Source organism: Streptomyces sp. NPDC032161, from assembly GCF_040636995.1.
Taxonomy (GTDB): Bacteria; Actinomycetota; Actinomycetes; order Streptomycetales; family Streptomycetaceae; genus Streptomyces.
In genome coordinates this window covers 1-57,671 of record NZ_JBEZVN010000017.1, presented here as the reverse complement: position 1 = coordinate 57,671, position 57,671 = coordinate 1, and the positions used below count along the sequence as shown (strand labels likewise).

General features: G+C 70.7%; 44 protein-coding genes and 4 pseudogenes. 25 read left to right on the top strand and 23 right to left on the bottom strand.

Annotation, left to right across the window (positions count from 1 at the left end; translation table 11 throughout):
* Positions 1-278 precede the first annotated feature (278 nt).
* Complete coding sequence (locus AB0E67_RS24655) at positions 279-1,583, bottom strand: hydrolytic protein (protein WP_362030636.1); 1,305 nt, start codon at positions 1,581-1,583, stop codon at positions 279-281.
* Between the two features lie 225 nt (positions 1,584-1,808).
* On the opposite strand from AB0E67_RS24655, the gene AB0E67_RS24650 reads away from it, so the two are divergent.
* The 5 genes from AB0E67_RS24650 (at position 1,809) to AB0E67_RS24630 (ending at position 9,135) form a co-directional block, all read left to right on the top strand.
* Positions 1,809-2,534 (top strand): LuxR C-terminal-related transcriptional regulator, encoded by a 726-nt coding sequence (locus AB0E67_RS24650; protein ID WP_362030548.1) that lies wholly within the window; start codon positions 1,809-1,811, stop codon positions 2,532-2,534.
* A 199-nt stretch (positions 2,535-2,733) separates the two neighbouring features.
* Positions 2,734-5,889: a hypothetical protein gene (locus AB0E67_RS24645; protein ID WP_362030546.1), complete on the top strand. Its 3,156-nt coding sequence runs from the start codon at positions 2,734-2,736 to the stop codon at positions 5,887-5,889.
* Positions 5,886-6,590 (top strand): DUF4255 domain-containing protein, encoded by a 705-nt coding sequence (locus tag AB0E67_RS24640; RefSeq protein ID WP_362030544.1) that lies wholly within the window; start codon positions 5,886-5,888, stop codon positions 6,588-6,590. The genes AB0E67_RS24645 and AB0E67_RS24640 overlap by 4 nt, the downstream gene beginning before the upstream one ends.
* On the top strand, positions 6,587-8,719 hold the full coding sequence (locus tag AB0E67_RS24635) for an ATP-binding protein (protein ID WP_362030542.1): 2,133 nt from the start codon (positions 6,587-6,589) through the stop codon (positions 8,717-8,719). The genes AB0E67_RS24640 and AB0E67_RS24635 overlap by 4 nt, the downstream gene beginning before the upstream one ends.
* Positions 8,720-8,760: 41 nt before the next feature.
* The gene (locus tag AB0E67_RS24630) at positions 8,761-9,135 is read left to right on the top strand and encodes a hypothetical protein (protein ID WP_362030541.1); all 375 of its coding nucleotides are present in this window, start codon (positions 8,761-8,763) and stop codon (positions 9,133-9,135) included.
* 388 nt (positions 9,136-9,523) lie between these two features.
* Here AB0E67_RS24630 and AB0E67_RS24625 read toward each other — a convergent pair whose 3' ends face one another.
* Together AB0E67_RS24625 and AB0E67_RS24620 are read right to left on the bottom strand one after the other, a co-directional pair.
* The gene (locus tag AB0E67_RS24625; protein WP_362030539.1) at positions 9,524-10,756 is read right to left on the bottom strand and encodes a cytochrome P450; all 1,233 of its coding nucleotides are present in this window, start codon (positions 10,754-10,756) and stop codon (positions 9,524-9,526) included.
* 776 nt (positions 10,757-11,532) lie between these two features.
* On the bottom strand, positions 11,533-12,279 hold the full coding sequence (locus tag AB0E67_RS24620) for an SDR family oxidoreductase (RefSeq protein WP_362030537.1): 747 nt from the start codon (positions 12,277-12,279) through the stop codon (positions 11,533-11,535).
* A 580-nt stretch (positions 12,280-12,859) separates the two neighbouring features.
* On the opposite strand from AB0E67_RS24620, the gene AB0E67_RS24615 reads away from it, so the two are divergent.
* Complete coding sequence (locus AB0E67_RS24615) at positions 12,860-13,246, top strand: cupin domain-containing protein (RefSeq protein ID WP_362030634.1); 387 nt, start codon at positions 12,860-12,862, stop codon at positions 13,244-13,246.
* A gap of 485 nt (positions 13,247-13,731) precedes the next feature.
* On the opposite strand, the gene AB0E67_RS24610 is transcribed toward AB0E67_RS24615, so the two are convergent.
* From AB0E67_RS24610 to AB0E67_RS24600, 3 genes are all read right to left on the bottom strand, one after another.
* A complete protein-coding gene (locus AB0E67_RS24610; RefSeq protein WP_362030632.1) occupies positions 13,732-14,556 on the bottom strand; it encodes a sigma-70 family RNA polymerase sigma factor in 825 nt (274 codons plus the stop codon).
* Positions 14,557-14,901: 345 nt separating this feature from the next.
* Positions 14,902-17,673, bottom strand: coding sequence for an AAA family ATPase (locus AB0E67_RS24605; RefSeq protein ID WP_362030535.1), 2,772 nt, complete (start codon positions 17,671-17,673; stop codon positions 14,902-14,904).
* A gap of 317 nt (positions 17,674-17,990) precedes the next feature.
* The gene (locus AB0E67_RS24600; protein ID WP_362030533.1) at positions 17,991-18,398 is read right to left on the bottom strand and encodes a hypothetical protein; all 408 of its coding nucleotides are present in this window, start codon (positions 18,396-18,398) and stop codon (positions 17,991-17,993) included.
* Positions 18,399-18,526: 128 nt separating this feature from the next.
* Between AB0E67_RS24600 and AB0E67_RS24595 the strand changes: the two genes are divergently transcribed.
* The 6 genes and pseudogenes from AB0E67_RS24595 to AB0E67_RS24570 all read left to right on the top strand — a co-directional run bounded on the left by AB0E67_RS24595 (position 18,527) and on the right by AB0E67_RS24570 (position 21,930).
* The gene (locus AB0E67_RS24595; protein WP_362030531.1) at positions 18,527-18,928 is read left to right on the top strand and encodes a hypothetical protein; all 402 of its coding nucleotides are present in this window, start codon (positions 18,527-18,529) and stop codon (positions 18,926-18,928) included.
* 16 nt (positions 18,929-18,944) lie between these two features.
* On the top strand, positions 18,945-19,133 hold the full coding sequence (locus tag AB0E67_RS24590; RefSeq protein ID WP_362030529.1) for a hypothetical protein: 189 nt from the start codon (positions 18,945-18,947) through the stop codon (positions 19,131-19,133).
* A 146-nt stretch (positions 19,134-19,279) separates the two neighbouring features.
* Positions 19,280-19,516: pseudogene (locus tag AB0E67_RS24585) on the top strand (integrase core domain-containing protein); the annotation flags it as partial.
* Positions 19,414-19,977, top strand: a pseudogene (locus AB0E67_RS24580) (AMP-binding protein); the annotation flags it as partial. The pseudogenes AB0E67_RS24585 and AB0E67_RS24580, both read left to right, overlap by 103 nt.
* A 75-nt stretch (positions 19,978-20,052) precedes the next feature.
* Positions 20,053-20,329 (top strand): annotated as a pseudogene (locus AB0E67_RS24575) (transposase); the annotation flags it as partial.
* A 326-nt stretch (positions 20,330-20,655) separates the two neighbouring features.
* Entirely contained in the window at positions 20,656-21,930 is a 1,275-nt protein-coding gene (locus AB0E67_RS24570) for a cytochrome P450 (RefSeq protein ID WP_362030527.1), read from the top strand.
* Positions 21,931-22,359: 429 nt separating this feature from the next.
* Here the strand turns inward: AB0E67_RS24570 and AB0E67_RS24565 are convergent, their stop codons facing one another.
* Positions 22,360-22,917, bottom strand: a complete 558-nt coding sequence (locus tag AB0E67_RS24565; protein ID WP_362030525.1) for a DoxX family protein — start codon at positions 22,915-22,917, stop codon at positions 22,360-22,362.
* Positions 22,918-23,409: 492 nt separating this feature from the next.
* Here AB0E67_RS24565 and AB0E67_RS24560 point away from each other — a divergent pair, with 492 nt between their 5' ends.
* Positions 23,410-23,979 carry a hypothetical protein gene (locus AB0E67_RS24560; RefSeq protein WP_362030523.1) on the top strand — a complete coding sequence of 190 codons (570 nt, stop codon included), beginning with the start codon at positions 23,410-23,412 and terminating at the stop codon, positions 23,977-23,979.
* Between the two features lie 262 nt (positions 23,980-24,241).
* Here the strand turns inward: AB0E67_RS24560 and AB0E67_RS24555 are convergent, their stop codons facing one another.
* From AB0E67_RS24555 to AB0E67_RS24530, 6 genes and pseudogenes are all read right to left on the bottom strand, one after another.
* The gene (locus tag AB0E67_RS24555) at positions 24,242-25,765 is read right to left on the bottom strand and encodes an aldehyde dehydrogenase family protein (protein ID WP_362030521.1); all 1,524 of its coding nucleotides are present in this window, start codon (positions 25,763-25,765) and stop codon (positions 24,242-24,244) included.
* Between the two features lie 128 nt (positions 25,766-25,893).
* The gene (locus AB0E67_RS24550) at positions 25,894-27,177 is read right to left on the bottom strand and encodes a GAF domain-containing protein (protein WP_362030519.1); all 1,284 of its coding nucleotides are present in this window, start codon (positions 27,175-27,177) and stop codon (positions 25,894-25,896) included.
* Between the two features lie 125 nt (positions 27,178-27,302).
* Positions 27,303-27,896, bottom strand: coding sequence for a peptidoglycan recognition family protein (locus tag AB0E67_RS24545; RefSeq protein WP_360109518.1), 594 nt, complete (start codon positions 27,894-27,896; stop codon positions 27,303-27,305).
* A 699-nt stretch (positions 27,897-28,595) separates the two neighbouring features.
* Positions 28,596-28,871: pseudogene (locus tag AB0E67_RS24540) on the bottom strand (esterase-like activity of phytase family protein); the annotation flags it as partial.
* A 173-nt stretch (positions 28,872-29,044) separates the two neighbouring features.
* Positions 29,045-30,478 carry an SWF or SNF family helicase gene (locus tag AB0E67_RS24535; protein WP_362030517.1) on the bottom strand — a complete coding sequence of 478 codons (1,434 nt, stop codon included), beginning with the start codon at positions 30,476-30,478 and terminating at the stop codon, positions 29,045-29,047.
* Entirely contained in the window at positions 30,475-33,384 is a 2,910-nt protein-coding gene (locus AB0E67_RS24530; RefSeq protein WP_362030515.1) for a DEAD/DEAH box helicase, read from the bottom strand. Before AB0E67_RS24530 ends, AB0E67_RS24535 begins: the two co-directional genes overlap by 4 nt.
* Positions 33,385-33,712: 328 nt before the next feature.
* On the opposite strand from AB0E67_RS24530, the gene AB0E67_RS24525 reads away from it, so the two are divergent.
* Both AB0E67_RS24525 and AB0E67_RS24520 read left to right on the top strand, forming a co-directional pair.
* A complete protein-coding gene (locus AB0E67_RS24525) occupies positions 33,713-34,864 on the top strand; it encodes an acyl-CoA desaturase (RefSeq protein WP_362030514.1) in 1,152 nt (383 codons plus the stop codon).
* A gap of 83 nt (positions 34,865-34,947) precedes the next feature.
* Positions 34,948-35,130, top strand: a complete 183-nt coding sequence (locus tag AB0E67_RS24520) for a hypothetical protein (protein ID WP_362030512.1) — start codon at positions 34,948-34,950, stop codon at positions 35,128-35,130.
* A gap of 172 nt (positions 35,131-35,302) precedes the next feature.
* Here AB0E67_RS24520 and AB0E67_RS24515 read toward each other — a convergent pair whose 3' ends face one another.
* The gene (locus tag AB0E67_RS24515; RefSeq protein WP_362030510.1) at positions 35,303-36,346 is read right to left on the bottom strand and encodes a hypothetical protein; all 1,044 of its coding nucleotides are present in this window, start codon (positions 36,344-36,346) and stop codon (positions 35,303-35,305) included.
* A 221-nt stretch (positions 36,347-36,567) separates the two neighbouring features.
* Here AB0E67_RS24515 and AB0E67_RS24510 point away from each other — a divergent pair, with 221 nt between their 5' ends.
* A complete protein-coding gene (locus tag AB0E67_RS24510; protein ID WP_362030508.1) occupies positions 36,568-37,473 on the top strand; it encodes an oxygenase MpaB family protein in 906 nt (301 codons plus the stop codon).
* A 183-nt stretch (positions 37,474-37,656) separates the two neighbouring features.
* Here the strand turns inward: AB0E67_RS24510 and AB0E67_RS24505 are convergent, their stop codons facing one another.
* Together AB0E67_RS24505 and AB0E67_RS24500 are read right to left on the bottom strand one after the other, a co-directional pair.
* Complete coding sequence (locus AB0E67_RS24505; protein WP_362030506.1) at positions 37,657-38,256, bottom strand: methyltransferase domain-containing protein; 600 nt, start codon at positions 38,254-38,256, stop codon at positions 37,657-37,659.
* 209 nt (positions 38,257-38,465) lie between these two features.
* Positions 38,466-39,041, bottom strand: a complete 576-nt coding sequence (locus AB0E67_RS24500; RefSeq protein ID WP_362030504.1) for a TerD family protein — start codon at positions 39,039-39,041, stop codon at positions 38,466-38,468.
* A 536-nt stretch (positions 39,042-39,577) separates the two neighbouring features.
* Here AB0E67_RS24500 and AB0E67_RS24495 point away from each other — a divergent pair.
* From AB0E67_RS24495 to AB0E67_RS24480, 4 genes are all read left to right on the top strand, one after another.
* Complete coding sequence (locus tag AB0E67_RS24495; protein WP_362030502.1) at positions 39,578-41,005, top strand: LCP family protein; 1,428 nt, start codon at positions 39,578-39,580, stop codon at positions 41,003-41,005.
* 165 nt (positions 41,006-41,170) lie between these two features.
* Positions 41,171-41,584 (top strand): roadblock/LC7 domain-containing protein, encoded by a 414-nt coding sequence (locus tag AB0E67_RS24490; protein WP_362030500.1) that lies wholly within the window; start codon positions 41,171-41,173, stop codon positions 41,582-41,584.
* Positions 41,585-41,615: 31 nt separating this feature from the next.
* Complete coding sequence (locus AB0E67_RS24485) at positions 41,616-42,809, top strand: DUF6397 family protein (RefSeq protein ID WP_362030499.1); 1,194 nt, start codon at positions 41,616-41,618, stop codon at positions 42,807-42,809.
* 40 nt (positions 42,810-42,849) lie between these two features.
* Positions 42,850-43,338, top strand: coding sequence for a GNAT family N-acetyltransferase (locus AB0E67_RS24480; protein WP_362030497.1), 489 nt, complete (start codon positions 42,850-42,852; stop codon positions 43,336-43,338).
* Between the two features lie 210 nt (positions 43,339-43,548).
* On the opposite strand, the gene AB0E67_RS24475 is transcribed toward AB0E67_RS24480, so the two are convergent.
* Complete coding sequence (locus AB0E67_RS24475; RefSeq protein WP_362030495.1) at positions 43,549-45,684, bottom strand: SpoIIE family protein phosphatase; 2,136 nt, start codon at positions 45,682-45,684, stop codon at positions 43,549-43,551.
* 283 nt (positions 45,685-45,967) lie between these two features.
* Between AB0E67_RS24475 and AB0E67_RS24470 the strand changes: the two genes are divergently transcribed.
* Complete coding sequence (locus tag AB0E67_RS24470) at positions 45,968-47,041, top strand: enoyl-CoA hydratase/isomerase family protein (RefSeq protein ID WP_362030494.1); 1,074 nt, start codon at positions 45,968-45,970, stop codon at positions 47,039-47,041.
* 194 nt (positions 47,042-47,235) lie between these two features.
* Here AB0E67_RS24470 and AB0E67_RS24465 read toward each other — a convergent pair whose 3' ends face one another.
* The 5 genes from AB0E67_RS24465 to AB0E67_RS24445 all read right to left on the bottom strand — a co-directional run bounded on the left by AB0E67_RS24465 (position 47,236) and on the right by AB0E67_RS24445 (position 52,023).
* Positions 47,236-48,699 carry an L-fucose/L-arabinose isomerase family protein gene (locus AB0E67_RS24465; protein WP_362030630.1) on the bottom strand — a complete coding sequence of 488 codons (1,464 nt, stop codon included), beginning with the start codon at positions 48,697-48,699 and terminating at the stop codon, positions 47,236-47,238.
* Positions 48,700-49,488: 789 nt separating this feature from the next.
* Positions 49,489-49,716, bottom strand: a complete 228-nt coding sequence (locus tag AB0E67_RS24460; protein WP_362030492.1) for a hypothetical protein — start codon at positions 49,714-49,716, stop codon at positions 49,489-49,491.
* Between the two features lie 314 nt (positions 49,717-50,030).
* Positions 50,031-50,561 (bottom strand): SMI1/KNR4 family protein, encoded by a 531-nt coding sequence (locus AB0E67_RS24455; RefSeq protein WP_362030490.1) that lies wholly within the window; start codon positions 50,559-50,561, stop codon positions 50,031-50,033.
* A gap of 145 nt (positions 50,562-50,706) precedes the next feature.
* Positions 50,707-51,210 (bottom strand): hypothetical protein, encoded by a 504-nt coding sequence (locus AB0E67_RS24450; RefSeq protein WP_362030488.1) that lies wholly within the window; start codon positions 51,208-51,210, stop codon positions 50,707-50,709.
* A gap of 633 nt (positions 51,211-51,843) precedes the next feature.
* Positions 51,844-52,023, bottom strand: coding sequence for a hypothetical protein (locus AB0E67_RS24445; protein WP_362030486.1), 180 nt, complete (start codon positions 52,021-52,023; stop codon positions 51,844-51,846).
* Positions 52,024-52,596: 573 nt separating this feature from the next.
* Between AB0E67_RS24445 and AB0E67_RS24440 the strand changes: the two genes are divergently transcribed.
* Together AB0E67_RS24440 and AB0E67_RS24435 are read left to right on the top strand one after the other, a co-directional pair.
* Entirely contained in the window at positions 52,597-53,433 is an 837-nt protein-coding gene (locus tag AB0E67_RS24440; RefSeq protein ID WP_362030484.1) for a pentapeptide repeat-containing protein, read from the top strand.
* Positions 53,434-53,587: 154 nt separating this feature from the next.
* The gene (locus tag AB0E67_RS24435) at positions 53,588-54,967 is read left to right on the top strand and encodes a radical SAM protein (RefSeq protein WP_362030482.1); all 1,380 of its coding nucleotides are present in this window, start codon (positions 53,588-53,590) and stop codon (positions 54,965-54,967) included.
* A 155-nt stretch (positions 54,968-55,122) separates the two neighbouring features.
* On the opposite strand, the gene AB0E67_RS24430 is transcribed toward AB0E67_RS24435, so the two are convergent.
* The gene (locus tag AB0E67_RS24430; RefSeq protein WP_362030480.1) at positions 55,123-55,833 is read right to left on the bottom strand and encodes an NAD(P)-binding domain-containing protein; all 711 of its coding nucleotides are present in this window, start codon (positions 55,831-55,833) and stop codon (positions 55,123-55,125) included.
* 136 nt (positions 55,834-55,969) lie between these two features.
* Between AB0E67_RS24430 and AB0E67_RS24425 the strand changes: the two genes are divergently transcribed.
* Positions 55,970-56,527, top strand: a complete 558-nt coding sequence (locus AB0E67_RS24425; protein WP_362030478.1) for a glycoside hydrolase family 25 protein — start codon at positions 55,970-55,972, stop codon at positions 56,525-56,527.
* Positions 56,528-56,815: 288 nt separating this feature from the next.
* Entirely contained in the window at positions 56,816-57,289 is a 474-nt protein-coding gene (locus AB0E67_RS24420; protein WP_362030476.1) for a MarR family winged helix-turn-helix transcriptional regulator, read from the top strand.
* The last annotated feature ends 382 nt before the right edge of the window (positions 57,290-57,671 follow it).

Sequence of the window (57,671 nt, the reverse complement as noted above, 5' to 3'; positions counted from 1 at the left end):
ACCGGTCGACCGACCGGGCTCCTCGCGGCCGGAGAAGCCCGGCGGACCAGTACCGGCGCTTGTGCGCCGCCCGCCCGGAAGACGGCGGGAGGGAGCGGTGGGCATACGGAATCCGGACGCTCATCGCCCGTGGTGGTTTCGCGGGTGTCGCGCGTCCGCATCACCGGGACGTGCGGGGAATGGGTTTCGCCGACACTCGGCAAGCCGGGTTTCCCCGGGTGGGATTTTCTGCTGTTCTCGTCCCGCACGGGGGGAAGTGGGAGGCCCGGCGCTTTGTTCTACGGTGCGAGGTCGCTCAGTATGCCGCTGACATTGAGTACCTGGTGGCATCCGGATGCCTGGGTTCCGGTAGCTGGAGTGCCCGGCTTGTCGCACGTCACGGAAGCGGTGACCGCGGCGTTCTCCGGAATCTGGATGGGGGTGACCCAGTGATAGTCCTGATTGCGGAAGGTCTCCAGGGCGATGGTGGTGATCTTCCGGTTCCCGAAGGTGATGGTCAGCACCCCTTCGTCGCCCTGGAAGTTCGCCACCACGATGTCCGTGACGCCGAACACCTTCCCCCTGGGCACCCGGTACGTCCGCTTCTTCTCGGCCCCGGCCCCGGTCTGGACGTCGATGGTCTCCGATATCTGCTGGTCGCCGCCGGCGCCGGTGCCCGTCGTCGAGCCGGAACCGCCCGAACCGGAACCGCCGGGTCCGTTGGACTGGCCGGGATTGGGCTCCTGGCCTCCGTCCTGCCCCTGACCGCCGGTCGGATCGCCCGAGCCGCCGGCCGAAGTCGCGCCCTGCTGACCGTTGCCCGGCCTCTCCTTCTCCGCGGCCTCGGTCACCGCCTGTTTCGCGGTGCTCCGCACCGCGGGCCGGACCAGCGCGAACCATGCGAGCAACAGGGCGAGCAGCGCGGCCAGCACGATCAGCAACCATTTGGGGAACACGGGCAGTTGAGCGAACTCGCCGGACAGCGTCTCCGGCGGGCGGGGCTGCTCGTCCTCGGCATCCCCTTCTTCCTTCTCGGCGGCCTCGACCTCGAACGGCCAGGTGGCCGGCTCGCCGAACCAGATCAGCTTCCGGGCCCGCAGCCGCAGGCCCAGCTCGGCGGACTCGCCCGGTTCCAGGTGCTGTTGGCCCGGGGAGAAGGCCAGACGGAGTTCCTCCCCGGCCTGTGTCCCCGTGAGCGCGACATCGACCGGGGTGTTCCCCCTGTTCTGCACCGAGGTCCGGAACCGGGCGCCCAGCCAGCCGCGGCGTCGACGGGGGTCCAACTGGGCCCGGAGCTCATGGAAGGGCTCGACGACCACCGTGGCCTCGGGGACCGCCACCGACTCGGGACGCTCCGCGGGCAGGACACGTACCCCCAGGGGCGTCTCTCCTGCCCGGACCTCGGGGGAGCGGGGCGGCGCGAGCCGCACGGTCACCACCTCGGAAGTGCCCGGATAGAGCGAGACACGCGCCGGCTCCACGGTGCTCCACGCGGCGCAGTCGCCGACCACTTCGAGCGTGTAGGCCTCGACGATGTCGCCGTCGTTGCGCACGGTCAGGGCCGTCGTCGCCTCGGCGCCGGGCGACACCGTCACCGTGGACATTTCGAATTCGGCAGATGTGGTCACGATGCGACGTTAAGCCGCGGACGCGGTGGCACAGCAGAGACGCGAGGGCAACGAACGGGCAGGGCTTGTGCCCCGGCGGCCCAACGGCACGGTGTCCCCGAACCCCTCTCCCGGGCCAGGTCCCCGTGACGGAACCCGGCGTGAACGGCAAGGCAACCGGCATACCGAGCAGTAGCACCTGAGGAAGACGAGCACGGAACGATGACGACGACAGACGTGAACGACGCAGCGGTGACGCAAGGGCAGTTCCGCAGGCCCACCGCTTCGGAACGTGCCGCCCAGCGCAGCGCGAGGAAGGCCCCGCCGGGCAGGGTCTCCGTAGCGGTGTACGCGGAGGACCTGATCCTTCAGACCGGCGTGATCCACCAGTTGCGCCCGCGTCCCGAGATAGAACTGGCGGCGGAGTCCGAGGCCGACCGGGCCCAGGTCTCCTTAGTGGTGGTGGACATGGTGGACGAGCCCACCGTCCGGCTCCTGTCCCGCCTCCAGCGCAACACCGCGACCCGCACCGGACTTGTTGTCGGATTCTTCGAGTCGGGCGCGCTCCAGACCCTGATCGAGTGCGGTGTGGCCGCCGTGCTCAGGCGCGGGGAGGCCGACCAGGACCGTCTCGTCCACCTGGTGACGGCCATAGCCAACGGCGAAGGCGTACTCCCGGGCGATCTGCTCGGAAAGCTCCTCGCCCACGTCAGCAGCCTCCAGCGCTCGGTCCTCGACCCCCGGGGGCTCTCGCTCTCCACCCTCACCGCACGGGAGGCGGAGATGGTCCGGCTGGTGTCGGAGGGCTTCGGCACGGCGGAGATCGCGCAGAAGACCTCGTACTCCGAACGCACCGTCAAGAACGTGCTGCACGAGATGGCGACGCGGCTCGAACTGCGCAACCGGGCACACGCCGTCGGCTACGCCATGCGGCACGGACTCATCTGAGTCACGCCTCGTGCCTCCCGTGCGGACGGCGTGGCCGACGCCGCCGCACGGGAGCACGCCCGCGTTCCCGGAGCCGGAGAGAGGGACGCAAAGGGCAGCGGCTCCTTCCCCCGATCCGGGTACTCGGGGCCTGTTCCCGGCCGCGAGTGCGCGGGATGCTGGTGAGGGGAGCGTCATCAAACAGACTGTGAGGTGGGCCGTGACCGGCACTGCTGGCCCGGCGAGGCAGACCCGGCTGCACCGACTGGCGGGCGTGGTGGTGCTGTTGGCACCGCTTCTGGTCGCGGGCTCCGCATCCGCTCCGCAGGGTGCGCCGAGAGTCGCCGCCGCGGCGGACGAAGCCCCGGCGGACGCCGGCCGGATCGCCTTCGCCGGTACCGGGCACCGCAGCCTCGGCCGGGTCTCCCCGTCGGACACCGGCACCAGCGCCCCGCTGTTCGGCACCGGACCGACCCACTACGACCAGGACCCCTCCGCGCGCGGCGGGTCACTGGTCTTCACCAGCCTGCGCGACACGGCGCGCCCGCAGGTGTACGTGCGCGAGGCCGGCGGAACGGTGCGCAGACTCACCACCGACCGTGACGCCGCCCACCCCGAACTCTCCCCGGACGGGCGGACCGTGGTGTTCGACTCCGCGGAGCGGGGGCCCGGCGGCAGGGTCCAGCACGACCTGTGGACGGTGGGGGTCGACGGATCCGGCCTGCGACGGCTGACGGAATCGGACACCGACGAGACCCATCCGACGTTCTCCCCGGACGGCACCCGGATCGCGTACTCCGCGGACGGCGACCTCCTGAGGGGCCGACAGGTATACGAACGGGCCGTGTCCGGCGGCCCGGCGACCCGGATCAGCGACGGGCCGCGCGGCGACGCGACCGAACCGGTGTGGAACCCGGTGGACGACGACACCCGTCGCGCCCGCGTCGCGTACACGCTCACCGAGGACGAGGAGACCGGCCCCCGCCTCCGGGTGACCGAGGGCCTCGGGAACGACCGCCCCCTGCTGGCCGGTGTCCAGGCCGGCTGGCGCACCCGTTCCGCCGCCTGGCTGCCGGACGGGAACGACCTGGTCTTCCTCAGCCCCGACACGACCTGCGGGTGCAAGGACTACGACCACGTCTACCGGGTGACCTCCTTCGGCGAGAACGAGCCCGGCCTGGTGCTGGGCGAGGACCGTGAGGTCGAATCACCCACCTGGACCGGTCCGATGGACTCCGGGACCGTCGTCGTGACCCGGCGGACCACCCAGAAGGCGCACGTCGTGACGCTCCAGGACGCCAGGCAGGACGGCTCGGACCCGCGGGACCTGGGACTCACCATCCTCAAGGAGGACCCCGAGGCCGACACGAACGAGGACCCCGCCAAGGACCCCCTGTTCGATCCGGCGGACGGCTACGACCCGTGGACCGAGAGGCAGAGCTACACACCGGACGGCCGGCGCATCGTGGTGACCGTCTTCGGCAACGGCGAGGGCGGGCCCCCCGAACAGATCTGGCTCGCCGACGCCGACGGCTCGAACGCGGCTCCGATGAAGCTGGCCGGACGCGGACCGGGCGACTGGGACACCGACCCCGCCTTCTCCCCGGACGGCACCAGACTGGCGTTCACTCGGTCCTCGCCCGGCAGGGTCGACGGGAAGCCGGGGCCGAGCAGCATCCTGATCGCGGACGTCGCCACCGGGGAGATCGTCGGCAGGATCGTTCCGCCGGAGGGGCAACTGGCGGGCAGCGACGCCCAGCCCGCCTGGTCGTCGGACGGCTCCACCCTCGCCTTCACCCGCAACCACGTGATCCGCGGACTCGGCGGCATCAAACACGTCTGGACCGTCCCGGTGAACGCGCTCGACCAGCAGCGGGACCTCAGCGTCACCGCCTGCCCCGGTGAATGCAAGATCATCGACGACAGCCCGGCGTTCTCCCCCGACGGGACCCGGATCGCCTTCAACCGCAAGGACGGCGGCGGCCGGATCAACGAGCGCAACGGAATCCTCGTGACCTCGCCCACCGGAGAAGGGTGCCGAGTCCTGCTGCCGTCCGCCCAGCGGGACAACCCCGACGCCTGCAGGCAGGAGCTTCCCGACACCACGCAGAGCGGTCCCTTCCAGCCCCGCGACGTGGCCTGGTCGCCGGACGCACGGCGGCTGGTGCTGAGTTCGCGCCGGACGGTCGAGGCGAACTCCCGGGAGCGGCTGAAGGTGCTCGACCTCGAAAGCGGCGACCTGAAGCCGCTGACGAACGGACTCGCCGGGCGTCAGAAGGAGCCCGCGTTCCAGCAGTCGGTCGACCTGGCACTGACCGCGCCGCCCACCGGCTCCGCGGTGGAGGTCGGCTCCTTCGGGGAGGTGACGGTCACCGTCACCAACCGGGGCCCCGCGCCCGCGCCCGGCACCGTCTTCACCGCCGACCCGCCGTCCGGCGTGCGGCTGGACAGGATCACCACCCCCGCCGGTACTTGCTCCACCGGGTCGCCGCAGTGCGACCTGGGCGTGCTCCGGCCCGGCGAGAGCGTGGACGTCACCGTCCGGCTGACCGGGGTGACCACGGGCGACCAGCGGATCGGCTGGTCGGTCACCGGCACCGTGGTGGACCCGAACCCCACGGACAACGCCACCGCGACCGTCGTCCCGGTCCGGGACGCGCCGGCACCCACCCCGACCCCCACCCCGACGACCACGCCGCCCGCGCCCCCGCCTCCGCTGCCGCCGGAACCCGAGGCGGGACCCGGCGTCGTCGTACGGGCCCAGCCCAACCCCGGGTTCGTCGGCGGCCGGGTGGTGGTGACCTACACCGTGCGCAACGGACGGAACGCCCTCGCCACCGGCCTGCGGCTGAAGCTCGGCCTGCCCGCGCGCGTCCCGGCGGGCCCGCTTCCGGCGGGTTGCACGGCCGGGGTGTGCACACTGCCCGACCTGGCTCCGGGAGCCTCCACGGTGGTCCGGGTCGTGCTCACGCCCGACCGGGCGCTGAGGACGACCATCACCGGCACGCTGACCACGACCGGTACCGACGCCGACACCCGCGACAACGTCGCCAGGACCCCGCTGCGCATTCTCCGGCCCCACATCGTCGCGGTGCCCGCCGTCGGCAAACCGGGGTTCGTCACCTCCGTACGGGGCAAGGACTTCCCGCCGGGGGCCCCGGTGAGGCTCACCTGGAAACCGGGGATCACGGCCACCGCGCCGCCCACCGTCCCGCGCGCGGACGGCACGTTCATCGCGCAGCTGCTGATCCTGGTGAAGGACCGGACGGGACCGCGCACCATCACCGCCACGGGACCCGGGTTCAGCCCGGCCACCACACCGTTCCTGGTGGTCGTCGGCGCCATCGTGCCGCCGGACGAGGTGGGGCGCCGGTGATCCACGAAGTCGACGAGGGACTCCGGCTGCTGCTGGTCGAGGCGGGTCTCCAGGAGAGCGGCGTCGACCTGGTCTTCGAGGCGCCGACGAAGGACTGGGCCGCCCGGCGCAACGCCCCCACGGTCAGCGTCTTCCTGCACGGCATCCGCGAGGACGCGACCCGGCGCCGCACCGGCACCGCCGAGGAGCACGACGAGGAGGGAATGGTGGTCGGCTGGCGCACCCCGCCGCGCTGGTTCGAGCTGACCTATCTGGTGACCGCCTGGACCAACCGTCCGCAGGACGAACACCGGCTGCTCTCCGAGGTGTTGCGCTGTCTCGTACGGTCGAGGGCGCTGCCCGCCCGGACGCTCACCGGCAGCCTCGCCGAACTGGGTCTGACCGTGGAGATCGAGGCGGCGGGCTCGGGCGCCGACCGGCAGTCCACCGCCGACGTGTGGTCCGCACTCGGCGGCGAGCTCAAGGCCGCGATCGACCTGCGGGTGTGGGCCCCGCTGGAAGGCGAACGGACGTCCGCCGGCCCGCCGGTCACCGAAGGACTGGTGGTGCGGGCCGCGCCCGCACGGAACGGCGAAGGCGTGGAACCTGGGCGCAGGCTGCGCTACGACGGGGCGTCCGATCCCGGTGAGCGGGGTTTCGCAGCGGAACGCGAACGGCAACTGCCGCCCGGACGCCGCAGGCGCGGGAGCGCGGCTCGATGACCACGGCACAGCACACCCGGACCGTCCGTGAACTGCCCGGCGCCCCGACGGCCGTCGAGGAACTCTGGGAGCGGTTGATCCACGTCGAGCAGCGGGTCAGGAACGCCGTCGCGGCCCGGCGGGCCGTCGACCCGCAAGCGGACGATCCCTACCGGGGGCAGTACCTCACCCCCGAGGGTGCCGAACGGATCCTGGCGGCCCGCGACGCGTTCGGGCCGGTGCCGGAGTACGCGTCCCGCCCCGGGCCGGACTCGCCGCCCGGGAGCCGGATCGGCAGGCTGGCCGAGGAGTTCGGCCTGACGCCGCTGGACGTCGATCTGCTGCTGGTCGCGATGGCGCCGGACATCGACGCCCGGTTCGAGCGGCTCTACGGCTACCTCAACGACGACCTCACCCGACGAAGGCCGACCATCGGCCTGGCACTCGAACTCTGCGGGCTGCCCGCCGCGAGCTCCGGCCGCTTCCGGTTCTCGTCGTCCGCCCCGCTGGTCGCGGGCGGACTGCTGACGGTCCTGGAGGCCGACCGTCCGCTGCTCTCCCGGGTGCTGCGGGTACCGGACCGGGTCACCGCCCACCTGCTCGGCGACGACGAACCCGACGGGAGGCTGCGCGGACTGGTCCGGGTGGCCGGCATGGAGGACGATCCGGACCCGGAGCCCGAGGCACTGCTGGTCGCGGCGGCACTGGGCACGGGCAGCGGCCTGGTCCATCTGCTGGATCGGGGAGGCGACCCCGGCGGACTCGCCGTGCGGGCGCTGCTCGCCGCGGGACGGCGCCCGCTGCTGGTCGACGTCGCGGCGCTCGTCGGCGTCCCGCAACCGGCGGAGCTCGTCCGGACCCTGGCGGCCGAGGCCCGGCTGAGCGGCGGCGGTGTCGTCCTCGGGCCGATCGAAGGGCTCGCGCCCGAACGCCCCGAGGGAGCCGGACTGCTCGGCACCCTCTGCGCGGCGATCAGCGGCACACCGCTGGTCGCGTACGGGAAGAAGGACTGGGACCCCCACTGGAGCAGGGAGAGCCCCGTTCCGGTCCCTGTCCTGCCCACTGGTCCCGCAGGCGCGGCGCGGCGGTGGAGCCGGGCACTCGCCGCGGCCGGTGCCGCGGTGGGGCTGCCTCCCGAGAACGTGCGGGCGGCCGAGGAACTCGCGACGGCCGTCACGTCCTGCCGGCTCGACTCCGAGCAGCTGCGCAGGGCCGCCACCGTCGCCTCCCGGCTGGCTGCCGCGCAGGAGCGTCCGGTGGACCCGCGGGACCTGCGCAGGGCGGTCCGGGCCCAGAACGGCGCGGGGCTCGAACGGCTCGCCCGCCGCATCGAGCCGGCCGTGGGCTGGGACGACCTCGTCCTGCCCGCCGCGACCCGTCGGCAGCTGTCCGAACTCGCCCTGCGCGCACGCCACCGCGAGCAGGTGCTCGGCCAATGGCGGATGCGGCCCGGCGGAGGCCGGGGACGAGGGGTCATCGCGTTGTTCGCCGGCGAGTCGGGCACCGGCAAGACGATGTCCGCCGAAGTGGTGGCCTCGGAGCTCGGCGTGGACCTCTACGTCGTGGACCTGTCCATCGTGGTGGACAAGTACATCGGCGAGACCGAGAAGAACCTCGAAAGAATCTTCGTCGAGGCGGCGGACGTCAACGGCATCCTGCTGTTCGACGAGGCGGACGCCATCTTCGGCAAGCGCTCGCAGGTCAAGGACGCTCAGGACCGCCATGCCAACGTGGAGTCGGCCTACCTCCTGCAGCGGATGGAGTCCTTCGACGGGATCGCGGTGCTCACCACCAACCTGCGGGCCAATCTCGACGAGGCCTTCACCCGCCGCCTCGACGTGATCGCGGAGTTCCCCATGCCGGACGCCCAGCAACGCCTGGCCCTGTGGGACCGCTGCCTCGGAACGGCGATCCCGCGCGACGCGGACCTCGACCTGGAGTTCTGCGCGCGGCGCTTCGAGCTGGCAGGAGGATCGATCCGCGCCTGCGCGGTGACGGCCGCCTATCAGACGGCGGAATCGGGTGGACCGCTCGGCATGGAGCAGATCGTCTCGGCGGTGCTCCAGGAGTACCGCAAACTCGGTCGACTGGTCATGGAGAGCGAGTTCGGCCCTTGGCTGGACCGCACGCAGGGGCGCGGCGCGGGGTAGGTTCCTCTACCATCGTCGGCCGACAGGCACTGTCCTGGTCGGTGTGTCCCGCCACCTACCAGGAATACATCGAGGGCTGTCGGCACATCAGGCTCGATTGCTTCGGTGAGCACATGTATGCCGCGCTCATCGAGACGGAAGAAATCGACTGGCGGCCCGATCTCCAAGTTCCCATAACTCCCTGGCCCGTTCCGCAGGACGTCGGCCGCCAGGTGGGCGCTGTCCTGAACCGACCGGGACCGCGCATGGGCGTGGTGGATCTGAAGCTGACGCCGGACGGGCAGCCGGTATGGCTCGAGGTGAACCCGCAGGGCCAGTTCCCGTTCCTGGAACCACTCATGGGCGAGCCGCTGACGGAACACTTCGCCGACTTCCTGCTCTCCGCAGCCGGTCCACCGCCCGACGCGCGGGAATGAAGGCGCCACCTCGACACCATCTGCGTCTGTCTGCGACGGCCCGGGTACGCCTCCGGGGAGGGTGCACTCCTTGCCGTGCCGGTCCCGGCCCGGCCGGCCCGATCCTACGGCGGTGGAGTGGGCCACCGCATGGGGCGAATCCGACCTGCACACGGGCCCGGATCTGGAATACGGTCACATCGATCGGCGGCGATGCTCCTCGCCGTGGTGACCTTCGCACGGTGCGGAGACAGGCGTAAGCAGCTTCGAGCGACAGCGACGCGGCGGTGGCGATCCGGCGAGCCGGGAGCCCGCGTACGAGGCGTCGGGTGACGCGGCCGTCCGCCGGAGTGAGCGGTGTGTTCGCGGGCAGGCGAGGTCGTGGTCGTTCTTTTCGCAGGCGGAGCCGTCACTGCGCCACCGGACGCAGGCGAACGGGAAGGGCCACGTGCCCGTTGCTGATCAGGGTCGGCAGAGGCCGCAGCTCCCTGACGGGTACGGCCAGTCGGGCCTCGGGGAAGCGCGAGAACAACTGGCGCAGGGCGGCGGCGACTTCGATGCGGGCGAGGGGGGCGCCGAGGCAGTAGTGGACGCCGTGCCCGAAAGCCAGGTGATCCTTGGTGGTTCGGGTGGCGTCGAAGAGGTCGGCGTCGTCACCGTGCCAGTCCGGGTGGCGGTTGGCGGCGGCGTAGGAGGCGAGGATCGCCTCCCCGGCCCGGATGGTCCGCCCGCCGGACAGCGGTATGTCCTCGAGCGCGTAGCGCAGAGGCAGGTGCTTGAGGGCCGGCTCGTGGCGCAGCGTCTCCTCGACGACGTCGTTCCAGTCGCACCGGCCGGCCCGGACGTGGGCCGGCTGCTCCGGGTCGGCCAGCAGGGATGTGATCGCCTGGTCGATGACGTTGACGGTCGTCTCGTAGCCGGCACTGATCATCAGCACGAGTGTGCCGCGCAATTCGGAGTCGCTGAGCGCACTGCCGTCGCCCTCCTCGTCGCGGGCGGAGATCAGGAGGGAGGTCATGTCGTCGCCGGGCGAGGCCCGCTTCCCTGCGATCAACTCGTCGAGAAGCTGGTAGAGGGTGGTCGTGTTGGCCGCGGCCTCCTCGGCGGAGAGAGTAGTGGCGAACACTCGGTCCACCACCGTACGGAGCCCGTTCAGCTGGGTGGAGGAAAGACCCATCATCCGACCGATGACCGCGATCGGCAGTGGATAGGCCAAGTGCTCGCGCAGGTCGACCACTTCACCGGCAGGGAGGGTGTCCAGGTCGTCGAGGATGCCCGTGACGAGGTCCTCGACGACGGGAGCCAGGGCGGCGATGCGTCGGGCCGAGAAGGCCGGGGCGATCAGACGGCGCAGACGTCGGTGGTCGCTGCCGTAGGCGGTGAACATGTTGTCGACCGTCACCCAGAGGGCGAGTGGCCAGGTCGCAACCGTGTCGGCGAAGGCCGGCCAGTGCGCGCGAGCATCCTTGGAGACGTATGTGCGCGTCAGGAGCTGCTTCAGGAGGCTCGGATCGGAGACGGACCACGCGGTCACGCCGAGGATGTCCACGAGCGTGGCCTCCCCGCGGGCGCGCAGGGCCCGGTCCTCGGCGTGGTGGTCGGCACCGGTGGGGTCGAGGACGAGTGGCTGCTCATCGGGCATGTCCGGGGGTTCCCTTCTGGTATGAGGAATACGTGTTGCCGACACAGCGTGTGCCATGTGCTGAGCGGCGGGATGACTTCGGTGGCTCGGCGACGGAGGCATCCTCCTCGGGCCGGTGCTGTGTTGCGGCGTCTCCGTCCGATGAGGAAGCCACCCGTCGTCCGGGCCACCGAGACCAGTCCGGGTCGTTGTGAATCCTGCACACCGATCGACCGAGCGGCCGACGGATCTGTGACACGTGCGAGCACCTGCTCCTCGACGAATGCCCGCCGGACGGAACCGGGATGGGCGACGACTGCGGCCGGCTCCCTTTCCAGCGCTGCCTCGCTGCTTCCGACGCGCCTACTTCATGGACCGCGACCGTCCCCAGTCCGTGGCTGGTGCGCCGTTCGACGTCACCAGGCGCGCAGTGCGGACATCGCCCGCGGACTTCGTCGGCCGGGCCCGGCGGCCGTGATCCGCGCCCGCCGACCCGGTCGGCCCGATCCTGATCCGGGCTCGGGCGATGCGGGGCCACGTCGGCAGGACGCTCTTCTTCACCCATCGGGATCCGGAAGGGACGACGCGACCGGCGGCGAGGCTGTCTCCGTGCACGGCGGCCTCTCCTGCGCCGTCGGCTGGACAGCCCGGACCGGGGCAGGCACGACCACGATCGTGGGAGCCGTTCACGGTGCCGCCGAAGCCCGAAGTGGAGGCCGGGCACTCGGATGCGCTCCGGGCGGCGGAAGGCATGGCCGAGGCCGGGGGGCCCTGCCCACAGGGCCCCCCGGGAGGACTCAGCTCTGCCGCGCGAGCCAGTCGGTGAAACGGGTCTCGGTGATGCGCGCGTCGGGGCCGGGAAGGAGAGTGGTCTCCCGCAGCACGGCTCCGAAGTACGGGGCCTGCGGATCGGTCACGACGGTGCGCGGGTCGTTCTCGGCCGCCAGGCCCGTGCGGATGAGTTCGTCCAAATGGAAGGTGTCAGGACCGGCCACCTCCACGATGCCGTTGACGGGGACGCCGACAGCCGTACGGTCCACGGCGGCGGCCACGTCGTCGGAGTACATGGGCTGGATCTTCACGGGAGCCAGCCGCACGGTGTCACCGTCGGTCGCCGAGGCTGCGATGCCCTTCACGAACTCGAAGAACTGCGTGGCGTGGACGATGGAGTACGGAATCCCGGAGGCCTTGATCAGCTCCTCCTGCGCCTGCTTGGCACGGAAGTAGCCGCTCTCCTGGAGCCGCTCGGTGCCGACCACGGAGAGCGCGACATGGTGGGTCACGCCGGCGTTCGCCTCGGCCCTGAGAAGGTTGGTGGTCGAGGTGCGGAAGAACGTCATGACGGCCTCGTCCTCGAACGAAGGGGAGTTCGACACGTCGACCACGACCGAGGCGCCCTTCAGGACCTCGTCAAGGCCCTCGCCCGTCAGTGTGTTGACGCCGGTGCTGGGCGCCGCCGGCACCGCCTCGTGGCCGTGCTCGTTGAGCTTGGCTACCAGCTTCGAGCCGATGAGTCCGGTACCACCGATCACTACGATCTTCATGATGGAAAATCCTCTCTCGGAAATTCTTCTGCTTCTCCGATGCCAGACGGCCCGTCTGATCGGCCGCCGGCTCGTATCGGGCAGGACAGGGTGGTCACTGAATGTGTGACAGGCGTCCGGGTGAATCTCGGGAGATTTCACTACGAGACGGTCGGGTTTCCGCACGAGGCATGATGGCCCACCATGCGACGGGGGAGCGGATCAGCCACTGGAAAGCGACATGAAGGACGCCTGTCGGCGGAAAGCTAGGACCGGGTGACTACTCGGTCCGGCTCTGAATCTCTCATCGGCACGGACCGCGCCGATGAAAGCGAGCCGGAATCCGTGGCGAGACCTTCGGGATGACGAGACGACGGGCCGAAAAGAGTTTTGCCGCAGGGCGGCGACGGGCCGAAGGTGTCACAGAATTCCGGGGTTCTCGGTCGAAACTGTCGTACCGTCATGGGATTGTCACCTGACCTTTTACGGACGATGCGCCCATCCCATGACATGGTGGACCTACGGAAGGTGCGACACAGTGACCCACGAGGACTCGGCGCACGCGCACGGAGCCGACCAGGACGACGGATCGGAAAGCTGGATGACGGCGGTGAAGGTGCTGCAGGACGCCTCGCCGATCACCATCCCCGAGGGCGCTTCGGCGATGACCGTGTACGTGGAGTGGGAGCCCGGCGACCCGGGCACCCCTCCGCACCGCCACTCGGGACCGGCGTTCGGATACGTCATCGAGGGCGCCGTCCGTTTCGAACTCGAAGGCGAGCCCGAGCGTGTGATCGAGACAGGCGGCACATTCTGGGAGCCGGGTGGCGACGTCATCCACTACCAGGACGGAAACGCGCTGACGGACGCACGGACCCGCTTCGTGGTGACCATGATGTGTGCGCCGGGGAGGCCCATGCTCGAACTGGTCGACAGGGAGGAACTGCAGAAGCGGGCCCACCTGCGTGCTCCCCGGCCGACCCACTGACCTGCCACCCCTTTCGGTGATCACGCCGCTCGCGAGCTCGCGCGCCGGTTCCGAACACGGCGTACGGCCGACGCTGGTCACGGCCGCAGCCCCTGTACGGGCTGCTTCGCGTCGTCTCCGAGGACAGTGTCCCCAGGCTCTGCCCATACGCCTCGACCGTGGGCGCGGAACGGGAGCGCGCCGTCGCGGGTGTCCGCGCCGTGCCCGGTGCTTTCCGGGGCATGTTCGATCCCGCATGTCAGATCGAGTCCGGCGAGAGGGACGGCCGCCTCACTGCGCGCTCCCGAGGCCGTGAGGCTCCGCCTGCCGACCCCTCCTGCCAAGGCCTGCCGAGGTCGCCATGGTCAGCGCGACGCACTGGGACGCGCACGCGGATGCGTGCGGGTGGCCGAGACGTGGGGCGATGAGTGCTGCGCACCCGTGTCCCGCATCCGCGTGGGACGCATCGGCCCGGTGAGGCCGCCGACGGACAGCCGCTGTTGACGTCAGCCGCCAGCAGTGACGCCGGCAGTGGCCGGGCCGCGCCGGTGGGCGGAGGCCCGTGACGGTCGGTCCCGGGTGCCGCGGTGCGGACCACCGGAGGAGGCGCGGGCGTGCGCCGCGTGAGTGGAGCCCGGCGCGGAGTCGAGGGCGGAGCCGCGGGTCCCGCGGCCGAAGGAGCGGCCGATGGTGTCCGGGGCGAGGAACGTTTCCAAGGAGGCGACGTTGCCGGTCCGGGCCGCCGTGACGAAGGCTTCCCGCAGTCGTCGATGCTGTACCGCGTCCACGACCTCCCGCCGCTCGGCCAGGAGATGCCGACGGGCGCGGCTCGCGATTTTGCGGGCGTTGACAGCGCTGAGTCGAAGTACGTCGGCAATATCTGCATACGTGTATTCGAAGGCCTCGCGCAATATGTACACGGCCCGCTCGACAGGGGTCAGCCTCTCCAGTACGAGGAGCAGCGCGAGGTCCAGCTCCTCGGCCTGCTGCACGCCGGCCTCGGGGTCGCTGCTGGTGTCGATGGGTTCGGGCAGCCACGGGCCGATGCAGTTCTGTCGGCGGACCCGGGCGGACTGGGCCACGTTGATGGCCAGTCGGGTGGTGGCACACGACAGGAAGGCCGCGGGGTTGACCACTGCCGAACGGTCGGTCTTCTGCCAGCGCAACCACACTTCCTGGAGCACGTCCTCGGCCTCGGTCGCGCTTCCCAGCACTCGGTACGCGATGCCGAAAAGACGTCGCTGCAGCTCCACGAAGACGGAGACCGCCTCGCCCAGGGAGACGTCCCTCGGGGGCGACGGCTGGTTCGCACACGACTTCGGCAGGTTCATGGACACGGTCACGGCTCCGTTCACACTCGGCATCCGTCGATGCCATTGCGAACACGCTCGCGCCCCGGCCCCCTGCGTCGCGCCCAGGAAATCCCCGGTCCACCCCCCGGTCTCCGGGCGATCCCTGGTTCTCCGACCGGCGTGAGGCCGATGCTCGTCGAGTCAGGAGCACCGACACCGGCATGCCGTCGGCGAGCGCCGCGCACGGGCCGCTGATCTGCTCGGGGCGACGGGGGCAGGAGAGGCGATCCGGGGGCGGCCTTCAGTCGGCGGGGGAGCGCTCTTCTCGGCGATCGCCCTGAACATGCAGCCGCGAGTGAGCCCGGGTGGTCGGCCGGTCGGCCGTCAGGCGAGGGCCAGTGCGGCGCGGAGCTTGTTCCGCGAGTTGACATCGAGCTTGGTGAACACCTTGTGCAGGTGCCATTCGACTGTGCGAGGGCTGATGAACAGCTCGGCGCCGATCTCCGAGTTCGTCATTCCGGCGGCGGCGAGCCGGGCGATCTGCGCCTCCTGCGCGGTGAGGGTCTTGCGTACGTCGGGCAGGTCGATCGTTCGTTGCCGTACTGTCTCGCCGGTGGCCAGGAGCTCGCGACGGGCGCGCTCGGCGAAGGCCGTCGCTCCGAACCCCCGCAGCATCTCGTAGGCGGTGCGCAGTTGCTCGCGCGCCTCGATGCGCCGGTTCTCACGACGAAGCCATTCGCCGTACACCAGATGGGTGCGGGCGAGATGGACGGCGATCCGGCTGCCTTCGAGGTGCTCGATGGCCTCGCGGTACAGCCGGTCGGCGGCCGGACCGTCACACAGCAGCGCTGCCGACCGGGCCAGAACGCCGAGGGCCCAGTCCGTGCCACTGGCGCGGGCTCGTTCCTCGAGCCGGCGCAGGGCTGCCGCGGCCGCCTCGGGCGCACCACTGCGAGCACCGGCCTCGACGAGCTCGACGAGGGCGAAACCGACAACCGCCAGATCCTCGTGCTCCACCGCGCGTTCCGCGGTGGCCAGGGCGTCCTGGTACCGGCCGAGGCCGTTGTACAACACCGTGCGCAGGTAGTGCTCCAGACCGATCACCCGCCCCTCGCCCCAGCTGATTGCGTCGCGAGCGGCGCTCCGGATCAGCTCCGCCGCCCGGGCGTTCTCGCCACGCCAGGCCATGAGCAGAAGCGAGGGGTACGCGATGGGCGAGTGACCGGTCCCTTCCGTGATCGCGGCGGACTCGTCGATCAACGCGGAGGCGAGGTCGAACTCACCCGCGTGCACGTGTACGGCGGCCCGGTAACCGAGGGCCAGGGGAAGGAAGTTGAGTGCACCGGTCACGCGAGCCGACCGGACCGCTTGTGCAGTCAGAACATGCCATGTCTCGTCGTCCCACATGTCGCCGGCGACCAGCCACGTCAGCCAGAGCCAGCGCATGACGTCGTCCCCGTCGCGTCCGGCGGCTCGCCTGAACGCCCCCAGCGCGGGCTTCAACAGCGACGCGCCTTCGACGCGCCCTTCGGCGAGGTACGTCGCCAGGCCGTCGAGAAGCATGTCCGTCGGCCGCGGAGGTCGTGGCCCGCGCGGCGCGGAGAGGGCGGTCTCGGCCACCTCCCGCACCCCGGTACGTTCTTGGAGGCGGCCCGCGAAGACCGCCGCTCCGATCGCATCGAGGTACGCCTCACGCGCTTGTCGATCGCCGACCCGCGCCAGCCGGTCGGCCGCGTCGAGCAGCAACGGCAGGGCCTCACCGCCGCGCCTGCGCGCGAACACGATCTGGGCGCGGAGCCGGGTCAGCCGGGCTTGCCGAACCTCGTCCGACGGACTCAGCTCCGCGGCGGCGAGGAGTTCGAGTGCCGCGTCGGGAGCCCCGGCCTCGAACGCGGCCTGCGCCGCGGCCACCGCCCTCGTTCCCCGTCCGGCCGAATCGGGCGTCAGCTCGGTCGCGCGTCTCAGGAACGCGGCCGCCGCCGCGATACCGCCGCGGGTCTGGGCCCGGCCGGCCGAACGTTCCAACTCGCCTGCCAGGACCTCGTCGGGCTCGGCCGCCGCGTGGGCACGATGCCAGGCTCGGCGATCAGAGTCGGCATCGGGATCGGTCACCTCGGCCAGCGCTCGATGCACTTCCCGGCGTTCTTCGGGGTCGGCCGCGCGGTAGGCCGCCGAACGCACCAGCGGATGACGAAACCGCACCCGTGCCCCGAACTCGATCAGCCCTGCCGCCTCGACCGCCCCTGCGGCGTCCGCACCGATGCCGAGCGCCTCGGCCACCCGCCTCAGTAACGACACGTCCCCCACCGGCTCCGCGGCTGCCGCCAGCAGCAGCCGTTGCGCCGCATCCGGAAGCGCCCCGATCCGTCGCAGGAAACTCTGTTCGATCTGGCTCGCCAGAGGCCGCGCGTCCGGACGCCCGAATCCGCCGGCCAGTTCGGCCGCGGTCGCCCCCCGGGTCAATTCCAGCAGAGCCAGTGGGTTGCCGCGGGTCTCGGCGACGATCCGATCCCGGATGCGTTCATCCAGCCGTCCGGGGACCACCGACTCCAGAAGTGCACGCGCGTCGTCGTCGCGCAGTCCCTGGACCACCATCTCCCGCAGCCCGACCAACGGGTCGTCGCCCGGAGCAGGCGTCGACGTGCGCACCGCGAAGACCAAAGCCACCCGCTCCGCCAGCAGTCGGCGCGCGACGAAGGCCAGTGTCTGCGCGGAGACCCGATCGAGCCACTGGGCATCGTCCACCACGCAGACGAGCGGCTGTTCCTCCGCCGCCTCGGCCAGCAGGCCGAGCACCGCCAGACCCACCAGGAAGCGGTTCGGCGCGCTCCCCGCCCTCAGCCCGAACGCGACGGACAGGGCATCGCGCTGCGGGCCGGGAAGACGATCGAGTCGCCCCATCATCGGCAAGCACAGTTGGTGCAATCCTGCGAATGCCAGCTCCATCTCGGACTCGACGCCGACAGCCCGCAGGATCTGACATCCTGTCGCGCTCCGCACCAGGTACTGAGTCAACGCGGACTTGCCGACTCCGGGCTCGCCACGCAGCACCAGTACCTCGCTCCGCCCCGCCCGGGCACCGGCGATCACCTGATCCAGCGCCCCGCACTCGCTGCGCCGACCATGCAGCCCCCGCCGAGGAGCGCCGCTCGCCATCCACCACCCACCGTGCAGGTCAAGAGTAGGACCCTGATCAACTCGGGTCGTCCCCAATCATGCATCAGTGCGCATGACCCGGACAATCACCAGCCGGACAGCCACCGTTGAAGATCGACTGATCGTTCCTCAGCTGTCCGTGGCCAAGGAATGGCCAAGGGTATCCGGGACGCCCTGCTTCGGAGGAGTGGGGGAGAGGCGCGGCAGGGCGGTGCAGCAGGGCTGTGGTGGCGAGTCCGCAGACCACTCCGACCAGACCGGCCCGGAGGTCGGCGGCCTTCACGCGGGTGGAGTCGAGAAGATGACCGGGACAGCCCTTACGTGTCCGCTCCGTCCGGGGCGTGCTTGTACATCCACAGATAGACGCGGCGCTCGCTCGGCACGGAAATCGCGACAATGCAGATGGGGCTGTGACCGATGCCCACGTGATGGTTGGCGATGGTGGAGGACACCGTCCAATCCCGCTCGACCTCGCGCATGTCGCCTGCGAGCACGCTGATCGGGTCACGGAGAAAGCGGCCGAACTCCTCGCTCTCGCTCTTCCATTCACGCCAGTACATGCTCCACGGCTCGGACCGGATCTCCTCCGAGACCTTGTCGATCATCGTCCACTGAGCTGTGCCACTTGCCTGCTCTGCCATCATCGGATCCTTTCGGATGGGGCGCTGGGAGTTTCTTCCTCTCAGTAACGCGGTGAAGTCGGCGACCCGCAAGACGACCTTCATGCGGGTGGCGTAAGAGGGAACCGTGTCGACTCGGCTGCCAGTGTTCTTCCGTATGCCCGACTTGCGCCCCGGCCCATGCGACCAAAATATGGGAGCGCACAGTCGAAAAATCGGGTCGAGGAGCGCCGGTGACCGATACGGAAGCACCATCAATGAAGACCGGGGGAGAGGCGACCGGGAAGAGAGCTGTTTATACGGAGGGTTCGGTCTGGTCCATCCAGTTCGTTCGTGCCAAGCAAGGGCAGACGCATTCCTATCTGTCATGCCTGGGGGCCAATTGGAAGCCCCTGATGGAGGCTGCGAAGCAGCAGCGAATCATCCTCGGATACCGTACGCTGCTCGCACCGCTCGGAAATCCTGACGACTGGGACGTCATGCTCCTTGTCGAACTGCCGAACATGGCGGCGCTGGACGGTTACGACCAGAAGATGCGTGCCCTGGCTGCCGGTCTCGGCATCGGGAAGCCGAGTTGTTCGCAGCACTCGGAGCGGGTGGGAATGAAGTTGTTGCGGGAAGCCGTTCTGAAATAGGAGAGGTCCGGTCACCATGGAGACGAACGACGAATCAGTCCACCTGAAGCGGCTGGATCTCAGGCGAGAGGTCGTCGGCGACCTGACGGACTCGGTCCTCACCGCCAGCGGAGACAGCCTCTGGACCTGCCCCATCGACGACGAGACCGCGTACGAGGGCGACCGCGACGATGCTGGCTCCAGTCCCCCGCGTAGCGTGGGATGATTTCCGGCCTCCTTATGGGGGCGGCGAGCCCAGAGTGGTCGTCGGCTGGCCACCCGGACAAGTGGCCCCGCGGGTGTGGAGCGCCGACTATCTGAAGTCGGTGGTAGGGGAAATGGAGGTTCCGGTTCGGGAAGTCGAGGGGCCGCCGGTCCATGGGTGCGGTCGGCACGAGCGCGGACAACGCACTTGCCGAGTCGTTCAACGCGGCCCTCAAACGCGAGACGCTCCGTGATGCCCGCCGCTTCGACGGGGTCCACGCCTGCCGCCTGGCGGTCTTCCGCTGGACCGCGCGCTACAACACCCGTCGCCGGCACTCGGCGAACGGACAGCAGGCACCGATCGCCTACGAGCGGCAGTCAGCTACTCTGACACTTGCCGCATAACGATACGAACAGGTGTCCATTCTTCGGGGACAAGGCCCGCCGCTGCTGCGGCGACAGAGGTCGGGGCCGAATGCCTGGTCACGGACCCGACCGCTTTCGGCTCCCTGGTGCAGGCCACCGACCCGATGCCCCAGGTCATCGACCGGGCGGAGGTTGACACGGCCGTGATCCTTTACACCTCGGGCACAACGGGGATCCCGAAGGGTGCTGAGCTGACCCACCGCAACCTGCTGACCAACGCGGCCACCGCGGCCGAAACGTTGCTCCATGTCGGGCCGAACGATGTCCTGTTCGATGGCCTGCCACTGTTCCATGCCTTCGGACAGACCTGTGCTCTCAACACCGCGATCGCAGCCGGGGCGACTCTGACCTTGCTGCCGCGGTTCGATTCGGGAAAGGCGCTGGAGATCATGCACCGGGACAGGGTCACCATTTTCCTCGGCGTCCCCACGATGTATACGGCTGTCACTGGCTTCGCCGAAAGCCGGCTCTGCAGCCGGGTGGCAGCCCCGGCCGGGCCGCTGGGTCCGTCGTCTCGCGCCCGTCCGGGCCGCCTCTCCACGGCGACAAGGGCTACGACTACAACCACCTGCGGCAATGGTTATGCAAGCGTGGCATCACCCACCGCATCGCCCGCAAGGGCATCGAGACATCCCAGCGCCTGGCCGGCACCGCTGGACCATCGAGCGCACCATGTCCTGGCTCGACGGGCGCCGCCGCCTCCATCGGCGTTACGAACACAAAGCCGCCCACTTCCTCGCCTTCACCAGCAGCGCCCGCACCTTCGTCTGCTACCGCAGACTCGCCAAATGAGATGACGTCTAAAACGATCAGTTGGATCCATGCGTGCAGCCGACGTTCTAGGGGTGACATATCTGGCGTGTGTGGAAATATGAAACATATGGCGCTTGGGTGCTGAAGAGAGTCGAGAGGAGTGCACCATGATCGCCAAGCTGCTCGGCAAGCTGTCCTTCAGCCGCCACTACGGTGCGTACGGCGAACACGACTGGACCTGACCGCACTGTCGGCGGGCTCCCTCGGGCGCCCGCCGGCTCACGGCCACGCTGCCGACGCTATCGGCCTGGACAGGGACGAGAGCCAGGGACGATCTCATGGGCCGAACGAATGAGCCGCCGCGGTTGCCCGGAAGCAGCTTTGCGGCCTGGAGCCGCGACCGGCTGGCACTGGCGCGCCGTGGCGCCGACGAGTGTGGGGACGTCTGGCAGCTGGAGCCTGGGGTCTATGTAGCCGCTACGGCCGGGCCGTGTGAAGAGGTCCTGCGCCGCGCACAGGACTTCCTCAAGGTACGCTCGCCCCTCTTCCCGCCGCTGAAGCGGACGAGCGGAGCACAGGCGCCCGAGGAGCGGGCGCACGCTCACGCCGCCCGCATGCGCGGACTACGCCCGCAGGCGGTTGCGGCCCGGATCGGCGAGATTGCACCCGGGACCGCTCGATTTGCCGACCAATGGCCCACGGGCCAGGACATCGAGATTCTTCCCCCGCTCCGGCACGCCCTCGCAGAGATCGGCGTGCGCTACCTCTTCTCCGAAGACGCTCCCACCCTGCTGCCCTTTGCCTCACAGCTCTTCCTGGCCAGGGACATGCTCGTACGCCCCTCGCGCTGGGTATGGCCGCGCTGGATGCCCACACCGGCACGGCGGTTCCGTACACGGCAGCAAGTCGACTTCACCAACGCTTTGCGCTCCGTCGTCCGTCGGCGCCGTTCATCGGGCCACCTCGGTGACGACGTGCTGGGACAGATGCTCCGGCCCTCCTCCCGCTACGGTCTGCTGCCGGAAGAGGCCATCCTCGACAGTCTCCCCGGAATCACCGTCGCCACCTTCGAGACGCCTTCCCGGGCAGCCGGATGGATCCTGCTCCACCTGGCCCGGTACCCCCAGGCCGCGGGCCGCGTCGCGGCCGAAGCCGCCTTGCTGCCCGCAGACCCGGCCGCGACGACCAGCGCTCACCTCGACAGCCTGCGATACACCCAGGCACTGGTACGCGAGGTGCTTCGACTGCACCCCCCGAGCTGGCTACTGACCCGGCGCGCCACGCGTCGGACTCAGCTCGCCGACTACACCATCGACGCCGGGTCCACCGTTCTTGTCTGCCCCTACACCGCCCACCGCGACGCACGGGAATTCTTCGAGCCGGACCAGTTCAAGCCCGAACGCTGGCTCGAGGATTCGGGCTCGCCGGCGAAACCCGAGGTCTTCCTCTCCTTCGGTACCGGGCCGCATGGCTGCGAGGGGGCCGCTCTGGCCATGGCGATGCTGACGCTCCTGACTGCGCAGACCGCCCGCTGCTACCACGTGAGCGAGCCGCCCGGACCGGAACCCAGTTACCTGGTAACCACCTTCGGAGGTCTGACAACTGTCGGCTTGCGCCTGCGTGCCACCTTGCGCGGCTGACAGTCCTGCTTTCAGTGACAGGGCCGCAAGCGCCCCTCCTCAAAGAAGCCGAGCCGACGAGTACACCAGGGCCCGGCGGGGCTGACCTGCAACAACAAATCCCTCCGACTCCGGGCAGCATTCTGAAACGATCAGTCGGGCCGCCACTTCGGCGCGAGCCTCGAAGAGCGTGGTCCCGACGTCGCGCCTTGCAGGGCAGGCGCACACACTGCCCGACGCGCCGCAACCTCACGGGGCCGTGACCACTCGCGCTCAAGCATCTCCAGCCCAAAGGTTGCTCGAGCGACCGCGAATGAACACTTGCTGCTGAACACCTGCTGCCGCTCCCACTACTGATGGTGCCGCCGTGTGTCACTGACAGGGGCCCCGCAAACCCCTACCTGCGGCTTCCCTGCGGGCAGGGGTCGGGGAACGGTCCTCTTGCCGTCCTCAGAGGCTGAGGGTGATCGCCGCGGCGATGCCGCCCAGCCCCAGGGCGAAGGCCGCCTCGGGCCAGCCGCCGTCGCCCCAGCGGAAGAACCGGTCGACGGCCAGTCGGCCCGGGCCGATGGCAGCGATGGACAGGGCGACGACGGTGATGCAGATGTTGTACTCCACGCCGCCGTTTGTGTCCCACAGGCCGTGGGCGCCGGTGACGGTCACCATGGCGTTGATCATCACGCCTGTCAGGGCGGCGGCCGCCAGCGGGGTGAACAGCCCCAGGGCAAGGCCGAGGCCACCCAGGAACTCGGACCCGCCACCGATCGCCGCGAAGAGCTTCCCCGGGTGGAACCCAAGGGCCTCGAAGACCATGCCGGTCGCCGTCAGGCCGTGGCCCCCGAAGAGGCCGAACAGTTTCTGCGCGCCGTGCCCCGCCAGCAGCAGTCCAAAGGTCAGTCTGATGAGCAGAAGACCGCAGTCGGCGGCGGTCGCCAAGGGCACGGCAGTGCCGCGCGTCACCGATTCCGTCGGATACGCAAGACGGTTCGGAATGCGCTTGGTAGTCATGAGAAAACTCCGGTTGAACGCCGGAATGGGTGTCACCCCCAGCTCGGCCGGACGCCGAGGCACCGGTTGGCGGCGAGTCCCCGCGCAATGTCGCGGGAATACAAACCACCTTCTGATACCGATCCTGTCTCAGCTGTCGGGACCGTGCATCCGGGTGCTCACCGGCCTTCCGACTTCCCCTTGCACGGCACATGCTTTCGGAGTTGTCGGCAATTGATGATCGGGGCCGGAACGTGTGGCTGAGGACCCGGGATGCGAACGCCGATCCTCGACAGGACCCGTCCACACATCCAGATGTCAGGTCGCCTTCGGGTTCCCGGTGTGTCATCACCGGCGGTGCAGAGGAAGCCAAGAACATCGGATTGGGAGCCGCCATGGGCGGCCCGCTCGCGCAGGCCACCGTCGCCTACGGCGTCACCGGTGCGATGCTGCTGCTCAAGCGCCGTAAGGACCGCGCGGCTGCTGTGGAGCGCGGCACCAGGCGCACCGGCCGTGCTCGTCGACGTGGGCGCCGCAGGCCCGGACTGCTCAGGCCCACGGCCCGCCGTCGGCACCGAGGAGGCGGTGGGCGGCCCGGTCGACATGAGGCGGCCGGCCAAGGGGCAGAAGTGGTTCCTGCCGACTCGGCCTGATCCCGATCCTGATCTGGCCGGCCAGTGTGTGCCGGCTGCGGACCGTACCCTGGCCGATGCCTTTGTCACCATCACGCCCGCCCTGGTGCGCCTTGGCGCGACGTGTTCCGAACCGTGGGCACGGAGGCGTGCCCCGTACTCGTGGGCGTTCGACAAGAACGCCTGGAATCGTGAACCCGCCGAGGAGCGGCGCCATGTCCTGGACTGGATGAAGCGGAACTCTCTGCCGGGCAGCGCGCCCACGGAAGCCGACGTTCTCCGGCGCGCTCTCGATGCCATGTGCCGAAAACTGGACGGAAAGGCGGCTGCGGCCAAGACAGCGCGCCGCAAGAGGGCTGCGTTCAACGATTCTCTCAATACCACTGTTGAAAAGGGGTACTTCACGGAGGTGGGAATTGGGGGCTGGTACGCAAATCGGGCCCAGCCGTGAATCGGCTGGGTGAGGCGCCTGACGGGCAATAGACCAGGTCAGGCGCCTCTCTTCGTGCGTCTGGTGCCGCTCCCGGCAACGTTTGCCCCGTCGCGCCGCCCGGCACTCACGCTCGCAGCGTTGGCCAAAAGCCCACGTAGACCCTTCCCCGAGCTCTCGACTTCGTTCGAGCAGGGGAGACCCCATTCGAGGGCTTCCGGCCGCCTTGCGATCGCACGCACCGGACGACGCTCCTTCCGGGCAAGCCTTGCCGGTCACGGCACTAGAAGAAGCCCAGCTTCTTCGGCGAGTAGCTCACCAGCAGGTTCTTCGTCTGCTGGTAGTGCTCCAGCATCATCCTGTGGTTCTCCCGGCCGATGCCCGACTGCTTGTAGCCGCCGAATGCGGCATGGGCCGGGTAGGCGTGGTAGCAGTTCGTCCAGACCCTGCCCGCCTGGATGGCGCGGCCCGCGCGGTACGCGGTGTTGACGTCGCGGGTCCATACGCCCGCGCCGAGGCCGTACAGCGTGTCGTTCGCCGTCCTGATCGCGTCGTCGAAGTCCGAGAAGGACGTCACCGCCACGACCGGGCCGAAGATCTCTTCCTGGAAGACCCGCATGCGGTTGTCGCCCTCGAAGACCGTCGGCTGGACGTAGTAGCCGCCCGCCAGCTCCCCGTCGTGCTCGATCCGCTCACCGCCGGTGAGGATCTTCGCGCCTTCCTGCCGACCGATGTCCAGGTAGGAGAGGATCTTCTGCAACTGGTCGTTGGACGCCTGCGCGCCGATCATGGTGTCCGTGTCCAGCGGGTTCCCCGCCACGATCTTCTCCGTGCGGGCGATGCCCGCCTGCAGGAACTCGTCGTAGAGCCCGCGCTGGATCAGCGCGCGTGACGGACAGGTACACACCTCGCCCTGGTTGAGGGCGAACATGGTGAAGCCCTCCAGGGCCTTGTCGCGGAAGTCGTCGTCCTCGTTCCACACGTCGTCGAAGAAGATGTTCGGGGACTTGCCGCCCAGCTCCAGCGTGACCGGCTTGATGTTCTCGGAGGCGTACTGCATGATCAGCCGCCCCGTCGTGGTCTCGCCGGTGAACGCGATCTTCGCGACGCGCGGGCTGGACGCGAGGGGCTTGCCGGCCTCGGCGCCGAAGCCGTTGACGATGTTGACCACGCCGGGCGGCAGGAGATCGGCGACCAGCTTCAGCCACACGTGGATGGAGGCCGGGGTCTGCTCGGCCGGCTTCAGGACCACCGCGTTGCCCGCCGCGAGCGCGGGAGCCAGCTTCCATGTCGCCATCAGGATGGGGAAGTTCCACGGGATGATCTGGGCCACCACACCCAGCGGCTCGTGGAAGTGGTACGCGACGGTGTCGTCGTCGATCTGGCTGAGGGTCCCCTCCTGCGCGCGCAGCGCGCCGGCGAAGTAACGGAAGTGGTCGATGGCCAGCGGGATGTCGGCGGCCAGGGTCTCGCGCACCGGCTTGCCGTTGTCCCAGCTCTCGGCGACCGCCAGCTCCTCCAGATGCGCCTCCATCCGGTGGGCGATCCGGTTGAGGATCGAGGCACGGTCGGCCGCCGAGGTGGCGCCCCACGCGGGCGCCGCGGCGTGGGCCACGTCCAGGGCGCGTTCGACGTCCTCGGCAGTGCCCCGGGCGACCTCGGTGAACGGCCTGCCGTTCACCGGACTGGGATTCTCGAAGTACTGACCCCGGACGGGCGGGACGTACGCACCGCCGATCCAGTGGTCGTAGCGGGACTCGTACGAGACGATGGCGCCCTCGGTGCCCGGCGCGGCGTAACGGGTCATCTCTGTGGTCTCCCGGATCCGGTGCCGCCCGCCGTTGGACGGCTCTCGGCGCGAGGGTAGACCGCGCCACGTTGCAACCCCGTTGCACACGCGGGACAGCCCTGGGGCTGTCGTCGGCCTTCCGCCCGCTACGGCAGTTCGAGGACAGGGCCCGGCCCTGCCGCCCCCTGTTCCGTCTCCAGCGCCCGGACCCGGGCGAGCAGTGCCGGGCGACGGTCCCCGGGCGCCGCCGCCGCGAGCGCACGCCAGACCGGAAGATCGTCCTCGCCCCAGGGGCTGTGCGCCCAGTCGGCCAGCAGCCCCGGGTCACCGCGCGCGATCAGTGCCGCCCGCAACTGCTCGTCGAGCCGGTGGCGCAAGCGGACGACGGACGGTGACTGCGAACCGGGCAGCAGAGGGCCCGCGTAGACGCCCAGCGCCGACGCCACCGCGCCCGACGCCAGTCTGCGCGCCACCGTGTCGAAGTCGGCATCGACGGCGGCCGAGAGCCGGTAGGGGCGGGAGAGCAGGAGTTCTGGCCCCAGAAGCCGCCGCAGCCGGGAGAGTTCGGCCCGCAGCGTCACGGGGGTCACCGACTCGTCCTCGTACAGTTCGACGAGGAGTTCGTCGCCGCCGAGGCCCTCGGGATGCCGGGCCAGGGTCACCAGGACCTCGCTGTGCCGTCTGCTGAGCCGCACCCTGCGGCCGCCCGCGACGAGCAGCGCCTCGTCCCGGCCGAGCGCGGTGAGCTGTACGGTCCCGTCGCCGGGCGCGGGCGCGAGCAGGGCCAGCTGCGACTCGGCGGCCCGCGCCACCGCCTGCACGAACGCCAGGCTGTGCGGATGCGCGAGCCGGTCCCCTCCGGTGATGTCCACCGCGCCCAGCACCCGTCCCGTGCGCGGGTCGTGCAGCGGTGCCGCCGCGCACGTCCACTGCTGGACCGTCCGGCGGAAGTGCTCGGCGGCGAAGACCTGCACCGGTCGGTCGACGGCGAGGGCCGTGCCCGGCGCGTTCGTCCCGGCAACGGACTCCGCCCAGCGGGCGCCCTCCACGAAGTTCATCCGGCTCGCGGCGCGTCGCGCCTTCGGATGTCCCTCGACCCACAGCAGTCTGCCGTGTGCGTCGCACACCGCGAGCAGGTGCTCCCCGTCCGTCGCGTACGTGCACATCAGCTCGCGGATCACCGGCATGACGGGGGCCAGGGGATGCCCGTCCCGGTACGGCCCCAGATCGTCCGCTCCCAGTTCGACCGGGGCCGTGCCGTCGGGGCTGACCCGGGCCCGGGCCGAACGCCGCCACGACTCGCCGACCACCGGCCGCACCGGGTGCTCCAGCCGCCCGGCCGTGGTGAACACCTCGTGCGCATGCCGCAGCCGGCCGAGCCACCGCCCAGGGTCCGTACCGGCTGCCAGGGCTACCCAGGGGTCCGTCAACTCACCCTCCCGTCCAGGCGCGTCGTGCACTCCCATCGTGGCCGCAGCGAACGGCCGCCACAACCGTGGCGCGCGGCGACCGGACGGGTGTCGCCGCTCGGGAGGACGCCGGGGCGGGGGACCCTTCAGCCAGCCGAGTACAGGTTGACCAGACGGATGTAGCGCACCCAGTCCCAGTTCGGGCCGGGGTCGGTGTGGTCGGAGCCCGGGACCTGGGCGTGGCCGAGGATGTGTGCCCGGTCCTTGGGGATGCCGTGACGGTCGCAGATCGAGGCGGTCAGCAGCGCCGACTTCTCGTACATGGCGTTGGTGAAGTACGACGGCTGATCCACCCAGCCCTCGTGCTCGATGCCGATACTGCGCGTGTTGTAGTCCCAGTTCCCCGCGTGCCAGGCGATGTTCCGCTCCCGGACGCACTGGGCGACGTAGCCGTCCCCCGAACGCACCACGTAGTGGGCTGAGACCTGCTTGGCAGGGTTCTGGAAGATCCCGACCGTGTCCGAGAACGTCTCCTGCGCGACGTGGATGATCACGTACTGGACCGGATAGGTCGAAGGGCGGTTCGACGCCGTGTAGTTGGACGTGGACGCGGGCGCCCAATGGGCGACCGGGTAATCCGTGTCGCCCGCCGTCGTGGCGGCCGCGGCGCGGGCGGACGCGGGCAGCAGTGCGGCTGCCGCCGTCGCCGCGGCGCCCTGAAGGATCCTTCTGCGGTGCATGAGAACTCCTGTACGTGGGGGGAATCGAGACGGAGGAACAGGACAAGAGGCGTCAGGGCCACGAGAGGAGCGCCACGGTCTCCTGCGGAGCACCGCGGGCAGCCACTCCTTGCGGGTGTTCGCGACGCTCGTGGGGTTGGGGCCGTACGCGTTCACCGACGGCGCCTCCCCTCCATGACCGACCAATTGACAGGCGTCGAGCTCGGACAGACCGTAGTCGCGGCCCGGCCACCGCACCAGCTCCAACTGCAATATGCGGGGCGCGCCTTCGAGCGGACGCGCGGAAGTCGTCGACATCGGATGGCTGTCGGACTCGGTGCGCGGACACGGCGTCGAAGCGCCGTTCAGCAGCTCGACCAGGAACACCGTGGTCATCGCGTACTCCAGCGCCACGCCGCAGGTCTCGCCTCGCCCTGACGGGCATGGCCGTCGCCCGGCCTCGGCACACCGACGACGGGGGAGCGGCGGCGCGGGTGGAGCCGCGCGAACGCCCGCGGGTGCACCAGACCGGTGGGAGCGCCGCGCCGAGCACTGCGCCCCGCATCATGCGTCGCGGGTCCTTCGTCCTCCCGGCGATCGGTGCAGCGGCCTCGGAACCGGCGAAGACCGGCACCGTGTGCACGAAGCCGGCGCAGAACCCGCCGGTGCCGCCGACCACCCTGACCCGCCGTATCCGGTCGGTGGCCGGCGCGGCGGTGGTCAGCCGCGCAGCGGACGCGGGAGCTTCAGGAGCGTCACCGACGTGTCGATGCCGCTGTCGACGAGCCGGCCGCTCGCGTCGAACGCCTCGGGGCCGTCGGTCATCCCGAAGTCGTTGTCGTTGATGACGGCGAGGGTGTTCCGTCCCGTCACCGCCACGCCCTCGATCTTCCCGGGCACTCCCGGGACCTTCCCGAGGTCGACGACCAGACTCTTGCGGAGCACCGGCACGCCGGCCGCCGGCGGGGCGGTGAGTTCCTCGTACGACGGCGACGTGGCCGGGGCGTCCCGGACGGAGCCCAGGATCCCGCTGCGGTGGCGGCGACCGACACCGTCGCGAGCAGGGCGAGCGGCAGCCCGACGGCGAGGGAACGACGGACAACACGCGTGGACATGGGGCCTCCTGACTCACGAACAGCTCGGAGGCGCGTCAGGCTCCGTTCTCCCTCTCAACGTGCGGTGACATCGAGTCGAACACCGGGGCGGCGCGCGGCGACGGACGGGGGAGCGGGAGGCTCTGCACCGCCCAACGCCGCCGCCGGGTCCTCGTCCCCGGGGCCTGCAGGCACCCAGTTCCCGTCCTCGTCGTGGTACGGCCACCAGCGGCCGTCCCGGCCGTACCGGAGCTGCACACCGTCCTCCGCCGCCGTCCAGCGGTTGCCGACTGCCCGCAGTCCGGGGCGCTCGTCCTCCTCCCATGCGGCGGTGAGCCGGGCCTGAGCCCTGGTCAGGGCCTCCGGGTCCGGTGTCCACTCCTCGTCGAGCACGGCGAGACCGGCCACCCCGCCGTACCGCCAGGCGCGCACCGCCGCGTCGAGGGCGGCCGGGCTCCGTCCCGATCCGGCGGCCAGCCGCTTCGCGATCCAGGGTTCGGGGCGGGCGTCCGCGAGCAGCCGCACGACGTCCTGACGTGGCGTCAACGCGGTGGGCAGCGGCCGGCGCGCGTGGTCGGGGGAGAGGGCGTCCGCCAGCATCCGATGGGCACGCGCCGCGCCGTCGGCCGCCAGCAGCTCCAGGACCGCCGTGTCGATGCCGGGCTCCGGTTCGGTCCCCGTCTCCAGCGACGGGACCGGACCCGGTTCGTCCGGCAGGGGCGGGGGAGCGGGCAGTGGGGGCAGGATGTCCCGTGCGGCGAAGGCCTCGTCCGCCCGCACACCCCCGTCCCCCGCCTCCGCCGACGCGGTGCGCACGGCACCGGACCCGTCGTCCGGGGCACCCCGGCCGGACGTGGCCCGTTCCGAGGCACGGGCCACGATGCGCAGCTGGAGCTCGTCCAGGAGCCGACGTTCGCCACGCCCCCGCATGAGCAACAGCACGAGGGGATCCTGGTCGAGCAACCGCGCCACCTGGTAGCACAGCGCGGCGGTGTGCGGGCAGTGGTCCCACGCCTCGCAGCTGCATTCGGGTTCCAGGTCACCGATGCCCGGGAGCAGCTCCACCCCTGCCGCCGCCGCGTCCTCGACCAGATGGGGCGGCATCTCGCGATCGAGGAGCGCCGCGACATGCCCGGCACGGGCGGCGGCCACGTCCAGGAAACGCTCCCAGTCCGCCTCGTCCAGCTCCTGGAACAGCACGTCGCTGCGGTACGCCGACCCGCCCCGGTCGCGGACGACCGCGGTGATCCGGCCCGGCCGTACCGACACCGCGCCGACCAGGCCCTCGCGCGCGACCCCGCGCCCCTTCTTGAGCTGGGAGCCGTCCAGCGCGGTGTCCTCCAGGGCCTTGAGCCACGCCCGTCCCCACCAGGAGTCGGCGAATCCGCGTCCGCGTGCGGGCGGCAGCGCGGTGAAGGTACGTTCCTGCGCCGATGCCGCGTCGGCGCCGTATCCCGCCTCGCTGTCGTATCCGCCGTACGCGCCGTGTCCGTCGTGCCCGTGGTTCATCGGGAGCCCCCTCGTAGTTCCACCAGTTCGGCCAGTTCCGCGTCCGTCAGTTCGGTGAACGCCGCCTCGCCGGAGCCGAGCACCGCGTCGGCCAGCCCCTGCTTCCTGGTCAGCATGTCGGCGATCCGGTCCTCGACGGTGCCTTCGGCGATCAGCCGGTGCACCTGCACCGGCTGGGTCTGGCCGATCCGGTACGCGCGGTCGGTGGCCTGCGCCTCCACCGCGGGGTTCCACCATCGGTCGAAGTGCACGACATGCCCCGCCCGGGTGAGGTTGAGCCCGGTACCGGCCGCCTTCAGCGACAGCAGGAAGACGGGGCACTCGCCCGCCTGGAATCTCCCCACCATGGCCTCCCGTTCCATGACCGGTGTGCCGCCGTGCAGGAACTGCGTGGGTACGCCCCGGGCCGCCAGATGCCGTTCGAGCAGCCGGGCCATGGCCACGTACTGCGTGAACACGAGCACGCCCGCGCCCTCCGCCAGGATCGTGTCGAGCAGCTCGTCCAGCAGCTCCACCTTCCCCGAGCGGCCCTCGATCCGCGTCGCGTTCTCCTTGAGGTACTGCGCTGGGTGATTGCAGATCTGCTTCAGGGCCGTCAGGAGCTTCACCACCAGCCCGCGCCGCGCGAAGCCGTCGGCGGTCGAGAGCGCGGTCAGGGTCTCGCGGACCACCGCTTCGTAGAGTCCGGTCTGCTCCGCGGTGAGCGACACCGTCCGGTCCGTCTCGGTCTTCGGCGGCAGTTCCGGGGCGATACCGGGATCCGACTTGCGCCGCCGCAACAGGAACGGCCGCACCAATGCCGCGAGCCGTTCGGCAGCCGCCGGATCGCCGCCCTCCGCGGTGCGCGCGTAGCGCGTGCGGAAGGTGCCGAGGCGGCCCAGCAGGCCGGGCGTGGTCCAGTCGAGGATCGCCCACAGTTCCGACAGGTTGTTCTCCACCGGGGTGCCGGTGAGCGCGATCCGCGCCCGCGCGCCGATCGTCCGCAGCTGCTTGGCGGTCGCCGAGTACGGGTTCTTGACGTGCTGTGCCTCGTCGGCGACCACCAGACCCCACTCGATCTCGGCGAGCCTCGCCGCATCGAGCCGCATGGTGCCGTAGGTGGTCAGGACGAACTCGCCGGCCGTCGGTCCCGTCAGGTCGCGCGCCCCGCCGTGGAAGCGGCGGACCGGTGTGCCCGGCGCGAACTTCTCGATCTCCCGCTGCCAGTTCCCCATGAGCGAGGTCGGGCACACCACGAGGGTCGGTCCGGTGTCCGGATCGGCGGCGAGCCGGTGCAGGTGCAGCGCGATCAGGGTGATGGTCTTGCCGAGGCCCATGTCGTCCGCGAGGCAGCCGCCGAGACCGAGCGAGGTCATGGTGTGCAGCCAGTTCAGACCACGCAGCTGGTAGTCGCGCAACACGGCGTCGAGCGCGGCCGGCTGACCGATCGTCCACCGTTCGTCCCGTGCCGTATGGGACTCCGGATCCGCCAGCCTGCGGCGCAGCTGTTCCAGCCGACCGGTGGCGCGCACGGCGACCCGGCGGCCGTCGAACTCGGTGGAACCGGTCAGTACGGCGCCCAGCGCGTCGATCGGCGCGACCTTGCGGTCCCGGGTCTCCCTGGCGCGTCGCACCTCCTCGGGATCGATCAGTACCCACTGGTCGCGCAATCGCACCAGCGGCCTGTTGGCCTCGGCGAGCCGGTCCAGTTCGGCACGGCTGAGCTTCTGGTCGCCCAGCGCGAACCACCAGTCGAACGACAGCAGCGCGTCCGTCGACAGGAACGACGGAGCCTCCGGGCCGGTACGGACCGGTCCCCCGGGCCCCTGGCCGGCGTCGTCGCCGGGCGGGCCGATCACCGCACGCGCGGTGAGCGTGCGGGCCAGTTCGCGCGGCCAGTGCACCTGGACCCCGGCCGAGGCGAGGGCCCGTCCGGCCGGACCGAGGAGTTCCGCGAGCTCCTCGTCGGCCGGTTCGACGAAGTCGGGCACGGCGGCCGACAGCAGTGGTGTCAGCGCGGGCCAGGCCCGGGCGGCCCGCCGCAGAGACAGCAGTGCGTCCATGCGGGCGCGTGGGCCGAACGCCGCGGCGGGACCCGCCCCCGCGCCCGTCCAGACGTCTGCGGCATCGGCGACCAGCGCCGGATCGCCGACACCGTGGATCTGGAGGACGGCGCGGAAGGAGGCGCCGTCGGCAGTTCCGGCCAGAGGCTCGTCGTCCGCTCCCGCGTCCGTCAGCCCCGACACCTCCACCCGCAGCGAGAGCCGGACGCCCGCATCGTGCCCGGCCGCGACATCGGCGGCCCAGGCGCGCCCGCCCGGCAGACGCCGCGCCTCGGCGACGGCGAACGCGGGGCTCGTCGTGGCGAGGGCCGCGGCCGGCGTACGCGGCAGGCCGTCGGCCACCGCGTCGAGGAACGCGCGGAGCAGCCGTTCGGGTTCCGGCAGCAGCACCGGGTGCGCGGACGCGTCGAGCGGAACGGCGTGGGCGAGCGGCGGCATCGAGGCGGCGAGCGTACGGACGCGCTCCTGGTCGTCCGCGGGCAGCGGACCGGCCCGCCAGGCGTCGTGATCGGTGGCAGTGAGCCCGGGCAGCAGCAGGCCGCGGGCGGCGAGTTGCAGCGCGAGAAGTGCGGCGGCGCCCCAGAAGGCGGCGGCGCCGGAGGCATGCGGGGCGAGGCGTGCGCGCGTCAGCACGGGCAGCGCGTCCCGGACGGGGAGCATCAGCGCGGGTACGACGTACACCTGTGCGTCGGCCCCGACGACGGCCAACTCCTCGACGGAGCCGGGACCGTCGGGCGGAGGACTGCCGTCCGGATGCCAGAAGGCGATACGGCCGGCACGGAACGGGTCCCCGGGGAGGAAGACCACGGTACAGCCGGAGATTGCGGAGACCTCGGAAAGCGTTGCGGCAGGGAACCTGTGCACAGCGATGGCCCGAATTCCTCAAATTTGACTAGCTTGCTGGAGGGTCGAGGGTACTCCGCGCTCGAGCGGTTCATGCCTGACGATGCGGTGATCTGCGTCACTGTCGGGCGGCGGGGTTCGGCCCTCGGCTGATGCGGTACTCCGGTCGGCCTGCTGGCCTGCCGGCCCCGCCGTCCACCTGCCCCGCGGCGTCCCGGGTGCAGCCGGCCCCCCTCGGCGGCCGGGGGCTGGCCCCAGTGGACCAGGGGTGGTGGCGCCATGGCCGCCAGGGCTCCGGCGACCGTACGTTTCGACAGGTCAACGCAGCCTTCCAGAGACCGGAGACCCCATGTCCCAGGCCATGTCCACCGTCGCGGAAGGTGTCCGAGACGGTACGGGAGACGCCCCAGAGACGGGAGGCCGCGAAACGGCGCCGAGCCAGGGAACCGTTCCGGGTCGGGGGCCCACCGCGAGCCGGGAATCCGCGCCGGGGCGTGGCACGGCCCCGAACCGGGGGAGCGACTTCGCGCCGCTGCTCCAAACGGTCAAGGGCCAGGGCCTTCTGGAACACCGCACCGGCTGGTACGCGCTGGGCGTCGCCGTCAACCTGCTCGCCCTGGGCGCAGTGGTCACCGGCATGTTCCTCATCGGCGACAGCTGGTTGACCCTGCTGCTCGCACTGCCGCTGGCAGTCTTCTGGTCCCGCACCGCGTTCATCGGGCACGACGCCGGGCATGCGCAGATATCCGCCCGCCGCCGGACGAGCCGGGTCGTCGGCCTCGTGCACGGCAACCTGCTGCTGGGCATGAACGAGGCGTGGTGGAATGACAAACACGTGCGCCACCACGCCCATCCCAATCACGTCGACAAGGACCCGGACGTCGCCGTCGGGGCCCTGGTCTGGACCCGGAAACAGGCGGCCCTGCGCGAGGGCTTCGCCCGTTGGCTCACCCGCCACCAGGCCCGGCTGTTCTTCCCCATGCTGCTCCTCGAAGGCGTCGCCCTCAAGATCTCCGGATTCCAGTACCTGAGCCGCCAGCCCGCCAGGGAGCGCGCCCTCTCGGCCCTGCTCCTGGTCGCCCACCTCGGTCTCTACACGGCACTGCTGCTCACGGTCATGTCGCCCGGGAAGGCCGCCGCCTTCGCGCTCCTGCACCATGCCCTTTTCGGGCTCCATCTGGGCATGGCGTTCGCGCCCAACCACAAGGGCATGGAGATGCCCGACCCCGACGGCGACCGCTGGGGGCACCTCCAGCGCCAGGTCCTCACCTCGCGCAACGTGCGCGGCGGCGCCCTCACCGACTGGTTCCTCGGCGGGCTCAACTACCAGATCGAACACCACCTCTTCCCGAGCATGCCGCGCCCCCACCTGCGGCTGGCGCAGCCCCTGGTGCGCGCCCACTGCGAGGCGCTCGGCATGCCGTACACGGAGACCGGGCTCGTCGAGTCGTACCGGCAGGCGCTACGGCACATGCACGAGGTCGGCGAGCCGCTGAGGTGACTTTCGGGCAGGCTGGAACCGATGGGACCCCGCGGGCGTTCCCACAACAGGAACGGCTGCGGCCGTGAAGGAGGCGTGTGACGATGTCGAACAGTGCCAAGATCGCCATCGGGGGAGTCGTCGCGGCGGTCGTCCTGATGCCCTTCATCGGGTTCTGGCTGTCGTTGCTCGTCCTGGTCGGCGTGCCGACGATCGGCTATCTGATGCTTGATCCCGGCCAGCGGCGCAGGCTCCGCAGGATCACCCGCAAAGAAATCGGCCGCTGACGGGAGCCGGCGGGAAAGGCGACAGCGGAGGTGCAGAGGCAGGGAGGGGCCGCGTAGCGCGGCCCGGTCGACCTGCGACGGCCCGCCGCGAGCACGTGCTGCCGACGACCCGTTGCGGTGTCCGCGATCCCGGAGGCTCCGGAGGCCGGGACGGCGGCCGATGGTACGCCGCTCAGACCGGCCGTACCGCGATCGCGTCCAGGGCCTCCAGCAGACCGGGCAGCTGCGCGCCCCGTCCGACCGGAAACACCTCCCCCGGTTCGTCGTCCAGCAGGACGAACGCCATGTCGTCCGTCCTGGCCACCATGGACCAGCCGGGACCGTCGATGCGGAGCATCCGGGCATCACCTGCGGCGAAGGAGGACCGTATCCGGCCCGGCGGAGGTGGGGCGTCCAGGTAGGCGCGCGCCTCCGTCAGCGCCCGCCGCAGTCCGGCGTGCGATACGACGGGCGGGGGGCCGGTGGGGGCCGTGGCATCTGCTCCCTCGGCTCCGGCGCCGTGCTCGCCTCCCGCCCTCTCTCCGTCCCGGTCCCCGGCACTGTCCCCGTGCGTGGCCCTTTCCCGGTCCTCCTTCCCTGTACGAGCCCTGGTGCTCGTCCCGGGGCCGGCACCCGTCTCGTCCCCAGTCCCGGCCCCGGTGCCGGTCGCGGCTCCGGTCCCGGACCCCGACCCCGCACCGTCGTTCGTGACGTCGGAGGAGGCCGAGGCCGTTGTGTCGTCCAACTGCTCCCGCCAGGAAGTCCATTGGTGCGCGATCTCGTCCGCCCCCATGCGTCGCTGGGCCGGTCCCCATGTGCCCGTGGCGGGAGGCGCGAGCGGGACCGGGCCGGAGCCCCCGGCGTCCGGTTCCGGCGGCGGATCGTGCGGGGCGGCCAGCTCCGGGGCGGCGACCGCGACCGCGAGCGGCCAGCCCGGCAACGCACACACCATCGAGCGGTCGTCCGGTGACAGGTCGTACTCCATTCCGCAGTCCCAGGCGGCGATCGCCACGGCGACCAGCGACACGTCGTCCACGACCACGGTCCAGCGTGCGCCCCCGGCGTCCTGGCCGAGGACCAGGCCGTACCCCTCGGCATACGGTTCGAGGGCGAGCGCCGCACAGGCGGCGGGGTAGTCGTCCCCTAGCACGGTCGGGAACTGCGCGGGCGTGAGCAGCGCCGCGGTCAGCACGTACAGCGCGTCGTCGTCTGTGACCGCATCGCCTGTCCCTGCCACGGCTCTCTCCTCGTCCGTCACGGTTGTCGTCGGCGCACCCTAACCAGCCGGTAACTCGCTCGTCGAGGTCCTGACAAGTGGTTCCTGGACCGGTCCACCGCGCCCGGCGGGTCCGACACGGTCCCGGATCCGGATCCGGCCGACAGTTGTTCCCTCGAGTACGGTGCCCGCCTTCCGCCGACGTAGAGTTGGCCTTCCGACCGACGCAAGGGGGCAGCCGGGTGAAGCGGTACGACCGTCTGAAGGAGATTCAGAGTCTCGATCCGGAACGGGACTTCCTGCGGATCTATCGCATCACGGCGACCTACGAGTTTCCGTGGGACATCACCCGCGCACTCGAACTCGCGCTGTACCGCACCTACGCCGTCCCCAGTATCGGCCGGCTCCTCGCCGAGACCGCCGAGCTGACCGAGCGGTCGCAGAAGCGCTACGACGACACCGCACTTCTCCTCGACACGGTCGTGGAGCACGGCTTCGCCGACGAAGCGGGTCGGACGGCCATCCGCCGGATCAACCAGATGCACCGAAGCTACGACATCAGCAATGACGACATGCGCTACGTGCTGTGCACGTTCGTCGTCACGCCGAAGCGGTGGCTCGACGACTTCGGCTGGCGTCGGCTGTCCTCCCACGAACTGCGGGCGTGCGCCGTCTACTACCGGACACTGGGTGCCCACATGGGCATCAAGGACCTGCCGGAGACGTACGAGGACTTCGAGCGCACCCTGGACGCCTACGAGGCCGAGCACTTCGGCTGGGACGAGGGCGGACGCCGCGTCTCCGACGCCACGCTGCACCTGATGGGCTCCTGGTACCCGCGCCCCCTCGCGCCGGTCGCGCGGAAGGCGGCCCTCGCGCTCCTCGACGACTCGCTGCTCCGAGCGTTCAGGTACGAACGCCCCGGGCCGGTGGCCCGCGGGCTCACCCACGGCGCGCTCCGCCTGAGGGCGCGGGCCGTCCGACTGCTGCCGCCGCGCACCAACCCGCACTACGCGCGACAGAACCCCGAGATCAAGGGGTACCCGAACGGCTACGAAGTCGCCCGGCTGGGGACGTTCCCCACTCCGGGCGTTCGCGGCTGTCCGGTTCCGCACGGTCGGCGCGCCGAAGCACCCGGGCAGGACTGAACCGGGGAGGGTGCCGGGCGCCCCGGTCGGCGTGTGTTCCCTCGCCCGTCGGCGTGCGCTGTCCCGCCCGTCGGCGCGTCCCCGGCGCGCACCTGACCTGCGCCGTACTATCGGCGCCTTCGTTCGGCGCGGGCGCCAAGGCGCTCGTGCAGCGCGGGCGTCAAGGCGTACGCCCGGGGGGCGTCAGGCCGTATGCGTGGCGAGCGCGAGAAACCGATCGTCCACATCGGTGTAGGCGTCGAGTCGCCAACCGGAACACGCCAGCATCGGACGGAGGTTGGCCTCGGCCCGCAGGTCGTCCGCCGTGAGCGGGCGGCCGGGGCGGGCCGCCAGAGCGGCGCGTCCGACGGGATGGAACAAGGCCAGCCGTCCGCCCGGCCGCACCACCCGGGCCAGCTCGGCCAGGCCCGGTCCGGGGTGCGCCAGATGGGAGATGAGACCGGCGGCGAACACCGCGTCGAGCGCCCCCGACCGCAACGGCAGACGGGCGACATCGGCGAGGAGCAGCAACCCGCTGCGGTCACGGCCCGCCCGTACCGCCGACTCCAGCATCGCCGGTGTCAGATCCACGCCCAGGACCGTGCCGTCCGGCCCCACGGCCGTTCGCAGAGCGGGCAGTGCCCGCCCCGTGCCGCAGCCCGCGTCGAGCACCGCGTCACCGGAGCGCAGTCCGAGCGCCTCGACGGCCGCGGCGTAGGCGGGTCCGTCATCAGGGAAACGGGCGTCCCAGCCCGCCGCGCGGGCCGTGAAGAACTCCTGGACATGTGCGTGGTCACCGGACATACCGACATGATCGCGCAGTCGCCGTGGGAGTGGAACTCGGCCCAAGCCGACGCCCCTCCGCGGCGCGGCCCACGGCACGTGGCCGGTATCGGCGTCGTGGCCTCGCCAAGGGGCGGACATCTGGCGAGGCCGGCCGCTCTCGCCGAACCCGCGGAGGGTCGGGGAGAGCGGCCGGGAGGAGGATCGGCGGGTGCGAACGGCCCGCGGAATCAGACGTTGACTCCGTAGTCGGACGCGATTCCGGCGAGTCCCGACGCGTAGCCCTGGCCGACCGCTCGGAACTTCCACTCCGCGCCGTGCCGGTAGAGCTCGCCGAAGACCATGGCGGTCTCGGTCGAGGCGTCCTCGCTGAGGTCGTAGCGCGCGAGCTCGACGCCGTTCGACCGGTTCACCACGCGAATGAAGGCGTTGCGGACCTGACCGAAGCTCTGGCCGCGGCTCTGGGCCTCATGGATGGAGACCGGGAAGACGATCTTGGCGACATCGGCGGGCACGGCGGCCAGGTCCACATTGATGGACTCGTCGTCGCCCTCGCCCTCCCCGGTCAGGTTGTCCCCGGTGTGCTGGACCGAACCGTCGGGGCTCGTCAGGTTGTTGTAGAAGACGAAGTGCAGGTCGGAGAGGACCTTCCCGGTCTGCGAGCACAGCAGCGCACTCGCGTCCAGGTCATGGTCGGCGCCCGTGGTCGTCCGCACGTCCCAGCCCAGACCGACCGTCACCGCGGTCAGGCCGGGTGCCTCCTTCGACAAGGAGACATTGCCGCCCTTGGCCAGGCTCACACCCATGAACATCCTCCAGTGGTACAGCGCTTCAGCGAAACGTGATCAGCGCGTCGTCTGTCGTCACCAGGGTGAACGCCGAGGACGACTTCATGGTTCCCATAATTGCGCAATTCCTGAAGTGATGTGTCGGGAGCGAGGTCTGCCGTTCCGTCCGCCTCCGCGCATGGCCGGGCGTGGCGTCCTTCCCGACAGCGGGTCCGTCGGCGAAGGACGCCGTGAGCGCCGCGGTCGAACGGTGCGTGCGAGGCGGGCCGTTGCGTGGCGTGGGTGCATTACATTTCAGTGCCGCGTTTCGGCCGGTGTTTGTGCTCGGTGTTCCCGGGAAGTGCTTCTGGCTGGTTGTGGGCAGGTCCGGTGATCCATTCGAACAACGGCACTCGCTACATTGCGCAACTGTAAAACCACAGGGTGGTGGCGCGCGTCTTCCTCGACGGAAGGCGAGTGTTCCTCCTGGAACCGGACGAACGGGGTGGCCGATGACAACACATGGCAAGGCGGCGACGGGCCGGTCGCGGGGCGGACGCCTGAGGCGGACGGCCGTGACCGGGCTGTCCTTTCTCGTGCTGCTCGTCTCGGGCGTCGGGTGGGTGTACCTGAAATTGAACGGCGGCATCGACACCTTCAGCGCGGACGGGCTCTCCGGGGACCGGCCGCCCGGTTCGTCGATGGGGCAGAACGTCCTGGTCATCGGATCGGATTCGCGTGCGGGAGGCAACAGCGAACTGGGCGGCGGCGAGGGCGCGGTGGGGCGCTCCGACACCGCCTTCCTCCTCCATGTGTACGGCGACCGCAAGCACGCCGTCGCCGTGTCGATCCCCCGCGACTCCCTGGTCGAGATCCCGGCGTGCAGACTTCCGGGAGGCGCGTGGACCGCCCCGAAGCACGACGCCATGTTCAACGCGGCGTTCTCGGTGGGAGAGACAGCCGAGGGCAATCCGGCCTGCACCCAGAACACCGTCGAACGCCTCACCGGCCTGCGCGTCGACCACACCGTCGTCGTCGACTTCGCCGGATTCTCCGCGCTCACCTCGGCGGTCGGAGGCGTGCCCGTCTGCCTGCCCCACGACATCCATCAGCGCGACCTCAGCCCGAAACTGCCCACCCGGGGGGCGCGGATCTTCGCGAAGGGTCCGCAGACCGTCTCCGGGCAGCGGGCACTCGACTACGTCCGGCTTCGGCACGGCATCGGTGACGGCTCGGACCTCGGACGCATCAAGCGGCAGCAGGCTTTCGTCGCCTCGCTCATCAAGAAGGTCAAGTCGCGCGGCATGAACCCGACCACGCTGTTGCCCCTCGCCAACGCGGCCACCGACGCGCTGACCGTCGACCCGGGACTCGGATCGGCGGACCGGCTGCTCTCCTTCGCCATGTCGATGAAGAACGTCGACCTGCACAACACCAAGTTCGTGACCGTCCCGTGGCGCTACGAGGGTGCTCGCGTCGCGATCGTCGAGTCCGACGCCGACGCCCTCTGGGCCGCGTTGAAGGCCGACCGCACGGTCGACGGCAAGGACGCCAGCGGCAGGCGATCCGCCGAGCGCGACCGGACCGGCAGCGACAGTGCCCCGTCCGCTGCCGCCGACCCGCTCGCGGGAAAGGGCATCGGTGTCGCCGTCTACAACGGCACGACGGTCACCGGGCTCGCGGCCCGGGCCGCGGATCTCCTGCGGTCCCGGGGGTTCACGGTCACCACCACGGCCACGGCGAGCCGTCAGGACCACGTCTCGACGGTCGTCGAATACGGACCGGGCCTGCGGAACGAGGCCGAGAAGACCGCCCGGCACCTGCCCGGAGCCAAGGTGAACGCGTCCGACTCGGCCGGAATCCGCGTCGTCCTCGGCAGTTCGTACGCCGAGGACTCGGCGGCCACGCCCGGGGGAACGGCTCCTTCCGCAGTGCCGCCCGCTGTCGCCGACGAGGCCCGCTCGGCGGACGACAACCCGTGTGCCGACGTCCCGCAGGGGTGAGTGGTGCGTGCCCGGTGGGCAGTGGCTCCTTGACCGGCCGTCACGGAGCCGAGGGGCCGGGACCCGGCCACATGACCGAGTAGTGCTTGCCCGTTCGTGACCAGTGCGCAAGGCTTACGCGAAACGCGGGGCACGGGGAACGCATGAGCGGGGAGGAACGGGCACATGGCGCTGGACAAGGAACTCGACTGGCTCCTTGACGATCTCACGAACAGGGTCGGGTACATACGGCATGCGCTGGTGCTGTCGAACGACGGTCTCGTGACCGGGGCGAGCACGGGGCTGACGCGTGAGGACGCGGAACATCTCGCCGCGGTCTCGTCGGGGCTCCACAGCCTCGCCCGTGGTTCGGGGCGCCACTTCCGTGCGGGGAGGGCCCGGCAGACCATGGTGGAGTTCGACGAGGCGCTGTTGTTCGTGACGGCCGCCGGCGAGGGAAGCTGCCTGTGCGTGCTGAGCGCGGCCGATGCCGACGTGGGCCAGGTCGCCTACGAGATGACCCTGCTCGTCAACAGGGTCGGTGAACACCTCGGCGTCGCCGCGCGCCAGGGCGGGGACGCCGAGGGGGGCCGGGCCTGATCCGCGCGGGAGTTTTCCACAGGCCGCGCGGATGTGCCGTCTCCGGACTACTCTGATTACAGAGAGTAATCAACCGGAGGGGGATGTCATGACGGTTGCCGGTGTTGTGGGTGTGGAGACCGCGAACACGATGGCTGTGGGCGCGGCGGCTCGCGAACTCCACTTGAAGCGCGGCGAGTTCATCATCGCCGTGCATTTGGGCCTGGTGCGTGTGTCGGCGCAGCGGGGTGAGGGTGGCCCGCGGGTCCACCGTGAAGAGATCGAACGGCTGCGGGCGCGGGACGGTTTCCCTGACGTGCTGAGGGAAAGGGTGCGCGCGGTCGGTACGGCGGAGGGGGCCCGTCTGATCGGGGTCAGTGCGGGCCGTTTCACCAGATTGGCCCGCGCGGGGTGCTTCACGCCGATCACGTTCTACCTGAACCGCTATCGGGCGGTGGTCTGGCTCTATCTGGTCGAGGAACTCGCCGGGTTCGCGGCACGGGAGCCCCTGCTTCTTACGGGACGGAGCCCGGCCTGGGTGCGAGATCGGCTGGAGGGCGGCGCGGACCGGCGGGCACGCAATTGGCGTGCGCGGCGCGTCGAGCGGCTGATGGCACTGACCGACGATCCCTGGGCCCGTGCGGCCGTGCTGGCCGGCACGCTGGATCCTCTGCGAGTGGCAGAGCTGATCGACGAACCATCCGAGCGGGCTCACCTCGCCGGGATCCGGCCCGAACCGGTCCTCGCACCGACAGTGCCGCCTCACGCACAGGACACGATGGCGCGGCTGACGCGAGCGGAGGAACCGGAGGAGGCGCTGCGACGGCAGGCCGACCTGATCGCGGAGGTGGATCGCGCCAGAAGGGCCCGGCCGGTTCCACGGACGGATGCCGACCGTCGAGGCCATGGCCCCGGACAACGTCTCGCCCACGTGGACGAGCAGGGGCCGGGACGGAGGACGGCCACCATGGACGAATCGGTTCAGGCCATCCGACCCGTCCTGGAGACCGAGAGCGACACCGACACCGACACCGAGGCCGGGCCCGCCCGCGCTCCTGCCTTCCCGCTCACGCCCGCACCCCTGGCCGCTTCCGCGACCCACTCGCCCGGCACCTCGAAACGGAAACGGGAGCAGAGGCACGTGTCCGAGCGGGTATCCGGCACGACGGCAAGGGCCACGACCGTGCGCGCGTTGCTCGCCCGGCTGAGGCTGCGCGGGCTCACATCGCGGCGACCCCACAGGTAATCGACTCGTGCCCGGGGCCCGGCAACGGCATCCTGTCTCCATGCTGATCAGAGACGCCACCGCCGAGGACTGGCCCGCCATCTGGCCGTTCTTCCACGACATCGTGGCCGCGGGTGAGACCTACACCTACCCGCTCGACCTCGGCGAGGACGACGCCCGCTCGTGGTGGCTCCTCACCCCGCCGAATCGCACGGTCGTGGCGGTCGGCGACGACGGGACGATCCTCGGCACGGCCAAGATGAACAACAATCACATGGGCAACGGCTCGCACATCGCCAGTGCCAGTTTCATGGTCGACCCCCGATACTCCGGGCAGGGAGTGGGTCGGGCGCTGTGCGTTCACACACTGGACTGGGCCCGTTCATCGGGCTTCCGGGCGATGCAGTTCAACGCGGTGGTCGAGACGAACACCCATGCCGTCCGGCTCTATCGCTCGCTCGGTTTCGAGATCCTCGGCACCCTGCCCGAGGGGTTCAGGCATCCCGCACAAGGGTTCGTCGGGCTGCACGTCATGTACCGCCGCCTCTGAAGACCCTCTGTTGTCAAGGGAGTCGGTGTGGCGGTTCTTCCGACTGCCGACGGCGGGAGGGTGTGGTTCGGGCGAGGGCCGCACCATGCGGCCCTGACGACCCCTGTGGTCCCGGTGCTGTCCACGGGCCCACACCATCGCGCTGGGACGATCGAACTGGTGCGCCGCGTCCCATGAGGGACGGATCAGGCGCTGCTGTGCACCGTCACGTCACGTCCGTGCCGAGGACTTCGCCTGAGCGGGGCCGTGCGGTTTCGAGGGCCCGATCTCGCACCAGACGGCCTTGCCCTCGCCGCGTGGTTCGATGCCCCAACGGGCGGCGACGGCGTCCATGAGCAGCAGCCCCCGCCCCGATGTCGCGGTCTCACCCGGGCTGCGGCGCCGCGGCCACACACTGGAACGGTCCTGCACGGACAGCCGGATCCGACGCACGGGCTCCGGCAGCACCTCCAGGGTGAGCACGGCACCGCCTTCGGTGTGCAGCAGCACGTTCACCAGCAGTTCGCCGGTCATCAGCTCGGCGTCGTCGGCCAGCTCGGCCATGTCCCAGTCATTGAGGGCCTGACGCACCATGGTGCGGGCGTCGGAAAGCCCCTCCGGATCCGCCTGGTGGACGTACTGGTGCAGTCGCGGGGCCCGCGGTGATCCCGGGTCCGGACTGCGCCGCAGCACCAGCAGGGCGACGTCGTCCCCCGACCCCCAGCGCTCCCAGAGCCGGTCCGACAGGTGATCTGCCAGCGCCTGGGCCCCCGCGGGCCCCGTGCTCACCTCATGGACCAGGGCCTGCACGCCCACCTCGACATCGGCCCCCGGCTCCTCCACCAGCCCGTCGGTGTACAGGACGAGCGTCTCGCCCGGAACCAGATCGAGACGGGTCTCCGGATACTCCTCGTCCCCGAAATCGGTAGAGATGCCCAGCGGCAGACCACCGCGCACCTGCGGACTGCCGACCCGGCCGTCCACCTGCCGGATCAACGGTCCGAAATGCCCCGCGCGCACCACGCGCACGGCCCCCGAGGCCAGGTCGACCTGGGCGTACGTGCAGGTCGCGAAGCGTTCCGTGTCGAGCTCGGAGAGGAAGCGCGAGGCGCGGGCCAGCACCGTCGACGGAGCATGTCCCTCGGCGGCGTATGCCCGGAGCGCGATGCGGAGCTGACCCATGATGGCGGCCGCATGCGTGTCATGGCCCTGGACGTCACCCACCACGATCCCGAAACGGTCCTTGGGCAGCGCGATCACGTCGTACCAGTCGCCACCGATCTGCCGTCCGCTCCAGGCGGCGTGGTACCGCACGGCGATCTCGCCGCCCTGGATCTCCTGGATGCGCCGAGGAAGCATGGCCGACTGGAGACCGGTGGCGAACTCGCGCTCCTCGTCGAAGAGCTTCGCCCGTTGCAGCGACTGCGCCACGATGGCGGCCAGCCCCAGGCACAGGCTGCGCTCGTCCGCGTCGAAGGCCGTGGGCTCGCGGTAGAAGAGCGCCAGCGACCCCACGGTACGCGCCTGCGCGACGAGCGGCAGATACGCGGCCGCCCGGAACCTCAGCCGCTCGGCGTACGGGGCCACCGCCGGATACCGGCCGACCAGCGCGGAAACGGAGTTCAGAAACCGGGGACGGCCACTGACCACCGTGTCGGCCAGCGGAAGGCTCCGGTCCAGTTCCTCGCCGGAACCGAGTTCCGCGACCGCCTCCAACGCGTCGCCGCTGAGCGCGATCACGTTCAGCGTCGACTTCTCCACCATGCCGAGCGCGAGACCGTCCGCGCCGATCCGCGCCAGGCCGCTCGGACCTGTGAGCGAGGCGGTCACGTCGTCCACGGTCACCGCACGCGACAGCGCGCTCGTCGTACGTTCAACGATGCTGGTCTGGCGCTGCGTCCGCTTCTCCAGGTCCAGCAGGAACTCCGAGTGGTCGATTTCCGCCGTCGCATCGCGCACCACCCCGACGACCCGGTGGGCCCGGCCGTCATCGCCGCGCAGAACACGTGCCTGGACGTGTGTCCGCTGGTCCTTTCCACCGTCCAGGGGGACTCGGAGATGGACGCAGTACGAACTGCGCCCCCCGACGATCGCGTCATTGACCGCCTCGTCGAGCCGGGCTCGCTCGGTGGCGTCGAGCCGCTCCACCGCCGACTCGGGCCGGAAGTCGAACGACAGCGGATCCAGCCCCAGGACCAGCAGGCCCGCTTCGTCGATGTCGAGCGTGCCGGTGTCCAGATCCCAGTCGAAACTGCCCGTCCGCTTCATCACGAGACCCTCGGCCGTCACGGAACCGCGACCCTGCGACTGCTCGATCGGCCGACGGGGCGCGGCGGGGGTGCTCGATTGCCGGTCGTGATCGGTCATACCTGCTCCGGAGGTCGTCCGGCGGGGCTCACGGGCGGCGTGCCCGTACGGGGTGACTCAATTGTCGAGCCGGTGACGGAAGGCCGCCACAGCGGACCGGCCGACCGCGACGCGCGGACCACGACGGGCGAGGCTCCCGGACGACGGCTGCCGGGACGTCCGCGCCCCGGAGGTGCCCGGCACCCCTGCCTTCCGGGGGAGGAACCCGCCCCCGACAATGAGCGGTGGAAGATCGTCCGTGTGTGACGGACGATGCGGCACAAGGGCTGACCGGAGCGCATTCATGAACCATGACGATCCCGTCCTGACGCACACCGAGGGTCGTGTCCGGCACATCACGCTGAACCGACCGCGGGCGCTCAACGCGCTGAATCACGCCATGGTGCTGCGCATCGACGAAGCGCTCGCCGAAGCGGAGCGCGACGACGCGGTGACCGCCGTGTTGATCACCGGCGCGGGAGAGCGGGGCCTGTGCGCGGGCGGGGACATCCGCTCCATCCACGACGACGCCCGAGCGGGCGGCACCGCGTCACTCGCGTTCTGGCGCGACGAGTACCGGCTCAATGCGCGCATCGCCCGGTATCCGAAGCCCTATGTGGCGATCATGGACGGGATCGTGATGGGCGGCGGCGTGGGGATCTCGGCTCACGGCGACGTCCGGATCGTCACCGAACGCTCGCGCGTCGCCATGCCCGAGACCGGCATCGGATTCGTCCCCGACGTGGGCGGAACGTACCTGCTCGCGTCCGCACCCGGCGAGCTCGGCACGCACCTGGCACTCACGGCGGACGCGGTGGGAGCGGGTGATGCCCTGCTGTGCGGGCTCGCCGACCATTTCGTACCGGCTCGGCGCCTCACCGCCCTCACCACGGCACTCGCCGACTGCCGCACGCCCGACGAGACCGAGGCAGCGGTGCGGGCACACGCCGCCTCCGCACCGGAGGGCGAACTGGGGGCGCACCGTGAGTGGATCGACACCTGCTACCGGGCGGACACGGTCGAGGAGATCCTCGACCGGCTCGACAACAGCGGCGTCCCGGCCGCCAAGCAGGCCGCCGCGGCGATCATCGCCAAGTCGCCCACCGCGCTCAAGGTGACCCTCTCCGCGCTGCGCAGGGCCCGCCGGCTCGGCGGCCTGGAGGCGGTGCTCGACCAGGAGTACCGCACGTCGTGCACCGCCTTCGCCCGGCCCGACCTGGTGGAGGGCGTGCGGGCGCAGATCATCGACAAGGACCGCCGCCCGCGGTGGAGTCCTGCGGAGCTGACCGAGGTCACGGACGACGACGTGGCGCGGTTCTTCGCCCCGCTGGGCGAACGTGAACTCGGCCTGGCCACCGTCCCCGGGACGACCGCCTGAGGCGGCACGCCGAAGGACGAACGAGGGACGAAGCTGGGACGGACGAGGGACCGACGGAGGAGGGAAGGCAGAGCAGGGAGGGCGGGCCGGGGGACCGGAAGGCCACGGCGAGAAGAACCGGAACGCGTGGGACAGGTGCGGCCAGGGCAACCGGAAGGTCTGGGGAGAGAGGGACCCTCGGCGGAGGGAACCGTTCAAAGGGGTCCGGGACCGGTGACCGCGCGGAAGGGGACGCCGAGCAGATCGGCCACCGCCCTGAGGTCCTTGGCGCGGTGGCCGGTGCACAGGGCCCAGTGGTGACCGACGCCGGTCGCCGCCCACGCGTCGGTCCACTCGCCCGGGTCGAAGCCGAAGTCGACCCGCGACGTCGTGTTGCCGATCTCCAGCAGGGGCCCCGGCACGACCTCGCCCTCGGAGACGGCGAATGTGAAGGTCCCGTCCGCCTCCTGGCCGACGCCGAACGTGGTCACCGGGCCGTGTCCGACGTCGAACTCGACACTGACCCCCCACCCCCGCTTGCCGTGGTAGACCCCCAGCCCGCGTAGCAGCGGATCCCTCGCGCTGATCGCGAGGTGGGCGGGGCCGTCGTGGCCCATCTCGACCGCCCGGTCCCGGAAATCGAGGGCCTGGAGTTCGGTGAACGAGCCACCGGCGCCGATGATGTCGGCGATCAGCATGGCCAGACCGGTGCGCAACTCGTACTCCCCGGCCATCGGGATGCCCCGCGCGGTCAGGAACGACGCGCCGAGGATCATGCCCGCGCCGAGCCGTTCGTGGATCTCGCCCTCCAGACCGCGGTGGTAGTACGCCAGGCTGTCGAGCCCGAAGTCCTCGACGAGCCGGTCCAGCCCGACCGATACCCGGGAGGCCCAGGCGAGGTCGTCCTCGTTCACGGATGCGTCGAGGGTGAAGACCTCGTGGGCGAGCGCGACCCGTCCGGCCGTCTCCTCGTCCGTCACGGCCGCGACCCGGACCCGCAGATCGTCGAACTCCAGGACCTCGACGTGCCCGCCGAACCGGGCCGAGACCAGCGTCATGTCCGTGGAGACGTCGAGCATCCCGGGATAGAGATGGCCCATCAGCCCGTGCCGGCCGTGCCGCAGCACACCGCGCACCCGCGCCGCGGTGATCCAGCGCCGAATCCGGTTCCAGGCGTTGTCGTCGCGCAGATGGCCGGAGACCGAGCGGAAGGCGACACCGCTGCGCCGGAACACATTGGCGATCTCCGGCAGTGGGCACTGCCCGCAGTACGCCAGCCACTGGCCCGTTCCGGTGTTCGGGTGGTCCATGACCTCGGTCGGCTGGAGGTCGATCACCAGCACCGGGGCATGGGCGCGTTGGGCGATCGGCAGCACCATCGAGGCGGTGAGATACGTCGTCAGATACGTCACGACGACGTCGCAGTCCGCCCGGCGCAGGCGCTCCGCCGCCCCGGCCGCCTCCTGCGGGTCCGAGACGAAGCCGGCGTCGACGACGTCGCAGCCCATCTCCCGGAACCGTTCGGTCACGAATCGAGCCGATTCCCGCAGCCGGTCTAGGAGACCGGGGAACTGGGGCCAGTACGCGCCGAGTCCACCGGAGACCAGGCCGACCCGGGTAGGACGGCGGGTGACGCGGGGCAGCCCGCCGTGGAGCGCGGGGGGAGAGACATCGGTCATGTGCTTCCTTCCCTTCTCGTCGTTCGTCGAGCGATTCCGCCACTCGGCGGTGGCGTTCACCGGACTCCCGGAACCCGGCGGTCCCAGTGCCTGGATCCGCGCGACGAGTCGCCGTACTTCCATGAGGCCGCACACGGACGTCCCGCCCCAGGCCGTGATGCCGTGACCGCCGAGGATCGCTCCCACGGCCTGCGGGTTGGCGGCCTTGACCGCCGCGATGTCCAGGCCGAACTGGAAGCCGGGCCTGCGCCGGCCGACCCACGCCACCTCGTGGCCGAAGCCCCTTGACGGCGGAGAGGTCGGGCATGCACACCTCACAGGTGGAGTCGTCCGGCGGACGGTGACCGCCGCCGTGATCACGGGCGTTGGATCGGTTCATCCCGCTTCACGCAGAACCAGTTTTCCGCGTGGGGGGGCAGACAAGCTCTGGAGTTGTCGATTCGCCCGTGTGAGCAGATGTCTGCAGGCGAGGGCGACCCTGAATCGGTTCGCCGAGGATGGAGTCGGAATCCTCGGTGTGACGGAGTGGCTCGAAGGGATGGCAGTGCGCCGGAGGGATGACGTGGTCGTGCGGGGCCGTCGGCGGTCGTGAACAGGGGGCAGCGGCAGCCGCCGGACCGTTGCCCGGCCCGTACCGGCATGGTGGCGCATCGGAGCGAAGAGGTGAAGGCCGCCGACAGGGTGACGGCCGCGCCCGCCCCGTCCCGGGCTGTGGCCGCCCGGTGGGGAACGGGGACGGAGGCAGGCCGCGGCCCGGGGCGAGGGGAAGTGCCGTTCCGCCCGCCCGGTTCAGTGACCTCCGCCCGACATGCTCGGTCGGAGCGTTGACACGAGGTCGAAGAACCGCGACTCGTTCCCGCACAGGCCCGCCCGCTCCAGCGCGCCATCGGCCTCCGCCATCGGGGAGGCGAGCAACGGCACGTAAAAGGGGCCGTCCTCGGGATCCGCCAACGCCGCTCGGGTGGCCTCCAGAAGTCGGACATACGCCTGGGCCGCGGCGAGTTCGTCGTTGCGCATCACAGCATCTCCCGCTCAGAGGTGTCGGACCCACCAGCATTCCCCATGGGTCTGACAGCGAGGACGCAGTCGGAAACATGCGGGCCCGCTGCGACCGGCTCCGGTCCGAAGCAGCTTTTCGCGCGTGTGCGCGGTGGCTTCGACGCCCGCTTCCTCCGGTCGCGCCGACCGCCACCGCATCGACCGTGGCGGGGACCGGTCGCCGTCCGGCACTGCTCTCTGCGCGACAGCCTCACGAGGGCCGTGGCCCGCGAGGTCCATCGGCAGTTCGGAACCGCGGGCGCTCGAACGCGGCAAGCACGGTCAGAGCACGCTCATGACGAGGATCGGCGGCCGTCGGCGGCGTCGAGGTCGAGGGAGTGAGCCGCGGTCAGACGCTCGACGAACGTCCGGAAGTCCTCGGCCAGCGGGAGTTCCGCGGGAACCTCCGCGTCGAACCAGGTCACGGACGGCTCGCCTTGTGCGCCGCACGTCCGGTAGTCGAGCGCGATCCACCAGTGGCCGTCGCCCGAGAGCAGCACCAGAGGCGAGGGAAGACCCCACTCCTCGATCAGGTAGGCCGAGTCCAGCAGCGAGATGTGGCCGTCGTGACGGCCGATGCCCAGCAGACCGTCGAGCGGGACATGGTTCTGGCTCCACGAGGTCGGCACGTCGGTCGGGAAGGCGTTCCACCGCGCCGCGACCGGTCCACCGTTCCGGATCCGCAGAAGCTCCAGCAACGAAGCCGGCAGCCGCACACCCAGCCGGAGCTCGGCATCCAGAACGGCCGCGTCCGTCAGCGGTGGCTGCACCCCGTACAGACCCTCGCCCCAGAACGTCGCCTTCACCTCATCGAACCGGGTCACGAGCGCATCCTATGACCGGGGCGCACCCGCTCGACGAGTGGGAGGAGCTTCGACGCCTCCGTACGACGCGACGGCGGAGCACCCGTCAGGCGGCGTCCGGAACCGGATCGTACGGCGGAGAACGCCGGTCGGGCGGAAGGCGCCGCTACCGGAGCGACTCCGGACCGCCGTCCCTGCTCCGGACGCCCGGCGGCGGTTCGACCTCCAGGAACCTGCGACGACGCGGTCCCCGGTACGGCAGCACCGTCCAGCCCAGCTCCCGCAGCACGGCCGCGCACCGGCCCAGTTCCTTCTCCTCGGCGTGCATGGCTCCGCCGCCCGGCGGACCGACCCACTCCACTCTCGCGCCGTCCGGCGCCTCGCCCGCCGTCACGCGGTACCCGGTCGCCGTCCGCGCGCCGGAATCGTCGACCGCGGAAGCCGCCAGGCCCGACGCCTCCAGGGCCAGGGCCACGGCCCGTACCGGCCGGTGCGTCTCCCACCGCGCGGGTACGCCCTCCGGGCTCGATAGCCCCGTGTTCGTCAGCCGACGGATCTGCAGCATCCCCTCGAACGCCGTGCGCACGGATGCCGTGCGTCGTTCGTCCGGAACCGTCACCTCTCCGTCCCCCGTGGCCGGTTCGAAGCCGGTGTCGTCCCCGATGCCCATCAGCGTCCCCTTCACCGTGCGGTACTGCTGCCAGTGTGCTGCGCGGCACTGACATCGATGCTGATACTCAGGTTCCGGTGGTCGTGGCTCGGGCACTGACTGACGCCCTGCTGGGCTGTCTTCCGACTGTTCAGCCGCTCGGACACGGCGCGCCACCGAGCTCATGGACAGGCCGACGCCTGCGCACGGCCGGGCCCGGGCGTGTTTCGAAAGTCCCGTCCGCCCGAGGCGGCCCGGCGACGCGCGTCGGACACCTGCCTCTCGACCCGGAGGAAGAAATCGTCCGCGGGGTGTCCGTCCCGTCGTGAGCGATCGTAAAGGGACCGGTGTCCGGCTGCGGCGGCCGCTTCTGCCAGGGGGCGGGGACGGGCGGACCGCCGACGGTGAGCAGGCGACCGCACGGGTGCCGGACCAGCCGGACAACGGCCACCCCGGTGTCCCGCCGGCGCTCGCCGTACTGGAACCAGATTGCCGTTCCGTCGGCGTGCAGGACGGAGGCCGTTCCGGTGCGGTGCCTCAGGATGTGGACGAAGCCGTGGCAGCGGCCCGAGGCCGGGAAGAGGAGCCCGGAGGGCGGGTCCGGCGCCCACACCACGCCATGGTGGTCGTAGTCCCGCAGCACCGTCGTGGACATCAGCGACGCGGCTCCGGGCCGGGCTCCCGGTCGGCAGCGGCGTTGCTGCGGGTCGCCGCGTCGATGACCGCGGCCCAGCTGCCGTACTTGGCGAACTGCTGGTCGGCCGTCGGTCCCAGCGGGTTGCCGTACTTCGCCATGTCGCGGGCCTTGAGGGACTCCACGGCCTCCGGCGACATGCCCGCACGGGTGATCTCTCCTTCGTCTCGTTGCGCATGGCGATCAGGGCGCGGGCGATCTCCTCGTCGGAACGGCCCTCGGCACGCATTCGGTCCTCGACCGTCTCCATGGCATCGAGCAGCTGGTGGACCGGATCCGGATCCCCCGTGCCTCCCGCCTGCTCCCTGGGGTCATCTCGCGGATCGAGCAGACGACCGGAGCGTTGCTCGTGCACGGGGGCGATCGGAGCTGCGGCGACCGGGTGTGCGACGTGCACCGAGGGGGCGAGTGCCGGAGCGACCGACGTCGTTTCCGGGCCGCCGGCGCGGTCCCGGCCGGGGCGAGCAGCGGTAGGAGGAAGTCCGCGAGGAGTGCGCGGAGGAGCGGGCCGCGGCGGCGGACCGAGCGGGGCGGGACGGCCGGCGTCGTGCTGACAGGTATGAAGGGTGACTCTTCTCACCGAGGAAACAGGGTGAAACGGATGCCATGGCGGCCGGTGCGTCCGGCAGCGATCACGGGGTCGGCGCGTACGAGTGATGCCCACCGATAGGGTTGACGGTCCGACAGTCACGTACCCGGAGGACTCACCGACCGTGCCCGCCCATGTCCCAGGCCCTGGCTCCGACCACGCCACACTGCGAGCCGACTGCGCGAACTGCTTCGGACTCTGCTGCGTCGCGCTGACCCTCACCCGGTCCTCGGACTTCGCGATCGACAAGGAAGCCGGGAAGCCCTGCCGCAACCTCCAGGAGGACTTCCGCTGCGGCATCCACACCGAACTGCGCACACGCGGCTTTCCCGGCTGCACCGTGTACGACTGCTTCGGGGCCGGGCAGAAGGTGTCCGGCGAGACCTTCGAAGGGCGGGACTGGCGCGGGTCGCCGGACACCGCCCGGCGGATGTTCCAGGTGTTCCCGGTCATGCGGCAGCTCCACGAACTCCTCTGGTACCTCACGGAGGCGTTGTCCCTCGGACCGGCCCGAGCCCTCCACGGAGAGATCCGGCGCTGCCTGGAGGAGACGGAACGCCTCACGCGACTGCCGGCGGACACGCTCGCGGAACTGGACGTGGCCGCGCACCGCGAGTCGGTCGCCGCAGTGCTGTCCCGTGCGAGCCGGGCCGTCCGGGCCACCGCACCCCGCGGGAGGAAGCGTGACCGCCGCGGCGCCGATCTCATCGGTGCCCGGCTCAGAGGCGCCGATCTGAGAGGCGCCGACCTGCGCGGCGCCTACCTCATCGCTGCGGACCTCACGGGCGCCGACCTGCGACTGGCCGACCTGATAGGCGCCGACCTCCGGGATGCCGACCTGTCCGCCGCCGACCTCACCGCGAGCCTCTTCCTCACCCAGGCCCAGCTCAACGCGGCCAGGGGCGACGCGGCGACGAAGCTACCGACCTCCCTCGGCCGCCCCACGCACTGGGGCGACTGAACCCCGACCCGGACCGCACCACCGACGGCCCGGACACCAGCCGCGCCGCAACCGGGCAGAACGCCCCCTGCGGCCGGGCACCGCCGGCGCCCGCGGATCGTTGCACAGTGTGATGTATCCGGAGTGCCTTCGACCGGACCGAGGAGTCCCGCACATGGCCAGCAGTACCGACCACCACACCGAGCACAGCCGTACCGACGGGGGCCATACCGATGGCAGCCGCACCCGTCTGGTCGAGCGGCTCATGGAACAGTTCCCGCACGTCCCCCGGGAAGCCGTCATCAAGGAGGACCTGCTGCGCGGCGGCGTGGCGTTCGACGAGTCCGCGCTGAGTGACAACGAGGACGGCGACGTCAAGCCGAAGTCGTACTTCATCTTCTCGTTCGACCACGGAACGCTCCCCGAGCTCGGCGCGGCCGCACTGCGCCGTCCCCCGGAGGAGATCGTGCTCACCGGAGGCCCCTACGAACTGCGGCGGACCGTGGTCTCCGTGCGGGTCAATCCGGCCTCTCCGTACCGTGTCGCCGCCGACGACGACGGGGTGCTCGGGCTGTACCTGGACGGTCGGCGCATTTCCGACGTCGGCCTGCCCCCGATGCCGGACTACTACCGGCACACCCTGGAGAACGGCAAGTCCGTGATGGAGGTCGCACCCACCATCCAGTGGGGCTACCTCGTCTACCTGACGGTCTTCCGGGTCTGCCAGTACTTCGGGGCGAAGGAGGAGTGCCAGTACTGCGACATCAACCACAACTGGCGCCAGCACAAGGCGGCGGGACGCCCCTACACCGGCGTGAAGCCGGTCGAGGAGGTCCTGGAGGCCCTGGCCATCATCGACAAGTACGACACCGCGAAGTCGTCCACCGCCTATACCCTCACAGGCGGCGCCATCACGTCCCACATCGGCGGCCGCGACGAGGCCGACTTCTACGGTCAGTACGCCAAGGCGATCGAGGAGCGCTTTCCCGGCCGGTGGATCGGCAAGGTCGTCGCACAGGCCCTGCCCAAGGCGGACGTCCAGCGCTTCCACGACTACGGCATCCAGATCTACCACCCGAACTACGAGGTGTGGGACCGCCGCCTCTTCGAGCTCTACTGCCCGGGCAAGGAACGCTACGTGGGACGCGACGAGTGGCACCGCCGCATCCTGGACTCGGCCGACGTGTTCGGCGCCCGCAACGTCATCCCCAACTTCGTCGCGGGCGTGGAGATGGCCGCGCCCTTCGGCTTCACCACGGTGAAGGAAGCCATCGAGTCGACCACCGAGGGGCTGCGGTTCTTCATGTCGCACGGCATCACGCCGCGCTTCACCACCTGGTGCCCGGAGCCCACCACCCCGCTCGGGAAGACCAACCCCGACGGTGCGCCGCTGGAGTACCACATCCGCCTGCTGGACGCCTACCGGGCGACCATGGAGGAGTTCGGCCTCAGCTCGCCTCCCGGCTACGGTCCGCCCGGGGCCGGCCACGCCGTCTTCTCCGTCAGCTCGTTCATGGACAGCCTTCCGGCACGGCCCGACGACACCCAGGAGTAGCCGGACCGCCCCTCGGCCGCCCCGGACCGCCGACGCGCGGGGCGACCGGCACGCGCACCGGACCGTCGCGGTACGACGTTCCGGTGCGCGGTGCCCGGCGGGACGCGGCCGACGCGCGCCGGGCCCGACGAACCGGGCGCGGCGGCCGTGGTCCGTCAGGCGCGCCACTCCGCCGTACGTTCCGGGGACGCCTCGGCGAGCGCCTTCGTGACCGCCTCGGCATCACCGCGATGACCGTAGACGGGCGAGCCGGGCTGCTGCCGCCAGGACTCGTCGAGGCCGCCGGTGTCGACGGTGTCGAAGCCGAGTTCGTCGATGAGATCCCTGACGACCCGCTTGGCCGCGGCGTCGTCACCGGCCACCGGCAGCGCCTGACGGCCGGGGCTGCCCTGAGGGCGGCCGTTGTCGAGGATGTCCTGCGCGTAGGTCCCGTTGAACGCCTTGATCACGGGGTGGCCGATCTGCCGCTCCGTCCACCGGCTCTCCGGCAGCCCCTCCTCGATGGCGGCGATCCGGCCGTCCCGCTGCTGCGGGTAGTAGTTGCCGGTGTCGATGACCGCGACCCCCTCCGCGGCCTCGTCGAACAGGCCCGAGGGCAGCAGCGGGACCGCCTTGAGGGGAATGGTGACCACCACGACCTCGGCTCCTCGGGCGGCCTGCGCAGCGGTGACCGGGGTCGCCCCGGTCTCCCGGGCGAGTTCCGTGAGCGTCTGCGGGCCCCGGGAGTTGGCGACGGAGACGTCATGCCCCAAGGCGGTGAGGCGCCGGGTGAGATTACCGCCGATGTTGCCCGCTCCGATGATGCCGATCTTCATGGATCCGACCTTCCCATGGTGCCTGCGGTGTGTGAGGTGCTCTCGCCGCATCCCCAACCTCCCGCCGGGCAGCCCTATTCCACCGATGGGAAAACGGTTCGCCTGTTCACCGAGCGGATGGGCCCGAGCGGCGGGGGCACGTAGACAAGGAAAACCGGAACCACCGAGCAGATCCGGAGGCGATGCCATGCTGCATGGTGTCGATGTCAGTGCCTACCAGTCGTCCTTCGACCCGGACGGGCTGGACTTCGTCCTCATCAAGGCCACCGAAGGCCGTTCCTACGTCAACCCGCGGCTGTCCTCGCAGGTCAAACGAGCCAGGGACGCGGAGTGCGTGGTCGGCTTCTACCACTTTCTCTGGCCGGGGAACATCAGGGCGCAGGCGAAGTACTTCCTGAGCAAGGCGCCGGAGGAGGCGGGCGATCTGCTCGCCGTGGACTGGGAGGAGAACGGCGAGGGCACCCGGCCGGGCAACGCCGAGAAGGACCGCTTCATCCGCGAGGTCAAGCGCCTGCGGCCGCACCACAAGGTGCTGCTGTACTGCAACCGCACCTTCTGGCTGCACCACGACACGACGTCGTACGCGGGGGACGGTCTGTGGATAGCCGACTACGTGACCGCCGGAAAGCCTCGGATCAAGGCGTCCTGGCGCATTCACCAGTACACCGACCAGCCCCTCGACAAGGACGTGGCGGCGTTCTCGTCACGAGTCGCCCTGCGCGACTGGGCACGCGGGCAGTCGTAGCGGCGCCGCGATGCCGATGGACGGACCGGTACGTGACGGTCCGGATGGTCGGGCACGGTGCCGATCGGCGCGGGCGGCGACGAAAGAGGACCGGACGGTCCTCAATGGCCTCTCCGGAGCTTTCGCCACTGGTGCGGGTCGCGGCGGGCCGGCCCCCCGCCCGATGCCGGCGGAGGAGCCCGCCCGTGGCCGTCGTCGTCCGGGGCTTCACCGGGCCACTGGTGAACGAGGGCCGACCCGTGCCGGGACCCGCCGGTCATCAGGTACGGGGCACCTAGGATGAGGCCGATGAGCGAGATCCCGCCCAGCCTTCTGGGATTCACGACCTACCTGCTGTCCAGGACCGGCAAGACCGCGCGGAGCAGGCTGGCGGCGAGGCTGGCCGAGCGGGACATGAAACTGTGGCACATGGCGGTGCTGTCCGCGCTGGTCGATTTCGGTCCCCATGTGCAGCGGGAACTGGCGTCCCGGCTCCGGATCGACCGGAGCGACATGGTGAAGATCGTGGATGATCTCGCGGTCGCCGGACTCGTGGAGCGGGCCCGTGACACCGCCGACCGCCGCCGGGTGACGGTGACGTCCAGTCCGGCGGGCCGCGCGGTGCTCGCGGATCTGCAGGCGGAGGCGCTGGGCGTTCAGCGGGAACTGCTCGCCCCCCTGAGTACTGCCGAACAGGCACAGTTGGCGGCGCTGCTGCGCCGCGTCCACGCCCATGCTCATGAGGAGGGGCAGGGGCCGGGGCCCTCGACGTCCAGCGGCTGAGGTCCCGGTTGCCCCGGCCGGAGCGGCCCCGGTTTCCTCGCGCGCCTCACACGCGGCGCGCGATCGGTCGCCCGCGGTCGGGGAGGGGTGCGGCGGTACGGCGGCCGGTCCCGGGTGCGCCGGGCGTCGGGCGGAACAGGGGCGTCGGACGGGAAGCGGGTATGGGCGGCGGGGCGGGAATGTTCGCTGTTCGGGGCGTGTCAACGAAAGACACGCTGTCGCGGGGGTGAGCGGGTTTCAGGAAGTCGCCCGGACGGACCAACGGAACATCAAGAGCGCCTGTTTTCAGGGCAGTTGAGCGTTTATCGGATTATCCGGAAATAGCATTTGGCGTAGGCCGTGTACCCCGATAGGCGTTCCGGCCGCGCACGGCAACGTGTCC

Bases quoted from the DNA above. Each gene is read 5' to 3' on its own strand.
- AB0E67_RS24655 (WP_362030636.1), bottom strand. From the start codon at position 1,583: ATGTCCACGGTGACGGTGTCGCCCGGCGCCGAGGCGACGACGGCCCTG.
- AB0E67_RS24650 (WP_362030548.1), top strand. From the start codon at position 1,809: ATGACGACGACAGACGTGAACGACGCAGCGGTGACGCAAGGGCAGTTC.
- AB0E67_RS24635 (WP_362030542.1), top strand. From the start codon at position 6,587: ATGACCACGGCACAGCACACCCGGACCGTCCGTGAACTGCCCGGCGCC.
- AB0E67_RS24625 (WP_362030539.1), bottom strand. From the start codon at position 10,756: ATGCCCGATGAGCAGCCACTCGTCCTCGACCCCACCGGTGCCGACCAC.
- AB0E67_RS24620 (WP_362030537.1), bottom strand. From the start codon at position 12,279: ATGAAGATCGTAGTGATCGGTGGTACCGGACTCATCGGCTCGAAGCTG.
- AB0E67_RS24615 (WP_362030634.1), top strand. From the start codon at position 12,860: ATGACGGCGGTGAAGGTGCTGCAGGACGCCTCGCCGATCACCATCCCC.
- AB0E67_RS24610 (WP_362030632.1), bottom strand. From the start codon at position 14,556: ATGAACCTGCCGAAGTCGTGTGCGAACCAGCCGTCGCCCCCGAGGGAC.
- AB0E67_RS24605 (WP_362030535.1), bottom strand. From the start codon at position 17,673: ATGGCGAGCGGCGCTCCTCGGCGGGGGCTGCATGGTCGGCGCAGCGAG.
- AB0E67_RS24600 (WP_362030533.1), bottom strand. From the start codon at position 18,398: ATGAAGGTCGTCTTGCGGGTCGCCGACTTCACCGCGTTACTGAGAGGA.
- AB0E67_RS24590 (WP_362030529.1), top strand. From the start codon at position 18,945: ATGGAGACGAACGACGAATCAGTCCACCTGAAGCGGCTGGATCTCAGG.
- AB0E67_RS24565 (WP_362030525.1), bottom strand. From the start codon at position 22,917: ATGACTACCAAGCGCATTCCGAACCGTCTTGCGTATCCGACGGAATCG.
- AB0E67_RS24555 (WP_362030521.1), bottom strand. From the start codon at position 25,765: ATGACCCGTTACGCCGCGCCGGGCACCGAGGGCGCCATCGTCTCGTAC.
- AB0E67_RS24545 (WP_360109518.1), bottom strand. From the start codon at position 27,896: ATGCACCGCAGAAGGATCCTTCAGGGCGCCGCGGCGACGGCGGCAGCC.
- AB0E67_RS24535 (WP_362030517.1), bottom strand. From the start codon at position 30,478: ATGAACCACGGGCACGACGGACACGGCGCGTACGGCGGATACGACAGC.
- AB0E67_RS24525 (WP_362030514.1), top strand. From the start codon at position 33,713: ATGTCCCAGGCCATGTCCACCGTCGCGGAAGGTGTCCGAGACGGTACG.
- AB0E67_RS24520 (WP_362030512.1), top strand. From the start codon at position 34,948: ATGTCGAACAGTGCCAAGATCGCCATCGGGGGAGTCGTCGCGGCGGTC.
- AB0E67_RS24505 (WP_362030506.1), bottom strand. From the start codon at position 38,256: ATGTCCGGTGACCACGCACATGTCCAGGAGTTCTTCACGGCCCGCGCG.
- AB0E67_RS24500 (WP_362030504.1), bottom strand. From the start codon at position 39,041: ATGGGTGTGAGCCTGGCCAAGGGCGGCAATGTCTCCTTGTCGAAGGAG.
- AB0E67_RS24490 (WP_362030500.1), top strand. From the start codon at position 41,171: ATGGCGCTGGACAAGGAACTCGACTGGCTCCTTGACGATCTCACGAAC.
- AB0E67_RS24485 (WP_362030499.1), top strand. From the start codon at position 41,616: ATGTGCCGTCTCCGGACTACTCTGATTACAGAGAGTAATCAACCGGAG.
- AB0E67_RS24480 (WP_362030497.1), top strand. From the start codon at position 42,850: ATGCTGATCAGAGACGCCACCGCCGAGGACTGGCCCGCCATCTGGCCG.
- AB0E67_RS24475 (WP_362030495.1), bottom strand. From the start codon at position 45,684: ATGACCGATCACGACCGGCAATCGAGCACCCCCGCCGCGCCCCGTCGG.
- AB0E67_RS24470 (WP_362030494.1), top strand. From the start codon at position 45,968: ATGAACCATGACGATCCCGTCCTGACGCACACCGAGGGTCGTGTCCGG.
- AB0E67_RS24465 (WP_362030630.1), bottom strand. From the start codon at position 48,699: ATGACCGATGTCTCTCCCCCCGCGCTCCACGGCGGGCTGCCCCGCGTC.
- AB0E67_RS24460 (WP_362030492.1), bottom strand. From the start codon at position 49,716: ATGCGCAACGACGAACTCGCCGCGGCCCAGGCGTATGTCCGACTTCTG.
- AB0E67_RS24450 (WP_362030488.1), bottom strand. From the start codon at position 51,210: ATGGGCATCGGGGACGACACCGGCTTCGAACCGGCCACGGGGGACGGA.
- AB0E67_RS24445 (WP_362030486.1), bottom strand. From the start codon at position 52,023: ATGTCGCCGGAGGCCGTGGAGTCCCTCAAGGCCCGCGACATGGCGAAG.
- AB0E67_RS24435 (WP_362030482.1), top strand. From the start codon at position 53,588: ATGGCCAGCAGTACCGACCACCACACCGAGCACAGCCGTACCGACGGG.
- AB0E67_RS24430 (WP_362030480.1), bottom strand. From the start codon at position 55,833: ATGCGGCGAGAGCACCTCACACACCGCAGGCACCATGGGAAGGTCGGA.
- AB0E67_RS24425 (WP_362030478.1), top strand. From the start codon at position 55,970: ATGCTGCATGGTGTCGATGTCAGTGCCTACCAGTCGTCCTTCGACCCG.
- AB0E67_RS24420 (WP_362030476.1), top strand. From the start codon at position 56,816: ATGAGCGAGATCCCGCCCAGCCTTCTGGGATTCACGACCTACCTGCTG.